Genomic DNA, 56,717 nt, shown 5'->3' with positions numbered 1-56,717 from the left:
AATTCCGGGATGGAAAAATCCCCTCTACGGCAATGCAGTAATTCATTGTCAGATATGGTTGCATATTCTGGTGCGGCTGATTACTACCCGCCATACCGATTGATCGCGGATCAGCTACGGCATCCGGGCTTGTTCCGTAGGCAGATAGAGGCTCCCCGTTAACACCTGGTACGGCCAGGATATGGTTGGCTGGCGAACTTTGGCTGGCTGGCTGATCCGAGACCTCCATCAGGTGGTTGTGCTGGGGCATCTGCGTCTGAAGCAGCGTAACCTGCTCCGAACCCGCTGCCTGCCCCATCTGGTAATTGCTTAGGCCCGGCCCACTTCCCTGACCGTTGGGTACGCGGCCCCGCAAATCGGGTAAGGCAAAAGTGGTGACACCGTCGCCCCCGTAGGTGGTGCCGATGAGCGAAAACAGGGCCTGGTTCTGGGCAATAGACAGCAGTTGACCGTTGCAGAACATCCAGCCGCGTGGGGCAAAATTGAAGCCAAAGAGGCCAATCATGCCAATGTAAACGTCCATAACAAGAATGGTTTTTTAGAAGAGAATAGATATAAAAAGAAGCAGACTGATAATCTCTGATATTCCGAAACGCACTTATGAGTAACCTATTTTTCTACTCATTTGCTGGTGCGCTTATTTATTACCAATCCACAAATAATCATAAGACAACGCATAGTAGTGGAAGGGCAGTGACTGACTCGTCCCAATTACAGGTCGATATAGAACGAACCTGTCAGCTTTCCGGAATCTGGCAGGTTCGTTCCGTATGATTACTTAAACCAATTTTTCATGTTACGACCAGGAACCGGTACCTCCACCCGTTCCCAACACCGTCGAGACGCTGCCCGACTGGAAGCTGCCAAGGAAGTTGTGCTGAGCGTCGAAGAAGTTCAAGTTCGTGTATATCGGTGTAGCATTGAACTGGAAACTAACCGTACTACTGTAAAGCCGATTGATATCGTCCGTATAAATGTCACCGAAAAGCGCACCACCCCCGGGCGACGAAACACCACCGGCTTTACCGTTGAACGTTTTTCCACCCGTGACCGCTACCTGGAATTGCAGATAGAAAACCATACTCGCTACGCTGCCTTTAGCCGGATAGCTGTTAGTGGTGGCCACCAGGCTCTCTACGGCACTGTCGATAGCTGCGGGTTGCAGGGCACCCTGCAGGTTGGCGCGAAGATCAGCACCAATTGTTTCTTTGGATATTGTTTGAGTAGTTTCCATGAAAGAGAAAATAAGAGATGAATTTTTGGTTATGAGGATAATGCATTTGCCCAAAACGGGCAGGTCTATGCCTTACAGGTGCTCTTCACCTGAAAAGCCTGTTGTGGGTGGCGAATGTGCCGTGGCGGTTTTGATCATGAGTTTGACTTTTTGAAAAAGGATTAAAAAAAAGAAACTGCATATTCACGTCACGAATGCCCTGACTAATAGACTGGATTTGAGTCACTGGCAAAACCGTCTTCAGGTGATGCGTGGTGAACTGAAAACCCTTTGCGTTTTCGTTGTTGTGAATACGATGGCAAGTACGCCCCCAATTAATTCAACCGCTAGCACTCTCGTTGCATATAGTAACACTCTCGTTGCATTTTCATAAAAAAAATACATCTTAAGTGGTAAAAAACAAAATTTCTTATACTGTATAAAAATAATAGGTATACTCTTAGCTTGACTTTAGCCTTTTAGAAAAGCCTTAAATTGGCCTGTTTAAGCAGAAATAGAGCCTGATTGTATTTTTGAACATCTGATTTTTCAAGCTGATGTTCAAAAATAGATAGCTCAATCGTGTTCTATGGCCTGTGAAAAGCATTTCGTGTTTTCCAAACAGCTAAAGTCAAGCTTAGTTAACAAAAAACAGTATTATCTACACATTCACCTGCCTTCGTATAAACCCGGCTAACAACAAAAAAGCCTGGATTAACAGGCTTTTGTCTATATCAAACGGGCATTTACAGCTATGTAATCAGCTTACTATACTGCGATGGCAATACGCCGTATCGTTCATGAAACACACGCGCAAAGTAAGACAGGTGCCCGAAGCCGACCGAGTAGGCAACCTGGGTCACATTCACCAGTCCGCCTGCCAGTAATTCGGCGGCCCGCGCCAACCGGATATCCCGGATAAACAGCGTTGCAGTCGTGTGGGTAACGGCCTTTAATTTGCGGTATAGCTGCGTACGACTCATGTTACTGGCCCTGGCTAGTTGCTCGACACTGAAGGAAGGATCATCCAGATGCGTATTAACAGTGGTCGACAAACGTTCGAGAAAAGCATGTCCGTAAGAAAAACCCGTCTGGCTGGTCAGCTCATCGACAGGAGACGTCTGTTCATCCTCCCACAGTTGGCTAACGGGAGAAGCGACCGAACCGGGAACAAAAGCGATTACAACCGTTTTGTACCCGATTGTATCTGACTGCCGACTGGAAATCCGTTGGGGCAAAGAGAGCATCATAGCACAGGGTTTTGGCTATTTTGTTAACGAGTACCGACGCATCTGCCCGGTGGCTTTCACCACCGGGCAGGCGTCAGCAGGGAAGGCGTTAGTATGGATATGCGTGACTCAAACTGAACTAAAAAAGAGGAATGTTCTCTGCAAAGGTGGGGGGGTGACGGCAATTCAGAAGCAGCAAAACTACGGGATCACGAAAACGGGTATTTATACGGGTATCCCTTCTTATTCAATTGGCTTAATTTGTGCCATTCACTGTAAAACTATTACTAATACTATGGTCTCTGATGAAAAAACTATAGGCTGGGAGCCATTTTCCGTTCCGCTGGAAGTGGCCCAGGAACGCATTACCAACTGGATAGATGCAGATCCTGACAAACCCGTCAAGCCAACCGACATGCGGGCCTTTGTGGTTCGCCGGGAAGATTTCGTTGAGCTACTGGCTCAGCGCGATACCGAGTTCATACGGTTATATCTGGGCCGGAAAGAAGTACCGAACGACGCAGACCGGCTGCATCCATGCCTGCTGCTGGTATCGGCTGCTTACCAGCACGATATTCATCCCGATGCGCCTAATCCTGACGAGATTATCGACCTTGTTGGAAAAGTGGTTATCGGAACTGGCGAAAATGCGGTGGAAAAGACATACGACGTCTTCGACTTTTCGCAGGGATGCCCTCCCTATTGCGACCCCGATAGTCCCCTGTTTATAAGACCCGACAACAAGTACGATGAGTATAAGTAATCAGGTGCCAGTCATATCCAACGAGCATAGACACACACAGGAATGCAGGATTTTTTTCTCTGGATTGGCAAAAACGGCTCGTGGTTTCTACTCCTGTCATTGGCTGTCGTCCTTTTTCGCTGGCGTTACCTGACGGATTACCTCCGGTATGTGGCCCTGTTTGTAGGACTGGCCGTACTCGGCGAAGCCACCTCCTATATAACGGCACGGGTGCTGAAGGTTCCGAACCTGTATATACTTCACTTTTATACGATTGTGGAGTTCAATATTATTGCGCTGTTTTACCGGGCATTCTTCAGCCGTTTCTATCCCCGGCTTCTGGTACCGGGCCTCATGATTGGGTTTACTACGCTGGCGATTCTGAACAGTGCGTTTCTTCAGCCCCTCACGGGCTATAACACCTACGCCCGTGGACTGGAGGGCCTGCTCGTGATAGCCCTGGCGTTGTTGTGTTTCTATAAAATGCTGACCGAACTGACCGCCAAACGAATCGACAGGCATCCTGTATTCTGGATCAATACAGGTTTTCTCCTCTATTTTGCGGGAAGTCTTTTTTTTCTAATTCTGAGTAATATTCTGCTGACCAACTCGAATCGAACGCTTATCTTAACAGTTTTCGGTCTTCATGCACTCCTGATGGTCGTGATGCACCTGTTGATTAGCATTGGTTTATGGCTCAGTCCGCGACTTCGATAGATATATACGTACTGGTTTTTGGTGGTGCACTGGCTCTTTCGCTGCTGGTAGTAGGCATCGTTGGATTTCTGATTTTTTACCAAAAACGGCTTGCTGATCAGGCCCTGATCGTTAAAGAAATGGAACTAAGCTATCAACAGGATGTCATTTACCGGACGCTCGATGCCGTTGAGGACGAGCGTAAACGGGTAGCCCGCGACCTGCACGACGAGGTGGGAGCTGCCCTGTCGGCTATGCGGCTGCTAATCGGGCAGCTATCGCAAAAGAATCTGCCTGCTGCCGAAGCCAGCAGCCTGACTACTACGTTTAAAGGGGTTATCGACCACACCATCGACAGTGTCCGGCGCATTTCCAATGATCTGCTGCCCCAGGGGCTGGACGAACTCGGACTGGTTTACGCTCTCGAAGGGCTGTGCGAAAATACCATGACCCTGGCCGATGTAACGGTGGATTTGGTTATGAATGATGAAATTGTATTGTCCGGCCGCACGAACCTGATTGTGTACCGACTGGCGCAGGAGCTTCTCAACAACGCCCTCAAACATGCCGAAGCCACCACGATTGACCTGAGCCTGCATCAAACTGCCGATGCGCTGGTGCTGCACTATGCCGATAACGGCAAAGGATTCGACTATGAGCAGGCGTGGCAAAAACGCAGCTTTGGTCTCAAAAACATTGAAACCCGCGCTCAGATGCTCAACGGGGTTGCCGTTTTCGATACCCAGCCGGGGCAGGGGTTGCGCGTTACCATCCAGATTCCACTAACTAACCGATAGTATGCCTCCCATCCGAGTAGCCATCGCCGACGATCAGGTACTATTCCGCAAGGGTATGATGGCTATTGTAAATGGCTTTGAGGGACTCCAGATCACCCTCGAAGCCGACAATGGACGGATGCTGCTCGATGCCCTCGCCACAGCTAATCCCAGACCCGATGTGGTACTGCTGGACCTGTCGATGCCCGAATTGAATGGCGTTGAAACCACCAAGCTCATCCACAAATCCTACTCCAACCTAAAGATTATTATCCTGTCGGTGTACGGCGAAGACCGCTTCGTAACGCACCTGATGGACCTGGGCGTGAATGCCTATCTGTTCAAGAATGTGGAGCCGCTGGAAGTAGAACGGGCGATTCGGGCGGTCGTGGAGAAAGGCTTTTATTTTAACGAAGCGTTTCTGACAGCGATGCGAAATCGGATGCTGGTAAAAAAGCCCCGCCGACTGCTTACCGAAGACCTCCCGGCTACGCTCACCGCCCGCGAAACAGAAGTGCTCGATCTCATTTGCAAACAACTTACCGCCCCCGAAATTGCCGAACGGTTGTGCCTGAGTATCCGCACCGTAGACGGGCACCGGGCTAACCTACTCGAAAAAACAGGTGCCCGCAACACCGCCGGACTGGTTCTGTTCGCCATCAAAACCCATCTGCTCGACCCCTCCGACCTACTTTGACACAGCATGTCTACTGCTCAGGGTTTCGATTTTTTCTAAAGGAATGGCATTTTCTGTGTTTACTCCCGGTCCAGAGCCAGTACCGTTTGCAGCAATACAGTAGCGCCGTTGGCAATGTCCACTCCTTTCGAGAATTCTTTGGGGGAATGACTGATGCCGCCCACGCTGGGAATAAAAATCATACCCACCGGTGTAATGTGGGACACTTCCTGCGAATCATGCCCGGCACCACTTTGCATGGTCCGGTACGAAAAGTCCAACGATTTGGTAGCCTGAATGATTTTATCCTGAATCGGTTTGGCCGTAAGGGCGGGGGTTACCGGTGTTAATGGCTGGCGGAATGTAATGGTCGTACCGGAGGCTCTGGCAATTTCCTTTGCCCTGTTTTCTACTTCGCGAAACAGGCTCCATATGGTATCGTACGACAAATCCCGGATTTCCATGCCCAGCACTACTTTACCAGGAATGACGTTGTACGCGCCCGGTTCTACAGCAATTTTACCCACCGTACCCACCTGCCGACCTTCATGACTCGTAATCACTTCGTTGATGGCCACGGTTAGTTTGGCGGCTGCCAGCATGGCGTCGTGCCGGTTGTTCATGGGCGTGGTACCAGCGTGGTTAGGCGTACCCTGAATCGTTACCTCCCAGTCTTCAATACCCACAATGCCTTCCACCACGCCAATTTGCAGGTTTTCCTTCTCCAGAATCCCCCCCTGCTCGATGTGCAGCTCAACAAAAGCGGCTAAGTCCCCTTTCTTACGAACCATTTTACTCAGGCTGTCGGGATTGCCGCCAATGGCCCGGATACCGTCGGCCATTGTCAGGCCACTCTGGGTTACCGCTTTCAGCGCAGCTGGCGTAATTTTGCCGATCATAGCCCCGCTGCCAATGGTGCCGCCTTCTTCATTGGCAAAAATGAGCAGTTCGAGCGGGTGTTCGGTCACGATGTTATTTTCGTTAAGAACGTCAACCAGTTCCAGTCCGCTCACGGAGCCAACAGTGCCGTCGTAATTACCCCCATTCGGTACCGTGTCGATGTGAGACCCAAAACCGATGGGTTTCAGGGCCGGATTTTTACCTTTTCGTCGCCCAACGATATTGCCCGCGAAGTCAATACTTACGTCGAGTCCGGCTTTTTTCATCAACCCGATAAAGTAGATGCGGCCTTCCTGATCGGCTTTGCTATACCCCACGCGGGATGCCCCGCCGGGCTGTGCCCCAAATTTTGCCAGTTCCAGTAGTCGGCCTTCAATCCGTTGCTGGTTGACTTTCAGGCTATTCGATTGAGTTTGAGCAATGGCTGCGGATGAAGCAAGGAGCAGGTAAAAGAGTAGCGTTTTTTGCATGGTTGTAAGTTCTGACCAGGCGCAATTTACGACCTGTTTCACAGTTCCCTGTCCGCTTTTATTGGATTCTGCCGGAAAATCTCTTCCAGCCGGGCAAACAGTTCCGGGTGCTTTTCCTGCAATAAATCCGGTCGTTTGAAGAAATACTCCGACACTACCGCAAAGAACTCGGCTTCGTTGGTGATGCCATACGGGTTAATGTCAGACTGGTTAGCCTTAATTTCCCGAATAGTCTGGTGAATCAGTTGCAGCCAGGGTTTGATGTGGTCATGTACCATCAGGTGTTCCGGTAAGCCGTCCGTGGCCCCGTCGGCTTTGTCGAGCAGGTGAACAAATTCGTGAATACCGGTATTGCCTTTGCTGGTATCGTTGGCAAAGCCTTCGTGCAACGCGGGTTTGGACAGCACCATGGTACTCTGCAACGCCCCCCCCTCGCCTACCATGCCCAGTATGTTACGTCCTTCGCCGGTGGTCTGGTAGTCTTTGTTAAAACTACCCTCATAAAGCAACACGTTAGTGAGTGGATAATACCAGTCGTCGAAGCCAAAAATCGGAATAATGGCACTGCTGGCAACCAGCACCTTATCGACATCATCTACGGTGGTTTCAACCCCTTCGATACGGACATCGTGCAGAAAGCGGTTCACCCGTTCCTCGAACAGTCTTTTTCTATCGTCACTCAACGACTGGTAGTAGGCAACGTGTTCCTGCAATAGCCGGGGATACATAACGGGCAGCGGCTGGGCATACCGCACTTTGCGCTGCCAGTACCGCCAGCCAAGCCAGCCGGCTATCAGTGCGAGTACACTCACTAAAAAAATCATTGGCTAGTTGTTTTCGGTTTAGCTATAGATTGAAGCTATTCAGGCTTCGTCATTACAACGTATCAACCCGTAAGGCAACGGTCGATTTTACGTGGATGAGTGCTTGAATACCGTCAGGCCGGATGGCAATTTTCTGCGGTACGAACCGGAAGGTGCTGATGCCCATATCCGTTTTTTTACCGGGTCCTTTCTCAAACGCTTCGTTTATTTTTTGAGGCAAATCGGCAATATCGTCGCCCAGTTTAATGGTTATCAATTCCTCCAGTAGCTTGCGGAGACTATCGTGCCACAGTGTACCGGCTTTTTTTGACAGTATACTGCCGGATTCTCCGTCAAAGTCCAGACTATCTACCTTCAGCGTATTGGTCAACGTATCAAACACGGGCCTGCCTCTCAGGTATACCGTACCGTTAAAGAGCCCTTTCACATCGGCCTTCACGATCAGTGCATGCTGCCCGCCGTATACCGACGCGCTTTTGAGTGTCAGGCTACCCATTGCCAGCTTTTTATCCTGCTTATTGATCGTTATGGCCAGCATACGGTTGATATCGGCATACGGAATAAAGCTCATCAGGTGCAGGTCGGATACGAGCGAAACCTGTTCCCGTTTCTGCAATGAAGGCAGCGGTGTTTTGGTGTACTCCGGTGTTTCCGGCTTTAGCTTTGTCGATGTCTCGAAAGCAATACGGAGGGGCACTATTAGCTGCTCCCTGTCGCCCCCTACCTTACCCGCGGTCACACTAACTGGGTTTGGTATCAGCCAGAGTCCGTATTTTTTATCGATAAGCATGGGTTTCTGCAAGTCGCGCCAGGTGGGTTCCACCATCTGGTCCAGCCGCAGTTTTTCATGAACCGCAGAATCTATAGCCTGCTCAATATCTGTTTTGTGCTTATCCAGAATCTTCTGGGCAATGTTGGTTAGCGAAATATTGGCACCCAGCAAATGCACCTCAGGCTTGCTGAGCCACTTATAGTCCGAAAACGTGGTGTGGCTGGCTATCCGCCAGTTGGATGTTACGCTGACCGGTGTCCTGAAATTCACCTCCATCGCACAAAATGGTTTATCGGGCGGGGTCGTGTCTTTGCTGAACGGTTTCGTTAACCACATTTGCAGGGGTGCCGACATCACCACCTGCTGGTCGACGTACTGAACCCGAACGGGGCCCAGGCGTTTGACCCGAAACGAAACGATGCCTTTTACTTTACCATCCGACGTTTCCTTACCAATCAGCACGGGGTCGAGTGCCTGATTAATTTTATCTTTCAATACCTGCAGTGGAAACGTAACTGGCCCGGCAACGTAGGAAAGCGTTGGTGGAATAGGCGGATCGAATCCCTCCGCCTTGGGTGCCTTTGGTTTTGATTGCTGGCACTGCGCCATCAGCAGCACTGTTGCCAGGCCCGTTAAAAATCGAATCATCGTACGTAAACTGTAGTGGTAGGTCAGGAATACCGCAAGTTATTGCGTTGACATACCAACATCCTCCGTGAACGGAATGTTTGTACGCCCTGCCCCGGAGCATCAATTGCGTAACGCTATCCAGTAGCGGGTGGCCCGGCCCGATGCATTAATCGGACATTGTTGGCAGATAGACCATGAATCGGGCTCCTTGTCCGGGTTGGCTGCTGGCGGTGATACCTCCGCCATGATTGGCCGCTACTTTCTCGCAGATAGCTAAGCCAATGCCTGTGCCGGGATACTGATTTCTACTGTGAAGACGATGAAAAACGCCGAAAATGCGGTCTGCGTATTTATCATCGAAGCCGATGCCATTGTCGCTTACGTCAATGCAATAATACAGATCAGCTATCTCCACAGGCCTAACCGATGAGGGCAAATCGGCTGCCTTGACCCGCAGGCAACTAACCCGAATGATGGGAATTACGCCATCCCGCCGAAATTTCAGCGCGTTACTCAGCAGGTTCTGAAACAACTGGCTTAACTGACTGGCATCGCCCTGGATGGAAGGCAGCGATTCCACGATTATCTGAGCTGACGTTTCGCCGATGGCTACTTCCAGGTTGTTCAGTACCATTTCCACTACCTCACCCAGTTGTACGGGTACGCTGGCATCCTGCCGGGTCGAAATCCGTGAGTAACTCAGTAAATCGTTGATGAGCGTAGACATCCGACTGGCGGCTGACTGCATCCGGTTCAGGTAATCGACCCCTTCATCCAATGAATCGGCATACTGGTTTTTGAGCATATCGCCGAAGGACTGAATCTTGCGCAACGGCTCCTGCAAATCGTGGCTGGCCACGTAGGCAAATTGCTCAAGGTTTCTGTTGGACCGTTCGAGTCCCTGAATGGATGCCTCCAACTGTTGGGTGCGCTCGGCTACGAGTTGCTCCAGTCGCTCGGCCATCGTCTTCTGCTCATCGATGTCGGTGTTGGTACCCACCCACTGGATAATCTGTCCCTGCTCATCTTTAACGGGATAAACCCTGGTTAGAAACCACCGGTAGTTACCCGCCTTATCCCGCAGGGGAAAGGTCAGTTCGAATGGCTGGTCCCGCCCCCAGGCCTCCCTGATAAAGCTAACGACCCTATCCTGATGGTCAGGATGGTGTACCAACTGCCAACCCCAGCCCTGCATCTGTTCCAGGTTGGTACCCGTGTACTCGTACCAACGCTCATTGTACCAGTGAATCCACCCATCGGCATTGGCAATCCAAGCCAGTTGGTCAATCGAGTTAGCTAAGGTGCGGAAGCGATTTTCGCTTTCTTCAATCTGCTGCTTGGCCAGTGCCAGGTCGGTAACATCGGCTGCGGTATTCATCACCCCGTATACCTGACCCTGCGCATCAACCAGCGGGGTAAAACTGTAGTTGAAGTAGTACGGACGTATCTTTCCATCCACCACTAACTCTACACGCTGACTATGGGCATGGAAAGGTGTACCGGTTGTATAAACACGATCTAACTGAGCGAAGATTTGCTGATTTTCCAGTTCCGGCAAAATGTCCGAAAACCGTTTACCAATCACGTCGTTACCCTTCTCCCAAATGTCTAGGATAGACTGGTTGGCAAGCAGGATGCGCATCTCCCGGCCAGCGTACACGCCAATGGGAAAGGGGGCACTTTCTACCAAACTACGTAGTTGCTGCTCACTGGCTTTAATCTGTTGCCGGGCAGTACGCTCAGCGGTAATATCCCGAAACGTGAATACTACCCCGTCGTTGTACCGGACGGTTACAGTGGCGTACCAGTTGTCGAGTCCCTCGCCTGTGTAGTGCCGGTCGCACTCAATAGGCTGTCCCGTTTCCACCACCTGCACAAAATCGTCGAAAATACCAGCCTGCCGGTATGCCGGATGAAGGGACGAGTAAAGCTGCCCAGCCAGTTCAAGGGGAGTAGTAAACTGTTTCGTGACGCGGTTAGCCAACTGATAGGCAAAATCAGTTATCGTACCCTGTTCATTTCGAACGCTGGTCAGCACACTGATACCCGCCGACGTACCGTCGAACACGGCCTCAAGCAAGTCAGTTTTATCCTGCGCCAGCATATCCTTCGTTACGTCCTGCGCTACGCCCGCAAAGCGGTACACAACACCTGATTCGGTAAAATAACTTTTACCCATGGACCGAACCCAGCGTAGTTTTCGACTGTCGGCCGCAATAGTGCGGAAAGTAACGTCGAACATACCACCCGATTGAGGGTCCATAGCCCACTGCACGGCTGCTTCGACCCGGCTCACATCGTCGAGATGAATATAGTTAATAGCCCGTTGGTAGGGTAGCTGATTTTCTTTGGTCAGCCCAAAGAGTTCGCGGCAGCGGTCATCCCAGTGAACCAGTTGGGTAATGGGGTCCAGGTCCCAGGTACCGAGTCCGGCGGCCTGCAGGGCAAAGTCAATATCAAGCTGGTGATTAAGGTTAGCAGCCAATGGCTTCGTTTCGTCCATCATAGGGGAATATAGCGCATTTCAGACTGTCATACGGCTACGACAAATCGTGCCATGAAAGTACAAATCAGGGAAAAATAACCAGCAATGGGTACATTTTTGTTCGCTAAAATTTATTCTACACACCTTTTGGTTAGTCTGTTTCCAGCCAAAGACAACCTGTATGTCAGCGATTGTCTCTGTGCGCTAAAACAATTTCTCATTCGGCGGCTTAACTCCTTTCATCCGAATATAGATGGTACACTGTCCCCGGTGGTGGGTCTGGTGTTCGAAGGCTTTCGCCAGTACGACCTCCCGCGTCATCTCGCGCGGCCCCATTTTTACGGTTTCGGCCAGTTTTGCATCGGTCATACCTTTCACCGCATCCAGCATGAAATCGTAGCTGTCCATTATGGCTTTCGTTAGTGCCTCTTTGGTTTTAAGGTCAGCCATTTCTTCCATTTTCTTTCCCTGCATGGGGTTGGCTTTGCCACTGGCGGTTGCACCAAAGCCGTAATTGGCAGAAGCCAGGTGGAGCATCTGTTCGGCAAATGAGCGAATTTCAGGGGTTGGCTTGTAGTTAACACCATCTTCGGGCATCGTATCCAGATACTCTTTCGTATATTCTTTGGCCCGTTGCCAATCGGTCGTCATCTGGGTAATTGTCGTGAGCGGGGCAGCGGCTTCAGCAGCCGAAAAAACCCAGAGCATGCCTGCAAAGGCAGCGATGAACTGTAGATGTGATTTAATTAGCATAATTATAGATTGGTTGGGGTGTTACACATGGATTTGCAAGCCGATTTCTGAACGGAAATCCAGGTATATAGTCCCGAAAGTAGCCCATTCTTAATCAAAATAAAAGGTATGATCAGTCGAAGCGAGTGCGCTGGCTTGGCCGATACGTTGCTTTCCAGTATATTTCTGCCACTGACATCACGTTTACCCATGCCATCCCGTCGTTCATTTTTACAGGCTGCCAGCGTAGTTCCGTTTCTCTCGCTGACTACCCATCAGCAACCGCCCGTCGCCCTCGTCAAACCGGAACGCCTGCGCCCCGGCGACACCGTTGGATTATTCTGTCCGGCTGCTCCGGCTTATGACCCACAAACGGTAGCCATTGCGCAGGAATCGCTGCTGGCACTGGGTTTCAAAACGAAAATAGGGCCGCACGTGTACGACCGCTACGGCTATCTGGCCGGGCGAGATGCCGACAGGGCCGCCGACCTGCACGCCTTTTTCGACGATAAAAGTGTGAAAGCAGTCATGGCAATTCACGGCGGCTGGGGCTGCGCCCGCCTGTTGCCCCTGCTTGATTACGACCTGATTCGGCGCAATCCAAAAATCCTGATTGGCTACAGCGACATTACAGCTTTACTACTGGCTATATACGCCAAAACCGGTCTGGTAACCATGCATGGGCCGGTTGGATCGGCTACCTTCAATGCCTATACGGTGGACTGGCTCCGACGAGTCCTTATCGAAGGCGAAGCCGTAACCATGCAAAACCCAACAGAAAAAGGTGATAATTTGGCACAGGTACAGGACCGAATCACCACCCTCAAGCCGGGTCTAGCGCGGGGCAGGCTGGTGGGCGGTAACCTCACCGTACTGAGTCACCTGATTGGTTCTCCTTACCTCCCCAACTGGCAGAATGCCATCCTGTTTATTGAAGATACGCACGAGGAACCGTATCGCGTGGACCGGATGCTGACCCAGCTCAAACTGGCCGGCATCCTGAATCAATTGGCGGGNTTTGTATTTGGTAAGTGTACCGATTGCGAACCAAAAGGCGGTGGCTACGGCTCATTGACTCTGGACGATATACTGACCGAACATATCATTCCCTTAAACAAACCTGCCTTTACCGGTGCCATGATTGGCCACATTCGCGATAAATTTACCGTACCACTAGGTATCGACGCGGAAATTGATGCCACCGCGGGCACTATCCGACTGCTCGAACCGGCCGTGGCATGAATGTTAAAAATAAAAAATATGACTGGAGAACCAGCTTTCGGAAATCCCGAACTACTGAAGGAATTGCTGACCTACAAAATGCCTTTTGGCAAGTACAAGGACAAACTTATCCGGGCGTTACCCATTTCGTATCTGGAGTGGTTCGTACAGAAGGGCTTTCCGGCGGGTAAGCTGGGGATGCTGTTGCAGACCATGTACGAAATCAGACTGAATGGACTGGATTATCTGCTGGATGAATTAACCCGTATTCAGCGGGGCCAACGACCCCACTGAACCTGGATTGATGGTTTTAGTATCGTTAACGCACCGGTTAATTTTGTTGCATTAGCTGGTCAATAAGTTCAATACACCCGCTCACCACCAATCCAGGTTTGCAGTACTTTCGTCTGGCGAAGCTGGTTGTTTGGCACGAACATAATATCGCGGTCAAGAATCACAAAGTCAGCCTGTTTGCCGGGGGCGATGCTACCGCGCAACTGGTCCTCAAAACAGGCATAAGCGGCCCATCGGGTCATGGCCAGCAGAGCCGATTTGCGGTCGACGGCGTTCTCCATCTGGAATCCTCCCGGTGGAAAGTTTTTAGCGTCCTGACGGGCTACAGCTGCATGAAAGCCAAACAATGGGTTGACGGCCTCCACCGGGAAATCGCTGCCGAACGCAATCATGCCATTCTGATTCATCAAATCCTTAAACGCGTATGCTCCTTTTACCCGAATTGGCCCCAACCGATCGGTAGCCCAGTACATATCTGACGTAGCATGCGTGGGCTGTACGGACGGAATGATCGAATAGCGCCCAAACGACCAGATATCCTCCGGCGATACGACCTGCGCGTGTTCAATCCGCCACCGCCGGTCGTTTTTCCCCTTGAGTAGTTTGCCGTATAAGTTGAGCATCAGGTGGTTCGCCGAATCGCCGATGCAATGCGTATTGGCCTGGAAATTGGAGGCATACAGAAGCTTCGTTACGCGCTCCAGTTCATCCGGGCTGAGGAGCAGAAAGCCAGTTGTTTCGGGCCGGTCGCTATAGGGTCGACGCAGGCAGGCACCCCGCGAACCAAGAGCACCATCGGCGTAAAGTTTGAACGAACGGACCGTTAGTCGTTCGGTTTGAAAAGGGCCCCGCTTCAGAAAATAGTCCAGATTGGGTTCGCCCAGACTAATCATGGCATAATCGCGAATTTTAAGCGTATGCGCCTTGTGCAGGCTGTCGATCAGCTTGATCTCGTCCGGGCTGATTCCCGCATCAGAAACCGTTGTTAGCCCCAGTGCCACGCAGGCTTTTTGCGCATTCAGCAACATCCGGGCTTTGTCGGCCAGGGTGGGCTGGGGGATTACCCGCTTGATAAGTTGCATGGCATTGTCGACCAGTACGCCCGTTGGCTGACCGTTGTCGAGCACGACCTCACCTCCCGCCAGCTTCGACCCCGCCGTTACCTGCGCCAGGCGTAATGCTTTTGAATTAACCAGCAGGGCATGACCATCTACGCGCATAAGTGCGACGGGAATAGTCGGGAAAGCCTCGTCTAGTTTTTCTTTTGTCGGGAATACCTGTTCGGGCCAGTCGTTCTGGTCCCAGCCCCGTCCTGTGAGCCACATCACATCGGGGTGAGCGGTATGAAATGTTTTCAGTCGCTCAATTACTTCGTCATACGATGCAGCCCCCACCAGGTCGGCCTGGTCAAGCACCTGACCCAGCCCCAGGAAGTGGGAATGCGGGTCATAAAAGCCAGGGTAAACCGGTTTTCCCGCCAGGTCAACTGTGCTGACAGGGTCATATTTCTCGGCCAGCGCACTGGCCGAGCCTACCGCCAGGAATTTGCCTTCTTTAATGACAAACGCATTGGCCGTAGAGAAACTTGAATCAGCCGTATAAACACGCGTGTTCGTTACCAGCAAGTCTGCTTTTTCTTTGAAAGAACAGCCAGCCAGAAGCGTTGATAGAGTAGAAAGCAGCAGAAAAAGTCGTTTCATACAGATTAAAAGAGAAAGTATGCAAGATAAGTGAAAGTTGATTAGACACCAGCTAATGGCAGTTTCTCGTATTTTTGTACTAATTGTCCTTGTTAACCTCAATTCAATGAAACGCAGCAGTTGGATTCTTTTTATCTTTTTGTCATTCCCCGCTTTATCTCAACAAACGCCTAACGCGATTCAACGTGCTCAACAACGAACGTATACCATAGCCACCCTGCCTCAGGCGGGGGAGCTACTAACACTACAACAGGCTGTTGGTCAGTCCGTCGAGAAAAACTACCAGGTTCAGATTAATCGCTCGCAGGAGGATATTGCCCGGAATAACTATACAAAGGGGAACGCTGGTTATCTGCCGACGATAACCGGCAACCTGAATTCAAATGGTAGTCTGCAAAACCTCCGGCAAACGTATCTGGACGCAACCCGGCCTCCGTTGCAGGTGTATGGGGCTTTTAACCGCACCAGTAATGTAGGCGTTAATGTAACATATACCGTCTTTAATGGGTACGCCCGCCGGTCGCTTTATACGCAGTTACAGCAGTTTCTTCAGATAAGCACGGTAAATACCCGTGCTAATGTAGAGGCTACAATGGCGCAGGTGGCTACCAGTTATTATGATGTTGTTCGGCAGGTACAACGGTTTATTGCCTTTAGTCAGGCACTCGATATTTCGCGGGAACGGCTTGAACTGGCGCGGGCCAATTATGAAGTTGGGACCCGCTCAAAAGTAGATTTTCTGAGCGCACAGGTCGACTACAATACAGACAGTGCGGCTTTACTCTCGCAGGATCAGGCATTGCGGAATGCCAAGACGATCCTGAACACGTTGCTGGTGCGCGACCCTCAAACCGATTTTTCTGTTCGCGATACCATCATCGCCCAGCCAAATCTTCAACTGGCCCCGCTTCAGCAATCGCTGAGTTCGAATAACCCACAACTGGCTGCGGCTGTACTGAACCGTACCGTTGCCAACCTGAACGTAGAACTGGCCAACGCGCAACTGTTGCCGCTCGTTACGGCTCAGACGGGGTATAACTATCAGTTTATTGATAACCAGGGGGGCTTTGGTATCCGATCGGGTCGGGCAGGAGGGCCTACCTACCTGATTCAGGCTACCATTCCAATTTTCAACGGCTTTAACCTTAAACGCCAGGTTCAGAATGCCCGTGTCAATACCATTATAGCCCAGAATCAGGAAAATGATCAGCGATTACAGCTTCAATCGGCCATGGCGCAAACGTATCAGATTTACCAGAACAGCTTGAAACTACTCAATTTAGAGGTTCAGAATAACCTGCTGGCCAACCAGAACGTCGATATTGCGTATGACCGATACCGCATTGGGAACTCGACCTTTGTCGAATTTCGTAACGTACAGCGTAACGCCATCGATGCCCAAACCCGCCTGATTGAGGCCGAGTATAATGCGAAGGCAGCCGAAATTGAACTCCTTCGTCTGAGCAGCACAATCACCCAGGAAATTAGTCAGTAGGCTGCGGCTACTACCCGCTCGTATTCTCCTGGGGCATCACAGGCTACTATACCAGTACAAAACTACCTGATTCGGATACCCTTCGTAAGCCGACGTACCCACAACCACCCGTTACGAAACGACTTTTCTCTTGTATTGCACGAAGGAAAATTGTTATTTTGCGGGCTAAATTGACTGTTAAAAGCGAAATGTCTGTCATTAATAAGATTAGAGAACGTTCAGGGTTAGCCGTCGGCGTCATTGCTGTCAGTTTACTTCTGTTCATTGTAGGAGGTGATTTGCTCGGTGGCCGTAGTCGGCTGTTTGGTGGAAACCAGCAGGAAGTTGGTGTAATTGACGGCCAATCCATTGACTACCAGGATTTCAATGCAAAAGTAGACGAAATTCGGGCGCAGTACGAACAGCAGACTGGCCGTGCTCCAGCCGAGCAGGAAATGGGTCAGATTCGGGAGCAAGCCTGGAATCAGATGCTGTTCGAGATTGCCTATCAGAAACAGTTCGACAAGCTGGGCCTTACAGTATCGCCCGAAGAACTGGTCGACATGGTGCAGGGAAACAACATAAGCCCTACCGTTCGGCAGGCGTTTACCAATCCACAAACCGGCGTTTTCGATAAAAGCTCCATTATCAGCTACCTCAAAGGGCTGAAAAATCTGCCGCTTCAGCAGCAGGCAGCCTGGGCTAGTTTCGAAGATAATTTAAAATCGAACCGCCTGCGCGAAAAGTACGAAGGGTTGATGACCATGTCGGTGTTCGCCACAACGGCCGAAGCCCAGAAAGAATATCAGGCGCAGAATGCCAGGGCTAATGTGAAATTTTTGTTCGTTCCCTACTACGCGATCAACGATACGACCGTAAAAGTGACCGATTCACAGTTGCAGACTTACCTTGATAAACATAAGGATGAGTACCCTGGCACGGATAGCCGGTCTATTCAGTACGTAACATTTTCGGTGGCTCCGTCCAAAGAAGACAGTGCAACGCTGTACAGCGAAATCAAATCGCTGGCCCGTGGGTTGGGAGCGGCTCAAAATGACTCCGTTTTTGCCCAGCAAAACAGTGATGTTCGGGTCCCTCTTTACCTGACCGCCGGTGAGATGCCGCAGCAGCTTCAGGATGCTATTCCAACCTTTGCACCGGGCGGCATTTACGGTCCCTTCCGCGAAGGCAACACCTATTTCATCTATAAATATGGCGGCACAAAGAAAGATACCAACTACACCGCCCGTGCCAGCCATATTTTGATCCAGACCAAAGGGCTGGCCGATTCTGCCAAAGCAGATGCCCGTCGCCGGGCTGAGGGTATCCTGAAACAGATTCAGGGTGGTGCCAGCTTTGAGGCCCTTGCGCAAACAAATAGCGACGATGGTTCCCGGTCAGCCGGTGGCGATCTTGGGTATTTTAAGAACAATGGCCAAATGGTAAAGCCTTTTGAGTCGGCGGTGTTTGGCGCTACGTCAGAAGGATTGATTCCCCGCCTGATCGAAACAGAATTTGGCTACCATATCATTAAAGTGACGGAACCCAAAACAAACGTATTGTATCGCATTGCCGCCATCGGTAAAACGATTGCGCCTAGTCAGACTACACGGGATGAAGCCCTGCGGAAAGCGGACCAGTTTGCTTCGGATGTACAGACGAAAGCAGAATTCGATGCGAAGGTGAAGGAAGATAAGAGCCTGGTTATGGCTACCGCCGAGCGTATTCCGGAAGGAGCAGCACAAATCAATGCCCTGACGGGTACCGAAGTTCGGCAGATTGTGCGCTGGGCCTTCAATGATAAAACCGATGTAGGCGCTGTGTCGGAACCGTTTGAAGTGGGTGATCAATACGTCATTGCCGTACTAACAAACAAAACCGACAAGGATAAGGTAACGGTAGATGACTACCGTAATGAGCTGACCGCCAAAGTTCGTAATGAACTGAAAGGGGAACAGATTACCAGTAAATTGGGAAATGCCACTGGCACACTGGAAAGTATTGCCCAAAAGTATGGTTCTGGGGCGTTGGTGGAAACAGCCGAAGATGTTAATCTGGCAACAGGTTTCCTGCGTAGTGCCGGTGTAGACCCGGTTGCGCTGGGTAAGGCCTTTGGGCTCAAGCCGGGCAAACGCTCGAAACCATTTGTTGGCGAAGGTGGTGTTTTGATGATGGAAACGACGTCGATAACGCCAGCCCCGGCCGTTGCAGACTATGCGATGTACAAGACGCAGATTCAGCAAAACAACACGTCACGGATTGGCTTATACATCAACGAAGCCATCAAAGACGCAGCTAAAGTAGAGGACAAACGGGCTAAGTTTTATTAGTAGTCTGCCATAAGGAACATCAACAAAAAAACCTTCTTCCGCTTGGAAGAAGGTTTTTTTGTACCCCAGAAATCTCTATTACCAGGTTCGCTTACTCATTACTCTATCCAGCTCGGCTTTGGTCATGGAGCCAGCTTCGGGGTGCTTACCTAACCAGGCAAGAAACTCCGTCTTGATTTCTTCCGTCCACTGACTGTCGATCTGACCGGTTGTATAGCGGCCAGATTTAACCATCTCGAAACCAAACAGATCCTTGCGGGTAACGAACTCGGCGGTGCCGACAACCTGTTCGGCCAGGTGGGCCGGTACAAAAAGAACCCCTTCCCGCTGGGCAATAACCAAATCGCCCGGCAGCACCATGACACGGCCAATGCGTATGGGGGAGTTGAGACCCATCAACACCATTTCTTCCAGAAAAGAGGGGTGGAAATCGCGCACAAACGCGTTGAATCCTTTGATGTTCTGTAGCTCCTGCAAATCGCGGGCGGCCCCGTCGAAAATAACGCCGTTTCCGGTTTTGCTGAAAATGGCATTTCCCAGGGTAGCCCCAATCAGCGTACCCCCGCCAACTTTGCCAAAAGCGTCGGCTACGTACACATCCCCCTTCGTGAGCGTTTCGATGGGCCAGGTATTGGTGTTCCCTTTTCGTCCCTGTCTGGCAATTCCCCGGTCTTTAATGTTTTTTTCCACATCGGGTCGGCTGGGCATGAACATCGCCGTCACAGCCCGCCCTGTTACCGGCACATCGTTCTGAATCAATTTCCAGCCACCTTCAAACTGATTGGTGTAACCTTCATTCTTCAAAACCGTCCAGGCATCATCAATACCAATGTGTTTGGCCCGCTCTACCAGGTCATCGGAAATTTTAGGGCGGCCATCCGGGAAGCGTTCTCCTTTCCAGTAGGACGTTAGAAAAACCAGTTCGTCTTTCGGAATTGTTTGCGCTGACAAGGGAACGTTAGCGTAAACTATAACCCAAAAAAGGAGTAAAAAAGCAGCACTGAATCTCATCGGGTTCGTCAATTAATGGCCTTCTTTTGCCAGATAGGTTTCTATTTCTTTACTCGTAATGGCTAGCTTTTTTGGGTATTTGGCCACCCATGCTCTGAACTCTCCCTTTATTTTTTCGGACCATTCACCATGAATTTCGCCGGATGGGTATTTCCCCTGCTGCAGTAATACCCGCTCAAATTCATCGCGCAGTCCCGTCATTTCCGAGGCCGATACCAGCCCTTCCACCAAGTGAGCCGGAATGAAAACAACCCCATATTCATTGGCAAAGACCACATCGCCGGGCAACACGGTAACCTCGCCAATGCGAATCGGGGCATTGATGGAGGTAGGCGTCATGTCTTTGATGTACGACGGGTCATGGCCTTTCACCCAGGCATTGAATCCTTTGGTATCTTTCAGTTCCTGCATGTCCCGAACCGACCCGTAGAAGATAACCCCCTTTCCCGTTTTGCCGTAAATGGCATTACCCAGGCTTGAGCCAATCAGTGTTCCATCTTTGATCTTGCCATACCCATCGGCTACGTAAATATCACCCTTGGTCAGGATGTCGATGGGCCAGATATTGATTCCCCCCTTCTGGGATCGGCCTTCGGCTTTGCCCACTGCCCGCACCATACTGTCAAGGTCAGGACGTGTGGGCATAAACTGAGCCGTTACCACCCGCCCCGTCATAGTTTCGCCGGGCTTAAGAATAATCCAGTTTTTTTCCACCTGATTTCGGTAGCCTTTGTTACCCAGATAACCCCATATTTGCTCCAGTGTACAGTTTTGCAGGCGGTCCAGCACCAGGTCAGAAACGTTCGGGCGGCCATCCGGTAGCCGCTCACCTTTCCAGTTGGCGGTTAAAGCAGTAACATAGTCGGGCGTTGACCCTACCCGCTGGGCGTGGGCTACCAGGCTCCCCGCCAGGGTAAGGACAGTCAACAAAAATCGTGTTTGCGTTTTCATGGTTTGGTTTAAGGGGTCAATACGCTTACCTAAGATGAATACCCTCCCAGCTCATTCTGTCAAAGAACAGGCTATCGGTCTGATTATGAGCTCCCCATTCGTCAGTTACCAGGCATCCCTATTTGTCAAATCAAAAAGAACGGAGCATGAGTAAAATACTGACGTTCGCTTATTTCTATACTCGTACAGCGTTGCACAAACGGAAGACGTGCCACGCCAGCCGTTGTAATCGTAACCCCAAACCCCCTTTGCCATGAAAAACATTTTTTCCCGATTAGCCGCTTCCGGCTCTCCTTCTTCTGATCGCCGTGACTTTTTGCGCAACGCCGGTCTGGGTGGGCTGTCTCTTGGTTTTATGTTTGATAACAAGCCGGGGCCACATTCGGTGGATCAGGAACTGGAATTTATTACCCAGAAAGTTCCCCGCGACTCCAAACCGGCAGATCTGAAAATTACCGACTTGCGCGTGGCCGTTCTTAATGGAGTGCCTTTCAGTAGTCCTATTATCCGGATCGACACGAACCAGGGCCTGGTAGGCTGGGGCGAGGTACGTGATGGAGCCAGTGCCAACTACGCGCTCATGCTCAAAAGCCGACTGTTGGGTAAGAACCCCTGTAGTGTCGAACAGATTTTTAAACAAATAAAGCAGTTTGGTGGGCAAAGCCGGGCGGCTGGTGGCGTTTGTGGTGTAGAGATGGCCCTGTGGGATTTGGCCGGAAAAGCCTATAACGTACCCGCGTATCAGTTGCTGGGCGGAAAGTACCGCGATTTTATCCGGCTCTATGCCGATACGCCGGAATCTGATACATATGAGGGATTTGCGGAGAATATGAAGAAGCGTAAAGATCAGGGCTATACATTTTTGAAAATGGATTTTGGGATCGGTATGCTCGCTGATCAACCAGGGCTACTGGTCAATGGAAATAGCTGGAGCGTGAAGCGGCAGTGGATTGATTCCGAACCGGGAAAGGTGGGTAATTATTCCACCACAAAACACCCCTTCACCCGCATTCAGGTTACTAAAAAAGGGTTGGATAAATTAGTGGACCACGTAGGACGGGTGCGCGAAATTGTGGGCTACGACACCCCACTGGCTGCTGACCATTTCGGGCACTTCGATGTCAATACCGCCATCCAGATTGGTAAGGCGATGGAACCCTTCCGGCTGGCCTGGCTGGAAGATTTAGTCCCCTGGTTCTACACCGATCAGTGGAAACAGATTTCTGACGCAATAGATACCCCGACGCTAACCGGCGAGGATATTTATCTGAAGGAAGGCTTCAAAAAACTCATCGATGCGCGGGCTGTCGATATGATTCATCCCGATCTGGCCTCATCGGGTGGGTTGCTGGAAACTAAAAAGATTGGCGACTATGCCGAAGAAGCCGGGATTCCGATGGCGATGCACTTTGCCGGGTCGCCCATTTCCATGATGGCTAATGTTCACTGCGCAGCTGCTACTGAAAACTTCGTTGCTCTCGAACACCACGGTGTCGATGTTGACGGGTGGGAGAACATTGTAACGGGCATCAAACCCATCGTTGAAAAGGGATTCGTCAAAGTTCCCGACCGGCCCGGTCTCGGTGTCGAATTGAACGAAGAGGCCGCCAAAAAATTCCTCAAAAAAGGAGCTACCTGGTTTGCCCCTACCGATAATTGGAATACGAAAGATTCCGCCGACCGGGAATGGAGCTAGTTTCTTTTAGTCATTAATGGTCATTGACAACCAATGACCATTAATGACCTTTTACCCTATTCCAACAGGTTCTCCAGAGCCGTTCTTACATCGGTAAACTGATACCTGAAATTGGTTTCTTCGGCAATGCGCTTGTTTAATACATAGTTACCGCCTGTTACAACGATGGCCATTTCGCCATATAGTAGCTTAATGACAAAGGTGGGAATGTTGGGCAGAATCATGGGCCGATGTAGTACATCAGCAATGGCACGGGTCAGGGTTTCGTTGGTGACCGGACTGGGCGCCACGGCGTTATACACCCCCTGCCACGACTCGTCGGTTAAGGCCTGGATGTACATCCGGCACAGGTCATCGAGGTGAATCCAGGATATGTACTGCTGCCCGGACCCAATGGGGGCCCCTGCTCCCAGTTTAACGGGTTGTACCAGTTTGGGCAACGCTCCGCCCGTCATGGTTAGCACTACGCCCGTGCGCAACTTCACCGTTCGGATACCGAGTGCCGCTACCTGTTCTTCGGAGCGTTCCCAGGCCCGTACAACCTGCGCCATAAAATCGGTACCGCCAACGCTGGTTTCCGTCATAGGGCGGTCGCTCGTGTCGGCCCCGTAGTAGCCAATGGCCGAGGACCCAATGAATGACTTTACGTGATGTTTATTCCTGGTCAGCGCCTGCGTCAGCAGTTCCGTGGATTGGGTACGGCTTTTGAGAATCTCCTCTTTACGCTTGTCGGTCCAGCGTTCATCGGCAATACCAGCCCCCGCCAAATGGATAATATAATCGGCGGTAGCAATGGCCTTCGGGTCAACGTGTTCTTTTTTTATATCCCACTGGTAGACGGTTACATCAGGAATGGATTCGCTACTTCGGCTTAGGTAAGCAACCTGATAATCCTGCTGGAGCAGCAACTGCGTCAGCCGACGGCCAATGTCGCCGGTGCCACCAGTAATTAGAACGGTTTGATTTGTACTCATACTGCATACGTACATTTATAGAAAGATAACCAGCAGAGACGAGTCAGGGTTTATTTATTGCTCAAGTAGACTGACGAAGCCAACCAACGCAATGCATCAATATCACACCTGCCATTCCTTGGGCAAGCCGAGCTGCCGGGCGTAATGGGCGGGGGCTGTGTTATGCATCCAGCCGAGGAGTTTATTGATACTATCAGCGAATTCAATGTAATAATCGGGGTCGAGCTTAACGACTTTCTTGAGAATCATATCCGTCCGCTTGGCAATGTATTCGGCCGCCGAATCGGAACGGGAGTTGTATTTCTGCAAAAGATGCGCGTTATGGTCGTAGAAGGTGTTAAGTGTATACAGCATCAGGTCTACCTCACCATACTTATCCTTCGTAACTTTCATGTGGCGGGTGATGTAACCCGCCACGGTCCGCATATCCATCATCAGCCAGCCGGGCGTGTCGGCATGAAGGCGGGCGGTTCGGTCGATGAAGTCCCGAATCAGTTTACGCCGTTCGTCGATGGTTTTGCCCTCTTCAACCAGCTCGAACTGGAGTCGTTCGGTCAGGACAACATCTTTTGCTACCAGGCGCAGCAGCAGTTTGTCTTTTTCCAGGCCCGACATTCGGACAATGGCTTTTTTGAGGTCGGGTTCAATAGCAGGCATATAGCAGTAAATAATAAGCGAGGGCGAATACAGCAACGGTTATCCGTTGGTCTTACCCCGAATTGAACCGCTTAATCCGATCATAAGTTTACGATTTATTCTTTATCCAGCCAGAGCGTCAAATCTACTTTTTCGGCAGTGGCTAAAAAGTGTAGGCATATCGGGCTTCACTACGTACTCTTTCTCAACACCTGTTATTGCCCATCCTGCCACTAATTAGTCGATAATGGAGCGGCACCATCCCGGTTTTTTAGTAGCTTCGCCCGCTAATCATCAACTACATGAAAGTACAACTCCTTCCTGTTGCCTTTTTGCTGGGTACATTATCCGCTTTCTCCCAAACCGTCATTATCAACCGCGACCCGCAAATTGCCGACCTGGTTGCGCAGGTATCGGCGGATAGCCTGCGGGCGCACGTAACGGGGCTGGTTAGTTTCGGGACCCGCCACACGCTGAGTGTTCCCGCCGATGCCAATGCGGCTGTTGCCAAAAAAGGGCTGGGAGCCGCCCGGCAGTGGATTCTGGGCAAGTTCCAGCAGTACGCCAAACAGTCGAACGGGCGCATGACGGCGATCCTGGATACCTGGACGCTGCAACCCGACGGACGACGCGTGGACAAACCCGCCAACATGGGTAACGTGATGGCCACCCTCAAAGGCACCGACCCCAACGACGACCGTATCTTCATTGTGCAGGGCCACATGGATAGCCGGGTAACCAACGTCATGAATCGGGAATCCGACGCACCGGGCGCCAACGACGATGGCTCCGGTACGGCCGCCGTTATTGAACTCTGCCGGGTAATGAGTAAATCGTCGTTCCCGGCTACGGTTATCTTCGTTGCCCTCACGGGCGAGGAACAGGGGTTATTGGGTGCCGAGCATCTATCGGAGCGGGCCGTGAAGGAAAAGTGGAATCTGGAAGCCGTCCTGAACAACGACATCATGGGCAGCAATAACAGTTCCGACACCCGCATCATCGACAACACCCGGCTCCGCGTTTTCAGCGAAGGGCTACCAAGTGTACTGCTCAAAGACACCACCGGACGCATTGGGCAGATACAGCGGTTTGGCAACGAAAACGATGGTAAAGCCCGCACCCTGGCCCGGTACCTGAAAGACGTAGGCGAACGCTACGTCGAAAATCTGGAAGTGGTCATGGTATACCGTAATGACCGCTACCTGCGTGGGGGCGACCATACGCCTTACGTGCAGCGCGGTTTTGCGGCCGTTCGCATGACCGAGATGAATGAGAACTACGAACACCAGCACCAGGATTTACGGACTGAGAACGGCATCGAGTACGGGGATTTGATCAAGTTTATGGATTTCGACTATCTCCGCAAAAATACTGCCCTCAACCTGGCCACGCTGGCGAATCTGGCCAAATCGCCCACCATGCCGCAGCAGGTAACCATTGAAGTACGGAACCTGACCAACTCAACGACTTTGTACTGGCAAGCCCCCAAAACCGGCAAGGTAAAAGGCTATTACGTACTGATGCGCGAAACGTACTGGCCCTTCTGGCAGAAGAAATTCTTTACCCCCAAACTCGGCATGACCCTGCCCTACTCCAAAGACAATTACTACTTCGCCGTGCAGGCTGTGAGCGAGGATGGCAACGAAGGTCTACCCGTATTGCCCGCCCCAAATCTGCGGTAAATCACCGGGCAACAGGGCCGTACACTAGGCTGATTGCTTCCATATTTTCGTTATCTTTGATAAAAGCACCTACGCCTATGTCAGTTTCTGCGGGTCAGTCCGTTCCGGAAGAGGTGATTCACGCCCTCGGTTATCAGAATACCGACGATTTCCTGCGCATACAGGCTCGTCAGGCATTAGAGCAGAAAATCAGCTACTATCAGAGTCGGGTTGATTTTTATGAGCAGAAATATGGCATGGGGCTTGATGAATTTCATCAGCGGGCAATCAACTCATCCGACCCGGAATTGTCGAAGTTTAGTGTTGTTGAGAAGGAAAACGATGATTTTGCCTGGGATGATGCCCTTGATTTTGTGCGTATTTACGCTGATAATCTTCGGCGGGTCAGGCCATGAAGGAGATTGTCGATCCATTCAGCGTAGTTATCCGTTCCACTCATTTCGAGATAGAAAAAGTAGCTGACCAGAAATTGATAGAACGATGTACGGTGGTTTTCGTGGATGGGTCACGATTATCCGCCTACGAATCCCAAACGGGGAGTAAGTTCAAGTACGGTTACCATTGGATGGACAAGGATGATCAAACAATGTACCGATGGGATAATGCCGCTCACTTTCCCCAGTTCGATACGTATCCCTATCACCGCCATGTCGCCGAACCATACCCGATAATGACATTAAGCGAGGTGCTTCATTTTATCCGGCTTCAGCTTACACCATCCTCCCAACCAAACCACCCATGAGCGAGGATGGCAACGAAGGGTTACCCGTATTGCCCGTACCCAATCTGCGGTAAGTTTTTGCCTGGAGCAAATGCTGGGAACACAAAGCCAAACTGGTTTCTTCGTACCTTTATGTACTGAATTAAGAGACCTTTTATGTTCCTCCTTTCGCCCAAATTGCCTTTTTCTACGCTGTTACCTGGTTTTGAGGGTGACCTGTATTTCGATGAATCCCCGGCGCATACGGCCCAGCGGATGCTGTACGCAACGGATGCGTCGGTCTATCAGGAAATACCCATCGCGGTAGCCCTGCCGAAATCCATAGCCGACGTCAAAAAACTGCTCCGGTTTGCGCAGCAACACAAAATCGCCGGAAAGCCGGTCGGGCTTATTCCCCGTGCGGCTGGCACATCGCTGGCCGGGCAGGTGGTGGGGAGTGGCATCGTGGTTGATATATCGAAATACTTCGGGCAAATTCTGGAAGTTAACGAACAGGAGCGGTGGGTGCGCGTACAACCCGGCGTTATCCGCGATGATCTGAACGCTTTTCTAAAACCGTACGGGTTGCTGTTCGGGCCAGAAACCAGCACGGCCAGCCGGGCCATGATTGGCGGCATGATTGGCAACAATTCCTGCGGATTACACTCCATCATATGGGGCACCACCCGCGACCATCTGCTGGAAGTACGCACAATCCTGAGCGACGGGGCCGATGTAACGTTCGGGCCACTCACGCAGGACCAGTTCGACGCCAAATGCCGGGGAGAAAACGTAGTTAGTCCGCTCGAACAACGGCTGTACGTTCAGTTTCGCGACTGGCTGTCGCAATCAGCCATACAGCAGCAAATTCGCGACGGCTACCCCAAACCAACCGTTACGCGCCGGAACACGGGCTACGCCCTGGATGCACTGGCGGAATTTTTCGTTCCTTCCGTTCCGTCAGCGGGCGAATTAATTCGCCCGCTGACGGAACGGAAGGAACCTATATTCAACTTCGCCCCGCTCATTGCCGGTTCGGAAGGGACGCTCTGTTTCATAACCGAAGCCAAACTAAACCTGCTGCCGTTGCCTCCAAAAGAAACTGCGCTGGTTTGTGCGCATTTTCCCACCATAAGGCAATCACTCGAAGCGAATCTGGTGGCATTGGCACACAACTGTTCAGCTTCTGAACTGGTAGATGATTATGTGCTGCAACTGACCAAAACCAATATTGAGCAAAGCAAGAACCGCACCTTTGTGGAGGGCGACCCCAGGGCGATTCTGATGGTCGAGTTTTTCGACGACACGGTAGAAGCCGTTACCCGGCGGGCCGAAGCCTTCGTGGCGGAGCTGACCGAAAAAGGGCTGGGGTACACCTACCCCATTCTGTTCGATGAGGAAACCAAAAAACCCTGGGCACTGCGCAAAGCCGGACTTAGCGTGATGTATAACATTGCCGGTGACGAAAAACCGGTAAATGTCATTGAAGATACGGCGGTGGATGTGCTCGACCTGCCGGATTTTATCGACGATCTCGACCGGCTGGCGCATGAACAGTATGGTCTGCGGCTCCAGTTCTCGGCCCACGCGGGGGCGGGCGAAATTCACGCCCTGCCGCTGATGAATCTCAAAATATCGGCAGGGCGCGCCGATTTCCGGGCCTTGCTGATGGATACCGCGCAGTTGGTCAAACGATACGGTGGCTCCTTATCCGGCGAACACGGCGATGGCCGGTTGCGGGGCGAGTGCATTGCCTTTATGCTCGGGCCGGAGAACTACCTGTTGTGCAAAGACGTGAAAACTCTCTGGGACCCGCACAACGTGTTTAATCCGGGCAAGGTAGTGGATACTCCGCCCATGAACGAATCCCTGCGCTATGTGGCGGATCTGGTCATTCCCCAACCCAAAACCACCTTCGACTTTTCGAACGAAGGGGGATTGCTGGAACTGGCCGAAAAATGCTCCGGCTCCGGCGATTGCCGCAAAACCGAAATTTCGGGCGGGACGATGTGTCCCAGTTACATGGCTACCCGCCGGGAAAGTGATACCACCCGCGCCAGAGCCAATATGCTCCGGCATTTTTACAGCAATCAGGACACCCCCACCGACCACGACTACGAAGCTGTCAAAGACGTGCTGGACCTGTGTCTGTCCTGCAAAGCCTGCAAGGCAGAATGCCCGTCGAGTGTCGACATGGCTAAAATGAAGGCCGAATTTTTGCAGCAGCAATACGAACGGAACGGCGTTCCGCTCCGGGCGCGGCTGGTTGGTAATTTCACCAAACTAATGTCGCTGGCCAGTTTGGTCCCTTGGGCGTATAACGGTATTTACGGTTCTTCCGCACTGCGCGGAGTGGCCAACCGGGCCGTTGGATTTCACCCTGATCGCTCCATGCCGGAATTGGGGAAGATAACGTTGCGGAAGTGGTTTTCTTCAAGGAGTGAGGAGCCAGTCAGCACGAGTAAGAGAAATGAACCGAATGGCTCCTCACAACTCGCTCCTCACTCCTCACTCCTTCTCTTCTGCGACGAGTTCACCAATTACAACGATGTGGAGGTTGGCCAGAAAGCGACCCAGCTCATGGAACGTTTGGGCTATACCGTTGCCATTCCCTATCACGTTGAAAGTGGCCGGACGTATCTGTCGAAGGGGCTGGTGAAAGAGGCTCAACAACTCGCCATCAGGAACGTGACGCTGCTCAAAGACCTCGTTACGGATGATACGCCCCTGATTGGGCTGGAGCCATCGGCCATTCTGACCTTCCGCGATGAATACCCCGACCTGGTTCCGGCGGAGCTGAAAGAGGATGCGCTTCGTCTGGCCAAAAACGTTTTTCTGTTCGAAGAATGGCTGGCCCGCGAAGCAGATGCCGGACGTATCGACCGTACGGTATTTACTACCGATGTCCAACTCGTGAAAGTACACGGCCACTGCTACCAGAAAGCCCTGTCGAACATGATTCCGGTCAAAAAAGTATTGTCGCTGCCCCTAAACTATACCGTACAGCTTATTCCATCGGGCTGTTGCGGTATGGCTGGCTCGTTTGGCTATGAAGCCGAGCACTACGACCTGTCGATGCAGATTGGCGAACTGGTGCTGTTTCCCGCTGTTCGTCAGGCAGAAGGGGCCATCATTTCGGCCGCAGGAACCAGTTGCCGTCACCAGATAAAGGACGGAACAGGCCGCAAAGCAAAGCACCCCGCCGAAATTCTGTTCGATGCCCTGAAGTGATGCGGACTTTCGTACGCGTTACCCGCCAAAAACCTTTTCGGTTCCCGGTTGTTTCGACTATACCTAAAACAGATACTATAGTTATGCAAGATTCAACCCTTAGCGATGGCGCTCAACAGGCTAATATGGTTTCGAACGAAAACGCGGATGCGATGTTCGGAGCCGACCAGGCCGAAACGAATATGGTTAAACTCGTTGACGGTAAATTAACGCCCATCGGCAATACAGAAGACGATGTGGTAGACGACCAGCTCAAAAACCGCTACACATCGGACGAAGAACGGAGCCTTCAGGGCGACGAACTGCGGGGTAAAACTTACGAAAACTCCGAAGCAGCTCTACAGGCTGGCGAAGGTCTTGGCAACGAGACGATGGACGAAACCAATGCCGAACCCGCTATTGCCGTAGCCGAAATCACGGGAAATCCGGATGCAGGAGCTACAGTAAATACAGGCCTGCCATCGGAAGATGAGCCGGAGGAGTCGTCAAAAAAAAACGATAAATCAACCACAACCAACTCGTTTGGTGGCTGGAATATCATTGGAGAAGGGCAACCCACGGGCGACATGATTCCGGCGACGCCGGGCAGCCCTGACCCAATGCAACCCGTTCCGGGCATTCCAGAAACGCCCCCAACTCCACCCCTGCCGGGGCCGGAAATCCCTGACCTGCCGGGTTCACCTAACCCATCGACCCCCGAAATTCAGGAACCCGACCAGCCCGACCGTTCGCATGAGGTTAATGCGCAAACGTTTACTTCGGCTGCTCCCGGAGTGGTGCCTACCGATGGCCCTAAACCCGATGGAGCTGTGCCCGAAACGAAGTACGAAGGGCTGGACGAAGGAGCCACTGCCGAACCTGGTTCAGAAGAAGGCATGCAGGTGAAACCAAATACGGGCGACTCCGCCCGTCCATACGATGTGAACGCTAAAGACAACGCTGAACACAAACCCGGTGAGCGTCCGGAAGAAGCGAAGGAAACCCGGAATATGCCCCGCGAAATGACCGACGAGAGCAGCGTAATGGCGCAGGACATGGTGTCTGGTCCGGACCGCTCCGACCAGAAATCAACCGAAGGACTGGACCGGAAATACAATGACCCAGAGGCAGCCCGTGATATGGCTACCTAGATCTTTCGGGATGGCTTTATGATTAATCCGCAGGCTATGCCTGCTTACAGTAAAAATCCCCCTGCCAATTAGGGGGATTTTTACTGTAGGCACTTACCTGTTTATCAACTAGTTGACCTTATTAAAAAGGCGTGCCCTAACGAATAAGGTGTGGCTTTTCAGGCTGATTGGTATCTATTTTAACGTGAGTTCAGGATCAGCCAGGGCTCAAATGTGGTCCGTAGGGCCTTGATAGCGTAGCGTCGGAAGAAAATCTATTCCCGAACTCACGTTATTTTAGCAAAATTTCCGGGTGAACATCTCAGGCAAGGGGACGAAGTTGCGTATTCAGGGTGATGGCCGGCTGATGCCGGTAATGAGTAGGCGTTTGATGGTAGTACTGTTTAAAGAGTTTGTTGAAATGGCGCACGTCCGTAAAACTAAATTCGTCGGCAATTTGCGAAATGCTCACCGTATCCTGTCCCGGCTTTGTTTCAACTAATCTGAGCCTGTAACGAATAATATACTGCTGAATGGATTCGCCCGCCTGCCGCCTGAAAAGCGCGCCAAGGTGGCTCGAAGAATAATCACCCAGGTTTTTGCCTGATCCAGATAGAAACGGTCGCTGTCTAAATCCGTCTTTGTTTCTCCCGCTTTATAAATATGAAACTTGCCTAATTCGAGTAATACACTAAGTCGGCTGGTATCCGCTTTGCTGTTTTTTAATCGATTCAACAACCGGTTCACCATCTGCCGGTTTATATTCTGACCAGTAGCACCCAGGGTACATATCAGCCAGAGACAGCCTGCCACAAACAGCGTTGTCAGTTGACCCGTATGGTTTTGTTCCGGTTGCTTCATTGGATGGTATTACCAGTTTTCGGACGGTGTTGAATGGCAGGCCAGTGTATTACCTGCTTAGAAGCTACCCAACTATCGGCAATGCTGTATTTTATGGCGAAGGGATTCTTTTTCTGGTCGTTTGACAAATATCCGGTTTTTCGTAAACGGTTGCCAGAATCTTATCAATGAGCCGCAGATTGTACCGCAGAAACGTCGATTTATACTGGCATCTTCGGGCATTTTCGGGTATGTTTACAGGATAGGGCAACCCGATAGAAACGAGTCTGCCGGGCGCTGGAGCCGGACTTTATTTTCAGTGCAGCCTTCCCTTTTTTTAACCAAAAACAAGCCTGGCTCAACTGAACGTAAAACGCTAATTCGTACATTATTACCATGGACACATCGGCATCAATTCTCGTAACCGGAGCCGCTGGCCATCTGGGAACCAGCGTAGTGCATGAACTGCACCAACTTGGCTATCAGGTACTGGCAACACTGGGCTCGCAAAAAAACACCGGTATTTTCGACCACCTCGAGCGGGTAACGAGCCATGTCGTCGACCTGCTCGACCCTGCCGGGGTAGCCAGCTTTATAGATACAGTTCGTCCGAAGGCTCCCCGCGCAGCTGTTCTGTTGGTCGGGGGATTTACGGCGGGTGGGTTTGCAGAAACGAGTGTCGATGATCTGGAAAACATGTTCCGGCTTAACTTCCTGACGGCCTACAACGTAGTACAGCCGCTGCTGCCTATTTTCGATGCGCAGGGTGGAGGACAATTCATTCTGGTGGGTGCCCGGCCTGCTCTACTGCCCGACGCGGGTAAAGATCTGGTGGCCTATTCGCTCAGCAAATCCCTGGTATTTGAGCTGGCCAGCCTGATCAACGCTTATGGCCAGGGAAAATCCATTGCGGCCTCAGTCATCGTTCCTAGTATTATAGATACACCAGTGAACCGAAAAGCCATGCCGGATGCCGATCCTGCGACCTGGGTTACGCCCGAGGCCGTCAGCAAAACGATTGCCTTTGTGCTGTCGGAGGCAGGGCAGATGATGCACGAGCCGATTTTGAAACTTTATAACCAGTCCTGACGAAATTCCGGCGTTAAAGGTAGCTTTGACTGGATATCAGCTGATCAGTCGTGTTATGAATATCTTTTCCAGATGTCGGCGTAGGCATCCGGGTTGTGTTTAAACTGGGCCCGCACACACGGGCAAAGGGGCATTGCCCACAACTTGTTCTCGCGCACACAAGCCACCATGGCATCCAGAAGCTGTCTGGCATACCCCTTCCCCTCGGCTTCGGTAATCACGTGGGTATGATAGACGGTCAGGCAATCCCCAAAAATAGCGACGACCATCTCCCCAATTTTTTCCCCTGCTCCCGTATGGTAAAAGCACCGTCGCTGGTATCGGTAATGTTGAATTCTACTGTAGCCATAACCGATCTGTTTAAGAGGGGTACTGCCAGCGACATCCTCTCTATTGCTGATTACTTAACCGTGCCGGATTTCGCGCTGCTGGCCCCTCAGGCTCCCGGAAACAGCTGGTATCCAACATCATTCCTTGCCCCACCTGCGCAGAACGAACCCTGGCTTTCCAATTCGCTGAAATTGCTGGCCAATCTGGTCGAATCCGTTAAGGAACAGGGTATCAAGCCGGAGCAAATCTACTTTCTGGGGTTCTCACAAGGGGCCTGCCTCACGCTGGAATATATTGCCCGCAATGCCACACGCTATGGGGGTGTCGTTGCCTTCACCGGCGGGTTGGTTGGGGATAAAATCTATCCCGAAAAATATACTGGTTCCCTGGCGGACACGCCCATTTTTATCGATACGAGCGATCCGGACCCTCACGTGCCGGTTGAACGGGTGTTGGCATCCGCCCAACTATTGAAAAATATGGGGGCTATCGTTACTGAGAAAATCTACCCGAACAAACCGCATACCATCAGCCAGGATGAAATTGATACGGCCAACACGCTTATTTTCAGTCAATCCTAGTCATGGCCCGTCTTTCACCCGTCTCGGGTCTTTTTATAAAAACCTTCGTTTTCTCGATAGGCAAGAAAATTCTATCTTTACTCAAAATTCTAAACTCTATGAAACGACTACTGCACTCCATAAGTCTGCTGTTCAAAATGGAAATGCTGTTTTGGTTACTGGCCATCAGCTTTTCCTTTACGCTCCCCCCCAAATGGACGTCACTCTTCGACGGAAAAACAATAAAGGGCTGGCATAGCTACCATAAAGATGGCGTTGTTGGGTGGTCCGTAGAAGACGGGGCCATGACGCCCGACGGTACCGGTGGCGACCTGGTGACCGACAAAGAGTACGGAAATTTTGAACTGGAGTTTGAGTTCAAAATCCCCAAAGGCAGCAACAGTGGTGTCGTGTACAAAATCATCGACAGCCCCGATATCAAGTCGACATACATGTCGGGTCCTGAATACCAGGTAATCGATGATAAAGGCTATCTGGATGGCGAGGGTAAACCTTATAAACTGAAAGATACGCAAATGACCGGAGCCAACTACGACATGATTCCTCCTTCGGATTTTAATGTTGCCAAAGCACCCGGTGAGTGGAACAAGGGGCGTATTGTAGTCAACAACAACCATGTCGAACATTTCCTGAACGGCAAAAAAGTGGTTGATTACATGTACGGTACGGATGAGTGGAAAGCCATGGTTACCAAGAGTAAGTTTGCCGACTGGCCCTACGCTACGCCCCACGCCAAGGGAAAAATAGCCCTGCAAAACCACAGCCCCAAAGAGCGCGTCTGGTACCGGGATATCAAAATTCGGGAATTGTAAAGAGTTCGATTAGTTAAAAAGCGGGCCGTAAGAAAGTGTATTACTGGATAATCAATCTCCATAATCCACTCTTTTGCGGCCTGATTTTATATCACTCTTCTTTTTCTTACTGGTAATTCGCTCCTGCACCGATGCTTTTGATGGCTTGGTTGCCCGGCGGGGTTTAGGAACTTCGAATGCCTTTTCAATCAGTCGGTAAAACTTCTTCGTTACCTTTTCTTTATTAGCCAGTTGCGTGCGCTCGGTCTGATGCGTCAGCACCAGTTCGCCCTCGGTGGTTAGCTTGCTGGCTAATTTTTCTTCCAGAATTACCCGTTCTTCGTCGGTTAATAGCGAAGAATTACGGACATTGAAGCGCAGTTCGGCTTTTGTGGCTACTTTATTGACATTTTGCCCACCGGCACCGCCACTCCGGGCAAATTGATACTGTAGGTCGGGTTGTAAGCGGGTAACATCCATCTGAAAGTAACGAACTGGTTTAGCGGTATAGTTGAAGAAAAGCGAAGCTGAAGAGATGCGATTTACTCAATTCTAGGCTCACAAACCAAACAAACGGACAGGCGACACGTTTATTCTGACAATCATTAAAACCATTGACTATAGTATGGAAGGAACCGAAGCAACACTGGAACAGCGAATGCTCACCGATACGCTGGGAGCATTTGGCGATGGCACACAAGCAAAAATTTCGGCCGAACGCGGGCTATTAATGCTCGAAGGCTGGCTGAATGCGCTACCCGGTTCTATTGGTATCGGGCGGATTCTGTCGGAAATTGAAACCCTGCGCGACCATCTCAAAACCGGTGAATACGACAATGAACTGATTCGTACACTAATGCTCAACATGGCCAGCCACACGTTGACTATTTCGCACGAACCGATGGTCGACGAAGCGACCACTCATCAACTTAGCCAGTTAGCCAACGCGTTACGGAACTTCACGAACCAGATAGATTAGCAGTTTACGGTTTATGGTTTTCGATTTACAGTTGGCAGACATGCCAGTTACCGCTGTTTCAGCCCCGGCGGGGAACAGCAACCGAAAACCATAAACCTATTTCCGCTGATTCCAGTAAATCAGAACGTTGTGTGTTGACCGGCCTGATGCAATCAGGTCCAGATCACCGTCGCCATCCAGGTCGGCGGCCTGCATGTCTTCACAGGCCATATTAACGCTATCGTCCAGCGGGTAGCCTTCCATGTTACCCGGTTCTTTCTGCTTAAAAAGCCGAACGCCCACTTTCCCTTCGGCATTGGGATTTCGCCAGCCAGCAACAATCTGGTCACTGCCCAGGCCCAGAAAATCCCCGCATACCAACGCATGTCCCTGATTAAATATGTCGGTGATGAGCGTGATTTCTTTTTCATCAACGGGTTTTCGGGGTTCGCGAAAGGAGTAAAATCCACTTTCTATTTGAAGCAAATTGCCGTGCATCGGCTGAATAGTAGCGATACGCTGGCCGTTGTCCATGCGCCGGATTTCGCCGATGCCGCTAACGCCTTTGCTGAGGATATCCAGCGCATTACTGGCCGATTCGTCATCAACGGGTTGCCATTTATTTTTCTGCCACCTAAAAATCTGACCACCTTCCTTACTGGCCACGATCATCCCTGTTGTGTTTCCATCCTCCCAAACCTCAAAATTATGGGTGAGGTGCAGGGTTGAGTCGACCAGGTGCTGTTTCCAGGTACCACGCACGTTTTTTGGAAATTCGTATCCCCAAATCCTTACCCCTTTCCCCTCACCGTTTTTGTTACCTAACCCATGCAAGGGTACTACCACCAACTGGTAGCTATCCTTACCCACTTTGGCCCAACGCATCCGGTGGGTGGTTACTTCGTGGGGTAAGCGCACGGGTTCCCAGGGTTGGGTTGGGTCCTGCGGACGAATCAGGTAAAAAACCGCGCCGGATTTGGTGCTGTCGCTGGTTTCGGACGGGTTCCAGCCTGCACCAACAGCCACTTCTACCCGACCATCGCCGTTGAGGTCGCGGGCAGCAATGCATACGTTGTCCTGCGGGGTAAGATTTGCCGCCATCACATATCGTTTCCAACCAGCAGTCCCGTTGACTAAAGGTTTCCCTCCCGGATTTTTGTACCAGACAATCTCTTTCTGGTCAGCCAGTAAAATGTCGGGTTTCCGATCACCATCCACATCGCCAATGGCCAGCCCATATCCGATACTAATCTGACTATCAACCACCTGAACGGTGAATTTTGGTGCCGGTTGCGGCAGGGCTGATGAACTGGCTACAAGCCACAGAAAGAGAACATTTTTCATTGTTTTTTGGGATTATACTACCAGTAAGTAATGGGAGCGCAACGTCTACCGGCTCAGGCTGATCCGCTCGCCTAACTGCATGATGTGATGCGGGGTGCCATACTGCTGGCAGGCGATTATGAAGTCGTTTGGGTCAGCGGTGTTGAAAGCGAATAAGTCGTAGTGATGGGGTACAACCAGTTTTGCTTCTATAGCGTGCCCTAGTCGGGCGGCTTCGTCGGCGTTGAGGTTACCGGCCACCCGCCGTTCGGGTTTGTTACCGTTAATGGGCAGAAAGGCAATGTCAACCGCAAAGGGCCGGAGTATATCCACCATACCATCATACCAGAGCGTATCGCCTGAGTGGTACACACGGAACGGCTTATCGTTCTCCCCGTTTGTTTCGACCACAAATCCCATGAATTTACAACACCCTGCGTCATCCCGCTCCAGTTCGTTGTGAGCGGCCGGAACGCCATGAAACGTGAACGGACCAATCGTAGCCGACTGCCCGTCGGTCAATCCAACCGGCCAGCCAGAATCAGCCTGAAGCCGGTCGGCAATGAATGCCCGGTTCGCTTCGGGAATAACAAATTGCAGCGCGGGATTAGACACCATAAGGGGGCGTAACGTTTCGGCATCCAGATGGTCAGTATGGTTGTGACTTGAGGTAACCACATCAATCATCGTCAACCGGGCGGGGTCGATGACTCGTTCTGACAAACGCACGTGCGGCTTGTCGGTATTGGCGTATTTCCGACTCAGTGAGTCGGACAGGTAAGGGTCGAACAGCAGATGACTATTGTTGTATTGCAGCAAAAAGCCACTCTGACCAAGCCACCAGATGTGCAGCCTGTCGGGTTGACTGCGGCACTGGGCCATGTCCCTGAGTAACTCGTCGTCTTTCTGGAAAGCGGGCTTGAGTGTCATCGTAAAATCAGGATTTTGCTGGTTTTAGGCCGCTCACTCGCCCCAGCACCCAGTCTATTGCCCGGGCGGGCAGCAGTCGGGGCAGCGTCCACCCCACCAGTTTGTTAGGTACCAGCGCATACCGGACCCGGGGGCGGGTAGCTTCGTGAATGGCAACGAGACGTCTGCCCAGATAATCAACTGATAAGCCACGTGCTTCGGCCGATTCGACCTGCTTGAGAAACCACTGCATAGCAGGATAATAGGGAGTGTTCTGGTACCGGCTAATATCCGTACCCTTACCCCAGATGGGTGTCTTGACGGCACCCGGCCCAACGATAACCACATCAATACCAAACAGGGCCAGTTCCCGGCGCAGGCTGTGGGAAAGCCCCTCTACGGCATGTTTCGATCCAACATAGGCACTCATGAACGGAATAGCCACCTGTCCATTTACCGAACTGATGTTCTGAATCCGCCCCGGTCTGACCGCGTGATTCTCTCTGGCGCCCAGCAGGGGTAAAAATGCCTGAGTGACCTGCACTAACCCCATCACATTGACCTCGAAATGCTTTCTGAACACATCCATCGGCTGATCCTGCAGCGGGCCGCCAATGGCGATGCCCGCATTATTGATGAGCCCACCCAGGCCGCTCCCTGCCAGGTGTTCCGCCAGCCACCCGGCCGCTTTGGTTACTGTCCCCGCGTCGGTCACGTCGAATACAAGGGGGATAAATGATTCGCCCAGTTCGGCCTTTAGCCGGTTGGCATCGGCCTGGCTTCGTACACTACCAAAAACAGTATATCCGCTCTGTATAAACTGTTTGGCGGCTCCGTAGCCGATACCCGTGGAAACGCCGGTAATCAGGATATTTTTACTCGCTGGTTTCATCCTATAAACTTACAGATAATTACCCTTTGTGTTGTGTTTGGTGAAGGTTTCTCCGGCTTAATGAACATGGGTATGCAGATTACCCTCAACCAGGCCGATTTGACGATCTAAGGGCAGACCCTTCCCCGTTCCGGAATGAGTTGGGCCCGGACGGCGCAGATTTTACCCTAATTGAGTTCAGGCAGAGTGGTATTCGGGTTCAAACTTTTGGGGCGTAGTGTATCTTTACGTAGCAAACTGGTCAGGTAAAGTTGGCCTTCAGGCGGTAGTTTAACGTGTTTTTTTGGTTTTACGTAAAAACAATACGTTAAACGTACAACACAGTGTATCAAACACGTCTATGAATTACTACAGCAAAGCAGGGTTGACATTAGTAGGAATGATGGCCATCGCAACAACTATACAGGCTCAGTCTGGTAGACTTGATTCAATATCGGTGGTAGCACCGAATGCAGAGCTTAAGCAGGTATCCAGTCAGTTTACCTTTACCGAGGGTCCTGCCGTTAATAAGAAAGGGGATATTTACTTCACCGACCAGCCCAATGATAAAATATGGTTGTACGACACAAACGGTAAATTATCCCTGTACATGGATAAAACAGGCCGCTCAAATGGGCTGTACTTCGATAAAAAGGGGAATTTGGTTTCCTGCGCCGATGCCCAAAATGAACTATGGTCCATCAGTCCGGATAAGAAAATAACCGTTCTGCTCACCGACGTTGAGGGTAAGAAACTGAACGGCCCGAATGATTTGTGGATTGCCCCCAAAGGCGGCATTTACTTCACTGACCCCTACTATCAGCGCGATTACTGGGAACGGAAAAAGCCGGATATCGACGGGCAGAAGGTATACTTCCTGCCCAAAGGGAAACAGACACCCATCATAGTTGATGCCGATTTACAGCAGCCCAACGGTATTGTAGGAACGCCCGACGGGAAGCACCTGTACGTAGCCGACATCCGGGCCGGCAAGACATATAAGTACGACATTGCCGCCAGTGGTGCGTTAACGAATCGACAACTGTTCGTTTCGCAGGGTTCCGATGGCATGACGCTTGATAATCAGGGTAACCTTTACCTGTCGGGCAAAGGCGTAACCGTCTATTCGCCAGCCGGGGAAAAATTGGGTACCATTCCGGTTCCATCCCGCTGGGTGGGCAATCTCTGCTTTGGCGGCAAGGCGCGTAATGTCCTGTTCATCACCGCCACGGAGTCGGTGTATACACTGCCAATGCGGGTGAAAGGCGTGGAATAACTAGCTGTCTTTGTGCCTGGTCGTTATTGTCTGCACAACTTTACCATTCTCGATAAGCCGGGTTTTCAGAACGGTTTGCTTCGGAATAGCCAGCAGCAGCATCGGCTGAATAGCAGCGGGCAGCGGATGATTTATAACAGTCGTGTCTTTCAGGCGAATGTAGCGAATCGTCAAAACGGAATCCTGCACAAATACCCGACTGACCGATAATTTAGGGGGCTTGCTTGTGGGCGGTATGACAATACCAATTGCCGTTTCTTTCGTGAAATTTACGGGAGAGGGCCGTTTGCCGGTATCATCTGGTTTAAATGCTTTCCTGAACTCGTCGGCCTGTTCAAACACAAGCAGCGTGGATCTTCCCTTATTGACGGAAGCGTCGGCATTTAACATGTAGCTGGTTAACAACCGGTATTTCAGGGTGACCTGGGCAAGCGCAACGAGGCTGAAAAAGAGGCCGGCAACTAAAAAAAGAGGTACGCGGAAACGGGAAATAATACGGACAAAAAAAGACATAATCAACACTAACTAGATAGAGTTACTCTCTTTCTAACGTCTGATTTGGGCGTTCGGTGTGCAGAAGGACAGAAAAAATGGGCTGTACTTACAGGTAGTAGGTACAGCCCATAAGAAAATCTGCGTTGAAAAAAGGGTTATTTCGGTTCGGTAATGGCCATCGTACTGACTATTTGCCATTTATCCTGTTCGTTCTGCACCAGAAAAAAGAAATTGTGCATATCTGATTTTTCACCCCGGTACCACACTTCTGCTTCGGCGGTATGTTTATAAACGCTCACCTTAACAAAGTTTAACTGATACGTAGCTCCACCAATTTTACCACTGTCCATCATGCTTAAATAGGCATCGCGGGTGAGTGTGGCTGTGCCGGTCGCTCCTTTGAAACGGTTGATAATGACCCTGAATTCGGGGCTTAATGTACCCGAAATCTGCTCGATATTACGGGTTGCTCCACCCGTAGCGTAGGTTTGAATAACGGTTTTGATCTGTTCGTCCATTTTTTTAATTGATTGGTCCTGAGATGAAACGGGTAAGGTGACGCCGAAGAGGAGCCACAAAAAGAGACTGTTCATGCGCTTCTGTGTTTGATTTGCACAAAGGTCTTCAGCGGTCAGTGCCCGTCAATTGACGAAAATCACAAAATCAACATGGGGTCATTTTTTTTGGCGAATACGGCTGAGCGTTTCGCGGGCCATACCGAGATACGAAGCAATGTACTGAACCGGCACGCGCTGTACCATGTGTGGATATTTCTCCGTCAGACGCTGATACCGCTCCGTGGGCGAATAGAGGGTAAAAAGCGACGCATAGTGTTGTTGCAGTACAATCACTTTTTCCAAAATCAATCGACCTAACTGCGTCAGTGACGGTGCCTGCTGATACAGATTTATCAGTTCGTCGCGCCCGAAATAGATGGCTTCCAACGGCTCCAGTGCTACCAGCATAACGGAGGAAGGTTCCTGCCTGGTCATACTTTCATAGGCGGTAACGAAATCATTCTCGAACGAAAAGCCGGTATGAACCTCGGTACCATCTTTGCTTACGTAACTCCGAACGGCTCCCTTTTGAACGAACCAGATGCCCCGGCATACCTGCCCGGTTTGCAGCAGAAGTTCATTTTTGGCGTATCTTTTTTGCTGCAAACACGATTGAAAAGCCAGCCAGTCTGTGTCCGATAAAGGCTGCTGGGTTTCGAGCGTCTGGCGCAGGCTGTCGAACATGACCCTAGTTTGAACCGGCAGAGCGGTCTGGATTCCGGACGGTCATACCTGCCACGTTAAAGCAGGAGTTTTCGTTATCGCTCTTACACTCGAATAAATCGAAGGACTCAACGCCGGGGTCCAGCCGCTCGAAGTAGAGCACAAAGGGTATCCGCTGATCATTTTTGATGTCGAGCGTTTCAGGTGTCATTGGAATACCTTCTGTTTTGAGCAGTGCGTACGTTTTTCGGCCATCTGCCGATGCTAATACCGCTTTTGGATTGAACGAAATGGCACTCGAACCGTAAAAGTTGTTGTTCCGTCCGTCCGGATCTTTACCGTACCGCATGTACAATACTGTATACGTGGCCGTCAGCCGGATATCCGTCACTTTGATATCAGGGTCCTGCGAGTGACCTAACCCGCCTTCTGGGTCTGGGTAAAGGCGTTGTTGAAAGCCGGCAATTGGTTGGCTGCGCTGATAGTACTCAGCCCCATCAACCGGAGCATTTACGGCTGGGGTACGGTGCGATGCACAGGCAGAAACCAACAACAGAAGAACGATGATTAGTGCTTTCATATGGTCAAACTACGTCTTTTCAACGTAATAACCAAGAACTTACTGAATCTGTTTTTGCGCCCTATCGACGGTAAGCGTGTTCCAGATTTGGTCATACACATCCGTCGCTTTCATCGATTTACCGACGTTCCGGCTGCTCACAAATACCGGATGGTGTTCGGGAGCCGTATCTACCCGCCCGTGTGAGCCTTTGATGAGGGTAGCATCCAGCGAAATGACGTTCATGAGATACCGGAAGCCGAGTAATTTACGCCCTAACTTATACCCTGCTTTGAGTTTGATAAGTGGGTTGGTCTGGTCCATAAACATCTCGACAGGATCGTAGCCGGGTTTCTGGTGAATGGCTACCAGCCGGGCATAGTCCGGGGCGCGGGCATCATCAAGCCAGTAGTAGTAGGTAAACCAGCTATCGGCATCGGCCACCACGACTAAATCGCCCGACCGTTCGTGATCAATGTGATATTTCTTCTGCTGTTCTTTATCCAGTACTAACTCAATACCCGGCGTTTTTTCCAGCAAGGCCCTCACCTTCCCAGCTACTGAAGGTTCGTTGATGTAGACATGGGCAATCTGATGGTCCGGAGTAGCGAAGGCGGGTGAAGCCCCGGCATCGAACATTTCCAGACCGCGCTCCTCCCGGTAGCGAATCATACCCGCTTCGCGCAAAATCCGGTTGATATGAATGGGCTTACTGACATTCGTAATCCCGTATTCCGACAGTACAATCACTTCGGCACCCTGTTTCTCATAGTACTGAATCAGGTCCCGGCAAACGTCGTCAATCTCGCGCAGGTCTTTGGCAATTACTGAAAAATCCTGCCCGGACGCGGGACCGCCGAACTTTTGCAGGCAATAGTCCAGATGCGGCAGATAAATCAGTGTTAGGGTTGGGTTGTGCCATTTGTCGACCAGCAGGGAGGCATCGGCAATCCAGCGGCTGCATTTAATGGTGGTAGCAGGTCCCCAGAACTGAAACAGCGGGAATGTGCCGAGTTCCTTCTGTAATTTGTCACGGAGGTCGGCGGGGTGGGTATAGCAATCCGGCAATTTCATGCCATCCGATGGGTATTGTGGCCGGGGCGTAGCCGAGAAATCAGCCGTGGAGTACATGTTGTACCACCAGAACATTTTGGAAACAGTGAAACTGGGATCGATCTTTTTGGCCGCTTCCCAGATTTTCTCCCCCGCCACCAGCTTGTTCGACTGCTTCCAGAATTTCACTTCGGCATCGGTCCGGTCATACCAGCCATTGCCAACAATACCCGTTTCACTAGGCCATTTGCCCGTTACGTACGTAGACTGTACGGACGTTGTGACAGCGGGAAGCATGGGGTCGATGGTAGCCTGGTGTTTACTGGCAAACCACTGTTTCAGAAAAGGTGTGTGCTCGCCAATCAGCGAATAAGACAAGCCCACTACGTCGAGTACTACGGTCTTTTTCATCATTAGGAATGAGTGAATGAGCGAATGAGTGAATGAGTGAATAACCGCCGGTCTAAACCTTCCTGCGCTGGTTATTCACTCATTCGCTCATTCACTCATTCACAATTGTTTTATCACCCACGTCAACTCCCGTTCAATGGAGTCGATCAAATCCTTTTTCAATTCACCGGGCAACACGCCCCAGGTGTAGGTTTCTACTTCCATCTGGCTCGTAAACGCCCGTTCGGCCTGCAGGCGCAGTACCTCACGAATATCATCCTGTGTCGACTTCAATAAACCGTAATCAGCTACAAACAGCGGGACGTGAAAATGCGCCCGCCACTCGGTGTGTTCGTCGTCGAATGCAGCCAGGGCTTCGGGTAAATCCGGAAAACGCAGCAACTCGCCCGATTGAGTTCCTGAAACAACCTGATGCAGATACGTGGGTTCATTGAACTCGGCAAACGCCTGTTTAATCCGTTCCCGTTCGGCTAATGCATCGGCCGAATCCGGTGCCGGAAACTCCGCTTTCAGAGCCGCGCTAATCTGAATTTTTCCGACGCGCAGCCCGTAATTTTTGAGTTTATCCAGCACATCGGCCGGGCGTTCGTACCCAACGGCAAAGTGGCAAACGTCGTAACAAAGCCGGACGTGTTCGCAGATTGTGGCTTCCGCTTCTTCGTCGGTCAGGCCAAACTGCTCGCTCAGTTGCTCGATGCCCATGGGCAGTAAATAATCCGTATACCAAGCAATAAACTCATCGGCAGTTTCGATTACGCCATCGGGTTCCGGTTCCAGATCGAGGTGCATGAGCCGGTCGGTTTGCTGCCGCAGCCGGACCAGTTCGGCCACCACTTCAAGTACGTTCTGCGTTGTCTGCGAAAAAATATAATCGCGGGCTGCGGGTTGCTCCCACTCGAACCAGTGCCGGTAAGAAAGTGGTGAAGTAGAAACGCCCCCCTGTATGGGGTTGCCCAGTTCATCGACGGGCAGTAACACAGACAAAATCCGAAACAGCCGTTTGGTATACTCGACCCTTGCTTCGGTGGTCCAGTCGGGGGTGTGTACCTGATCTTTCACCCGAACATCGTGGAAACCGCCAAACGGAAAACCGTTCATCGTAAAGACGTAACACTCGTTGTCGGCCAGCCAGTGCTGGAAAGCTACCAGGTTGTCGGGGTGTTCCAGTTCTTCACTGGCGATGTTGGACAGCCGCAGTCCGATGCCAAATGGCGCATCGGGCGAAAGTCGCTTTTTCAACTCTGGAATGGCTTCCTGCAAGGCCGCAAAATGGTCGGTCCAGGTTTCGCCCGGATGAATATTAGTGCAGTAGCCGAGGTGTCCAAGGAGTGTTTTCATGCGGGCAGTGCCTGTTGTTCCTGCTCTTTCAGGGTGGCAATGGCCCGCCGGATCTGGTCAGTATCCATTTCGTGTACTTCTACGCCCTTGCCAATACTTTTCAATAGCATGATGGTAAGCTGACCGCCCAGATGTTCCCGAAACTCGGCCAGTCCTTTCAACACGCCTTCGCTGTTGTTGGCATCCAGCATTGGTTGGTAAAGCGAAAAGCCAAGGGTACGCAGCGTGGTAAGAATTCGGTTGGCATCGGCTTCGGTAAGCCAGCCGATTTGCTGGGAGTATAAACTATCCAGCGCAATACCAATAGCGACCGCTTCGCCATGACGCAGGTCAAAATTGGTGAGCTGTTCGAGTTTGTGGGCACTCCAGTGACCAAAATCCAGCGGGCGGGAAGACCCCATCTCGAACGGGTCGCCCCCCGAAATATGGGCCAGATGCATCTCCGCGCAGCGGTGAATAAGGTAATCCATCGCTGATTTATCACGGGTGGCCAGTGCTTCGGCACTGGTTTCGATCCACTCGAAGAAATCGGCATCTTTGATCAGGGCAACTTTCACCGCTTCGGCAATACCCGCCCGCCAGTCGCGGTCGTCGAGCGTGGTCAGAAACTGACTATCATTGAACACTGCTACGGGTGGAACGAAGGTGCCGAGGAAATTTTTCTTACCCCGGTAGTTCACGCCGTTTTTGACGCCAACGCCAGAGTCATTCTGGGAAAGCACCGTTGTGGGAATGCGGATGTGTCGGATGCCCCGGTGCGAAATGCCGGCTGCATAGCCTACCAAATCCAGCACCGAACCGCCCCCAATACCTACTACGTACGAATGCCGGTCAACACCATAGCGATCAACGGCATCAACGATCTGCTCAACGTAAGCGGGTTCGTTTTTGGCCATTTCCCCACCAGGAATGATGAGTATGTCCGAGACAAGATCAACAGCATCAGCTAGTTGAGCGAAGTAGGTATGTATGTCAGCTTTCAGATAAGGGTGGGAATCAAGTACACCCGAGTCGATAACGAACAGTAGCTTCCTGCGGGTTTCGCCACTTATCTGCTGGGCAAAAAAATCGGCAAGTACGGAATTGGTAGTATCAAAAAGCCGCTCAGTAAAAAAAACGGTGTATGTAAAACGAACGCTAAACGCCTGATGCAAATGATTCATGAACAGATAAGGACAGTTGAGTAATACTGTCCCTGTCTGTCAAAAATACAATCAAATCGTTATTGGTTCCTTAAATTTCGGTTTGAATTCGGGTCTTTGGCCTAAAAGAAGGCATTTCAAACTAATAATTCGACTTTTATTGATTCCCTGTGCTTAAAACGACAGAAAGATATTTGTGTAAACCAAAGCACAGGAGTCGGATTTCTACAGATATAGCACTTTGTACTTACAGGCTCCATATAGCCGCCAGTAAATCGATACGAAGGGGGTGGCCAGTGCTGTAATAATAGTGTGTTTAATGATTGGCCAGGTCAATGGGCCACCCGGGAGGTATCGCATAAACAAGTCTAACGATAAGGCTGCCCATATACCCAATCCGGTCAGGGAAATAGACGCCTGACCCATCGGCAGACAAACAAGGCTGATGGCTATACTCAAAACAGTCGCATAATACTGGAGTACCTGCCGTCGGTAAGCGGGGATCCGTTCCCGAAATAAGCGGGGATGCCGTTTATACAGCAGCGCATCGTAGCTGTTATTACGCTCATCGTGCAGAAGGCCGTACCAGGAGTAGGGGCAGACATGGTAAACCACCACGGCCTCGGGACATTTTCCAATAGGGATACCCGCCTGAATAAACTTAAACTGTAGGTCACTGTCTTCGTGCCAGGCGGTGTCGAAGGCTTCTTCAAAACCGCCGACCCGCTCCAGGGTGTCTTTTCGGCAAAGGCAGTTAGCGGACACAAAATCGGTTCTTTTCAGTAACGTAGCCGTACGGTCGAGGGGTGTTGGCCGGTTATTTGAATGAACCCTCAACTGACCCATCATGACCTGGGCACCCCGCTGAAAACAGGGCAGTACCGACGATAGCCATTCCGGTTCGGGCAGGCAATCTTCGTCGGTAAACGCAATGATACGCCCACGGGCGGCCCGCCAGCCTCGGTTTCGGGCAGCGGCTGGCCCTTTCCGTTCGGGCTGACTGAGGTAACGAACTTCCAGAAGGCCACCGTTACGGGCAACCTGTTTGGTAAAGAGCTGAACAGCCGTTTCGGTTTCAGGCAAATCGCCTTCACCCACAATAATAATCTCAAATTGGCTGCGCGGCAGTCGCTGGCGACTGAGGGCATCAAGGCATTTGAGTAGTACAGCCGGCTGTTTGTACGTAGGAATAACAACCGAAAATTCTGGTAGCATAGAGGACCGGGAGTGATTATAAAAAAGCCTATGTGGGATGATATGGGTTAGCGGCAGGTCAGTGGTTTTCAGACGATCCAGGAACCCGTTTTTGTCCAAAATCATAAGCTGAGAAGACCGTTGCAAAAACTTAACCAAAAACTGCCAAATATTTTTTTAACCGTACCAATCCTTAAAATAATACGCTGTATATCAATGAATTGACCAACAAAATAAGGATTTCTCAAAAACACATCTCACTGATTAAATAGTCATATTCCTCAAACCTCCGATTGGGCGTTTATCTTTGTGAGATCATTTTCTTACCATCATTTCTATGGCTCGTATTGCACTTATTACCGGCGCCACTTCCGGCATTGGCCGCGCCACCGCCGAAGCCTTTGCCGACCTTGATTTTAACCTGATTCTCTGTGGCCGCCGGCAGGAACGACTGGATGAATTACAGGAATACTTAGGGGCAAAAACGACCGTTACGACGCTCAATTTTGATGTACGAAACTGGGTAGAGGTCTACGAGTCCATTAATACCTTAACCGAAGAATGGAAGGCTATCGATATTCTGGTCAATAGTGCGGGAAATGCCTATGGGATGTCGGCTATTCAGGATGGTGAACCTGACGATTGGGACCAGATGATTGATGGGAATGTGCAGGGATTGCTATACGTGTCGAAGGCGGTTATGCCCGGTATGGTGACCCGAAAAAAAGGGCATATCGTCAACCTGAGTTCGGTGGCAGGCAAAGAAACGTACCCGAACGGAGCGGTCTACTGCGCCAGTAAAGCCGCCGTAGAAGCGCTCAGCAACGGGATGCGGCTGGATTTAACCCAGCATGGCATTAAGGTGACCAACATTGCGCCCGGTGCGGTAGAAACAGAGTTTTCGATGGTCCGATTCAAGGGTGATAAAGAGCGGGCCGACAAGATTTACCAGGGCTTTACTCCCCTCACGCCCGAAGATATTGCCGATTCCATCGTGTTTGCCGTAACGACCCCCGCCCACGTAACGATTGCTGACATGACCATTCTGGCTGGGGCGCAGGCCGGGGCGCAGACCATTCACCGGAAGTAATGGTAGCAGTTGCCGGCCAGTTATTTATTTTTTAGTTTAGAGATAATTATGTCCAACTAGCGATAACGGTCGAATTGCATGGCTACTAAACCGGTTCGTCTTACGATTCCAACGCCCTGCCAGCAGCCCTGGCAGGACATGACTATCGATGGATCGGGTCGTTTCTGCGCGAGTTGCCAAAAAACAGTGGTGGATTTTTCTACCCTGACCGATCAGCAGGTTATCAACCTGTTAGCGCAGCAGAACGGTTCGGGTTGCGGACGCTTTCGGGCGGGGCAACTTGGCCGGGTGTTGTCTGTTGATCCACCAGCCTTACGATCCCCCGCCCGGATTTTTAGTTTGCTGACAGCCGGTTTACTGGGATTTCAAGCGGCACGGGCCGATATGTTGCCAACCCCGCCTGAGCCAACCCGGCAGCATATCACCGACTTGGCGGCCCATTTGGTATTGCCCGTTATGGGAGAGGAGACAATGACCGATTCGGTACGGGTCATTACGGGGCGGGTAGTTGAAAAGACTATTAAAGAAGTTCTGCCGGGCGCTTTTGTCTCCATTCAGGGAACATCAATAAGCACTAATACCAATGCGGAAGGAAACTTTCAATTGCGTATCCCCGCTGAATACAACGACAAAGTCATCACGCTGCGAATTGGCTGGATTGGATACAAAACTTCTGAAATGCAAATACGTCCTGATCAATCTACCCCCTTGGTCGTTACTCTACAGGAAGATCAGGCTCTTTTGGGGGAGGTGGTGGTTATTGGCGGTTACAAAAAACTAACATTTTTTCAGCGGCTACAGAGTCGGCTGCGTGGTGGCCACTAACCGTTTCAACGCGTCAGGCTCCACCCGGTGCCCCCCATCGAAAGCGGTAACTTTTAGGGTGGGTATATTCGTTCGTAAGCGATTCAGATAACCATCAATATCAGGGATTTCCCGTATGTATTCGTCCTGGTTGCCGTATACGTAGTGCGTTTCCGTATTGGTTAATATCTCCGGCTGAATCATCTCCGACACACCCTGCGGAAAATACCCTGCCCACAGAATAAGCCGGTGGGCGTGAACGTGATTGGCATTCAGCCATCGGCAGGCCGTAGCCGCCCCCTGCGAGAAGCCGAGTACCGTGATGTGCACTTCTTTGGGGTCGAAGCCATCCAGAATGCGGTCATACAGCGCGTTCAGATACCCGATGAAATCGTGGACTTCGTGGTCACGGTCTTCGCGGGTGAGCCAGGAGGCCCCCACCCGCTGGTAGTCGTTGTTGAGGTACATACGGGACAACCCCTCCGGCACCACAATGACCGTTTTGCCATCATCTAAGTCGGTGAATTTCCGGCTGAAATATTGCGCCAGTTGCCCAAACCCGTGCAGGCAGAACCAGATACTTTTCGTCTGGTTCGTCAGTTGGCCGATGGTGTAGTACCGGGCCGTGCGCTGAACCGGCAAGTGATGTTCCTGTAGCATGAATGGTAGTTAGTGATAACACTGGAAAACATGATTCCAATGGTGAGAATCAGGACTAACTGGCATCCATAAATAGCTGCCCTTTTTTGGCTGCCTGCGCAATCTGACCGGCATGGTACGAATTGTGGTGCATCAGGAAAACCAGAAGCTGCATCCGGGACACTTCGCCAAAGGGCGACGAAACGATTTCAGTCCACTGGTCATCTCCTACCTGCTGAATGTGGGCTGCAATCATGGCAAAACTGTCGCTTACCATCTGCTGTACAGAGGTTAAATCCAGCGGGTTGCCTTCATCTGAAACACCCCCGACGGTCTGCATCTGAATGCCGGGTTCGCGCCCAAAAAGCATGGTGGCAAAGCGGTGCATAACTTCGGCGGTGTGCAGGGCAATGAATCCCGCCGAAGCCGTTTCGGACGTCAGGCGGTTGCGGTAGTTGTCGGGTGTCAGTTTGCGAATAGGGCCTTGTGCGGCATTCTGGTTCGCCAGCCAGATTTGGGATAAGAGGTCTGTATTCATTGGGCATTATTTGTTAGAATTTTATCAGAAAAGGCAGACAGGCCCGCTACCGTATCGGGACCAAGTTCGTCCCATACCTGCTGGTTTAAGGCTTTCCAGATTTTATGGCATCGCCTGGCCAGCAGAGTACCTTCTTCGGTCAGGAAAAGGCCATTTCGGCGGTTGTCGGTCAGCCAGCCATTCTTTTGCATGAGTTGCACATCCCGGCTCATCGCCGATTTTTCAATCTGCAATTGTTTCGACAGGGTAGCCTGACGAATGCCCGGTTGGGCGAAAATGCGCATCAGTAAACCAGCCTGCGCGGAGGTCACACCCTCCTGCGCAAACGCATCATTATACCTCCCCGTCATCACCCGCGCCAGCATCCGCAGCCGCCCCGCAATGCAGTAATTATCGGTATTCATAAGCCAAAGATTGAAAATCAAAGTTGTATATGCAACTTTATGAATAAAAAAGTGTCAACGTGCCATTGAGTTACACGTCTTTTTATCAAGTTGAACACCCATTTGTCAGTCTATTACCGCAATGGTGTTTCATAAAAAGCCTGTTTGTCGCAACTGAATGGGATAACTGATTAAACTCGTATCTTGTCGCCGTGCCATAAAAATCCTCGTCCACATACATGGAAAACTGGAAAATGAGAAGCTTTGCGTTAAAATTGAGGTAAAAGATGAGATGAAGCGAACGCAGGCCCGTGTAGAAGCATACGACAAATTAATTGAAATCGGTGAAAAGCTCTATCTGTCAGTCAAGCGATCAGCCAGAATGGGTAATGGTAAATTTATGACTGTAGCCCGCTGGCAAGGTGAATACCGCGTAATGACTAATGGTAAATTAGACCTGGCCGCTACGCTCGAAAACCTTAAAAAAGCGCAACAACTTTTAGATACAGCCTTCCCCTAATGAATGCTTCACCGAACCTGTCCCGCACCGCCTTTTGGGACGTAGATATGAAATTGCTCGACTACGAAACCAATGCCCGGTTTGTTATCGAAAAAGTAATGAACTATGGCCTGTGGGATGATATGGTAGAGGTTTTACGCTATTACGGTCACGAACGCGTAAAAACAGAAGTTACACAGGCTGTCTACCTCAAAAAGAAAACCCTTTCCTTTTGCTGTACTATCTTTGATCTCACTCCTGATCAGTTTCGATGCTACAGACGGCAACAATCGAACCCGCTACCCTGGAACTCCTGAAAAGGCTTATGCAACAGCCTGTACTGGACCAGTTCGCTTTGGCAGGCGGTACAAATCTTTCATTACGGTATGGGCACCGGTTGTCGATTGATCTTGATCTATTCACGAATGAGTCATTTTCAGAAGCAGACGTATTTGACGAACTAGTAACCTGTTTTCCGGGAGTGGTTAAAACAGATGAGGGCAGGAATTCGCTCAGTCTGATGATTGAAGAGGTTAAAGTTGATCTTCTGGCTCATCGCTATCCATTGTTAGCCAATTTTACCATAGAGACAGGTGTCCGGCTTTGGTCAACTGACGATGTGATTGCCATGAAATTAGGAGCCATTAGTGGGCGAGGAGCTAAGAAAGACTTCTGGGACGTTGCCGAATTACTCAATCACTTCACCCTGGAGCAAATGCTTCGATTGTTTAAAGTAAAATACACAAATAGTGATCCAGGGTATATTGTTCGTTCCTTAACCTACTTTGATGACGCCGAGGAGCAGATAGACCCTATAGTCCTAAACAACATTACGTGGACTGAAGTAAAACGGCGGATTGCACAGGCAGTAAAAGGCTTAGTATAAGTCAGGTATTTCACCATCAGCGGGTTACCCAAAATCTTTCAAAATTTCTCCTGGTAACCTTACACGTTCCCGCCGAAAGTGGCTATTTTTAAGCTGTAATCTGCGGAACCTATGCAATTCTCTCATCTCCACTGCCACACCCAATACTCATTACTCGATGGCCAGGCCAATATTAAAAAGCTGATTAACAAGGCAAAAGCCGATAATATGCCCGCCGTAGCCATTACGGACCACGGCAACATGTTCGGTGTGTTCGAGTTTGTGGCCGAAGCCAGCAAGCAGGGCATCAAGCCCATTGTTGGTTGTGAGTTCTACGTAGTGGAGGATCACCACAAAAAGCAGTTTACCAAAGAGCAGAAGGACGTTCGGTACCACCAGTTGCTGCTGGCCAAAAACGCGCAGGGCTACAAAAATCTGGCGAAACTCTGCTCGCTGGGCTACATGGAAGGACTGTACGGTAAGTATCCGCGCGTTACCAAAGCCCTGATCGAACAGTATAAGGAAGGGCTTATTGCCTCCACCTGCTGCATTGGGGCTTCGGTGCCCAAAACGATACTGAAAAAGGGCGAGGAAGCGGGCGAGATTGAATTCAAATGGTGGCTCGACCGGTTCGGCGAGGATTATTACGTCGAGTTGCAACGCCACGAGATTCCGGACCAAATCAAGGCCAACGAGGTGCTCATCAAGTTTGCCCGTAAGTACAACGTCAAGATTATTGCCTCCAACGATTCTCATTACGTGGATCAGGACGACTGGGTAGCGCACGACATTCTACTGTGCGTGAACACCAACGAAAAGCAGAGCACCCCGTCGATGAAGGATTTCAGCGACGACGATGTGATGCCCAAAAACACGCGCTTCGCGTTCTTCTCCGACCAGTTCTATTTCAAGAACACGCAGGAGATGAGCACGCTTTTCAAGGACCTGCCCGAAGCCATCGATAATACCAATGAGATTGTTGGTAAGGTGGACGTGCTGAAGCTGAAGCGGGATATCATGCTTCCCAACTTCCCCATTCCGAAGGAGTTCCAGCAACATACCGACGATGTGCTGAACCAGTGGGAATACCTGCGCCACCTGACCTATATGGGGGCCAAAGACCGCTACGTCGATATCCTGCCTCACGTTCAGGAGCGTATTGATTTCGAGTTGTTTACCATCCGAACGATGGGATTTGCCGGTTACTTCCTCATCGTGGCAGACTTTATCCAGGCCGGGCGCGATTTGGGTGTGATGATTGGGCCGGGGCGTGGTTCGGCGGCTGGTTCCGTAGTGGCGTATTGTACGGGTATTACTAACATTGACCCGATAAAATACGACTTGCTGTTTGAGCGATTCCTGAACCCCGACCGGAAGTCGATGCCCGATATCGACACCGACTTCGACGATGAAGGTCGGCAGAAGGTGATCGATTACGTGGTGCAGAAATATGGTAAGCAGCAGGTGGCGGCTATCGTTACCTACGGCACCATGGCGGCTAAATCGGCCATCAAAGACGTGTCCCGCGTAATGGATCTGCCGCTGAGCGACGCCAACATGCTGGCTAAACTCGTACCGGACAAGCCGACCTACAACATGACCCTCAAGCGCATTTTTGAGGATCCCATAGACGGACCGGGCGGACTGTCCAACGTTATCCAGCCCGACGAGGTGGAGAACGTAAAGAAGATGCGGGCACTGGAAGCGGGCGACCAAAGTGTAGGGCGTTCCATGAAAATGATTGATACCGAGAAGGTTCAGAACGTGTTGCAACAGGCGCGTCGGCTGGAAGGTACGGTTCGGAACACGGGTGTTCACGCAGCCGGTATCATCATTGCCCCCAGCGATCTGTCGGACATTGTACCGGTCTCTACATCGAAAGATACGAACCTGATTATCACTCAGTACGAGGGTAAGGTCATTGAGGATGCAGGGGTAATTAAGATGGACTTTCTGGGGCTTCGCAACCTCACCATCATTAAGGAATGCCTGCGACTCATCAAGCAGAACCACGGCATAGCCATCGAAATAGACAATATCCCGCTCGACGATCCGGCAACGTACGAACTGTTTCAGCGGGGCGAAACCAATGCCATCTTCCAGTTTGAATCGGATGGTATGAAAAAGCACATGAAGGACCTCAAGCCTGACCGCTTTGAGGACCTCATTGCCATGAACGCCCTGTACCGCCCGGGCCCGATCGCCTACATCCCGAATTACATCAACCGGAAGCACGGCCGCGAAGAAGTAAAGTACGACCTGCCCGAAATGGAGGAGTACCTGGGTGATACCTACGGCATTACGGTCTATCAGGAGCAGTTGATGCTGCTGTCGCAGAAGCTCGGCAACTTCACCAAAGGCGATGCCGACGTGCTGCGGAAAGCCATGGGTAAGAAGCAGAAAGACGTGCTCGACAAAATGAAGGGCAAGTTCATGGACGGCTGTAAAGCCAACGGATTAAATCCTAAGATCTGCGAAAAAGTCTGGACTGACTGGGAAGCCTTCGCGTCGTACGCCTTCAACAAATCGCACTCCACCTGCTACGCTTTCGTCGCCTACCAGACGGCTTACCTCAAGGCCCACTACACCTCGGAGTACATGGCCGCCGTACTGACGAGCTGCCTGGGTACGATTGACAAGATTACGTTCTTCATGGAAGAATGTAAAAACCTCAGCCTGCCGGTATTAGGGCCGGACGTGAATGAGTCGGAGCGATTCTTCGGGGTCAATAAAAAAGGCGAAATCCGGTTCGGACTGGGTGGTATCAAAGGCGCGGGTGATGCTGCCGTAGAAGCCATCATCGAAGAGCGTAACGCGGGTGGCCCGTTCAAAGATATCTTCGACTTTGCCATTCGGGTTAATCTCCGCACAGTGAACAAGAAAACGTTCGAATCACTGGCCTACGCCGGGGCGTTCGATAGCATCGACGAATACCACCGGGCGCAGTATTTCGAGCTGGCGGAAGGCGATACATCCCCTTTTCTGGACAAGATTATTCGCTACGCCAACAACTACCACGCCGAGAAAGCTGCCGCCCAGCAATCGCTTTTTGGCGCGATGATGGGCGGAGAGCCTATGCTCTCCCGACCCAAACCGCCCGTGGTAACGGAATGGAATCAGATCGAAAAACTCAAATTCGAGAAAGACGTGGTTGGGTTTTACATTACCGGCCACCCGCTCGACGAATTCCGGCTCGAACTGGACGGTTTCTGCAATTGCACGCTGGACAAGATTTACGAAACCCGTCAGCCCGAAATCAAGGTAGCAGGTATCGTATCGGCCATGCAGACCAAGATTGCCAAAAACGGCAACCCGTTCTGTATCTTCAAAATCGAGGATTACAACACCTCCATCGAACTGGCTCTGTTTGGGGAGGATTATGTCCGGCTGGGGCAGTACATCGAGGTGGGCCGGTTCCTGCACATCACCGGAAAAACCCAGAACCGCTGGAACTCGGATAACCTGGAATTTAAAGCCGTTACGATCCGGCTCCTGACCGAAATGCGCGAGAAATTCTGCAAGGAACTCCGCGTATCACTCACCATAGACTCGCTCAGTGCCCAACTGGTCGCTCAGATCAACGACCTCGTTAATGCCCACCCTGGCACCTGTACCCTGTCGCTGAACGTGGTGGACCATCAGGAGCGTATCGAAGTCAGTCTGCAATCACGCACCCTGAAAGTTCACCCTGCCAACACGTTCCTGCGGGCATTGCAGGCTATGGAGGGTGTAAGCTGTAAGGTGGCGTAAGCATCTATCTTCGTACTTTACTTTCCAGGGTACGAAAAGTGCTCCCTGAGCTTTCTTGTAAGTAGAGCGACAAAGTAAAACCAGGGTGCAAATCGGCTACTTCATCTAAAGAATAAGCCGGTTAACTCAATTAACCGGCTTATCTTCATGTGGTTATGGGTGATCGAAAATGAGGTTCGAACCCACGGCCTGCAGCTTGGGAGGCTACCGCTCTAGCAATTGAGCAACTCCCGCCTGTAAATAAAGCCAAATGTCAATTGCTAACCGGTTTTATAAAACGGGCTATATTCTCACCTGTTTTAGTTAACTACTACTGAGCAATGGTTCGTCAATTTTTAGGGATATGAAAAAGGCGTGTTAGTTTTGGGTATCTGACATCCAAACCAAACAACGCCTTTATGCAAGGACCAGCCCTACTGAGTACAATAGTAGCTAACCTGCCCGATTTGACCAAACCCCGTCGNCAATTTATACACCACATTCTGATGCTGTTTTTGAGTGTTCGTCACCGAATCAACTTTCTGCAATTGGCTCGCCACAGCGACCAGTATGCCGAAAATACCATGCGGTTGCAGTTTGAAACCTACCTCGATTTTGCTACGATGAACCAGCACC

At 51.0% G+C, this 56,717-nt stretch carries 56 protein-coding genes (1 of these 56 running past the window's edge); 25 read left to right on the top strand and 31 right to left on the bottom strand.

Annotated features, from left to right (window positions below):
• The 3 genes from B157_RS0122410 to B157_RS0122400 form a co-directional block, all read right to left on the bottom strand.
• Positions 1–523 carry the 5' portion of a phage tail protein gene (locus B157_RS0122410; RefSeq protein ID WP_020605553.1) on the bottom strand. 2 nt of this gene lie to the left of the window's left edge, so 523 of the gene's 525 nt are visible here — the first part of the coding sequence; the start codon lies at positions 521–523; the stop codon is cut by the window's left edge — 1 of its three bases falls inside, at position 1.
• Positions 524–796: 273 nt separating this feature from the next.
• On the bottom strand, positions 797–1,234 hold the full coding sequence (locus B157_RS0122405) for a VapA/VapB family virulence-associated protein (RefSeq protein ID WP_020605552.1): 438 nt from the start codon (positions 1,232–1,234) through the stop codon (positions 797–799).
• A gap of 731 nt (positions 1,235–1,965) precedes the next feature.
• Positions 1,966–2,463 (bottom strand): helix-turn-helix transcriptional regulator, encoded by a 498-nt coding sequence (locus tag B157_RS0122400; protein ID WP_020605551.1) that lies wholly within the window; start codon positions 2,461–2,463, stop codon positions 1,966–1,968.
• 274 nt (positions 2,464–2,737) lie between these two features.
• Between B157_RS0122400 and B157_RS0122395 the strand changes: the two genes are divergently transcribed.
• From B157_RS0122395 to B157_RS0122380, 4 genes are read left to right on the top strand one after another with little or no spacing between them, the layout of a single operon-like run.
• Complete coding sequence (locus B157_RS0122395) at positions 2,738–3,205, top strand: hypothetical protein (RefSeq protein ID WP_041952244.1); 468 nt, start codon at positions 2,738–2,740, stop codon at positions 3,203–3,205.
• 42 nt (positions 3,206–3,247) lie between these two features.
• The gene (locus B157_RS0122390) at positions 3,248–3,901 is read left to right on the top strand and encodes a hypothetical protein (RefSeq protein ID WP_020605549.1); all 654 of its coding nucleotides are present in this window, start codon (positions 3,248–3,250) and stop codon (positions 3,899–3,901) included.
• A complete protein-coding gene (locus B157_RS0122385) occupies positions 3,877–4,677 on the top strand; it encodes a sensor histidine kinase (protein WP_020605548.1) in 801 nt (266 codons plus the stop codon). The genes B157_RS0122390 and B157_RS0122385 overlap by 25 nt, the downstream gene beginning before the upstream one ends.
• Before the next feature lies 1 nt (position 4,678).
• On the top strand, positions 4,679–5,353 hold the full coding sequence (locus B157_RS0122380) for a response regulator transcription factor (RefSeq protein ID WP_020605547.1): 675 nt from the start codon (positions 4,679–4,681) through the stop codon (positions 5,351–5,353).
• A 59-nt stretch (positions 5,354–5,412) separates the two neighbouring features.
• Here B157_RS0122380 and B157_RS0122375 read toward each other — a convergent pair whose 3' ends face one another.
• The 5 genes from B157_RS0122375 to B157_RS0122355 all read right to left on the bottom strand — a co-directional run bounded on the left by B157_RS0122375 (position 5,413) and on the right by B157_RS0122355 (position 12,166).
• Complete coding sequence (locus tag B157_RS0122375) at positions 5,413–6,702, bottom strand: Zn-dependent hydrolase (protein WP_020605546.1); 1,290 nt, start codon at positions 6,700–6,702, stop codon at positions 5,413–5,415.
• 38 nt (positions 6,703–6,740) lie between these two features.
• Positions 6,741–7,526: a M90 family metallopeptidase gene (locus B157_RS0122370; protein WP_020605545.1), complete on the bottom strand. Its 786-nt coding sequence runs from the start codon at positions 7,524–7,526 to the stop codon at positions 6,741–6,743.
• A 52-nt stretch (positions 7,527–7,578) separates the two neighbouring features.
• Positions 7,579–8,946: a DUF4403 family protein gene (locus B157_RS0122365; RefSeq protein WP_020605544.1), complete on the bottom strand. Its 1,368-nt coding sequence runs from the start codon at positions 8,944–8,946 to the stop codon at positions 7,579–7,581.
• A 148-nt stretch (positions 8,947–9,094) separates the two neighbouring features.
• Positions 9,095–11,434: a PAS domain-containing sensor histidine kinase gene (locus tag B157_RS35875; protein ID WP_020605543.1), complete on the bottom strand. Its 2,340-nt coding sequence runs from the start codon at positions 11,432–11,434 to the stop codon at positions 9,095–9,097.
• Positions 11,435–11,617: 183 nt separating this feature from the next.
• Positions 11,618–12,166: a DinB family protein gene (locus B157_RS0122355; protein WP_020605542.1), complete on the bottom strand. Its 549-nt coding sequence runs from the start codon at positions 12,164–12,166 to the stop codon at positions 11,618–11,620.
• Between the two features lie 189 nt (positions 12,167–12,355).
• Between B157_RS0122355 and B157_RS0122350 the strand changes: the two genes are divergently transcribed.
• Together B157_RS0122350 and B157_RS0122345 are read left to right on the top strand one after the other, a co-directional pair.
• Complete coding sequence (locus B157_RS0122350) at positions 12,356–13,387, top strand: S66 peptidase family protein (RefSeq protein ID WP_026308894.1); 1,032 nt, start codon at positions 12,356–12,358, stop codon at positions 13,385–13,387.
• An 18-nt stretch (positions 13,388–13,405) separates the two neighbouring features.
• On the top strand, positions 13,406–13,660 hold the full coding sequence (locus B157_RS0122345) for a DUF3820 family protein (protein WP_026308893.1): 255 nt from the start codon (positions 13,406–13,408) through the stop codon (positions 13,658–13,660).
• Between the two features lie 68 nt (positions 13,661–13,728).
• Here B157_RS0122345 and B157_RS0122340 read toward each other — a convergent pair whose 3' ends face one another.
• Positions 13,729–15,360, bottom strand: a complete 1,632-nt coding sequence (locus B157_RS0122340; RefSeq protein WP_020605539.1) for an amidohydrolase — start codon at positions 15,358–15,360, stop codon at positions 13,729–13,731.
• Between the two features lie 106 nt (positions 15,361–15,466).
• On the opposite strand from B157_RS0122340, the gene B157_RS0122335 reads away from it, so the two are divergent.
• Together B157_RS0122335 and B157_RS0122330 are read left to right on the top strand one after the other, a co-directional pair.
• Positions 15,467–16,855: a TolC family protein gene (locus tag B157_RS0122335; protein WP_020605538.1), complete on the top strand. Its 1,389-nt coding sequence runs from the start codon at positions 15,467–15,469 to the stop codon at positions 16,853–16,855.
• A 188-nt stretch (positions 16,856–17,043) separates the two neighbouring features.
• On the top strand, positions 17,044–19,164 hold the full coding sequence (locus B157_RS0122330) for a peptidylprolyl isomerase (RefSeq protein ID WP_020605537.1): 2,121 nt from the start codon (positions 17,044–17,046) through the stop codon (positions 19,162–19,164).
• Positions 19,165–19,242: 78 nt separating this feature from the next.
• On the opposite strand, the gene B157_RS0122325 is transcribed toward B157_RS0122330, so the two are convergent.
• Both B157_RS0122325 and B157_RS0122320 read right to left on the bottom strand, forming a co-directional pair.
• Positions 19,243–20,175: an RraA family protein gene (locus B157_RS0122325; RefSeq protein ID WP_020605536.1), complete on the bottom strand. Its 933-nt coding sequence runs from the start codon at positions 20,173–20,175 to the stop codon at positions 19,243–19,245.
• Between the two features lie 12 nt (positions 20,176–20,187).
• Complete coding sequence (locus tag B157_RS0122320) at positions 20,188–21,126, bottom strand: RraA family protein (RefSeq protein ID WP_020605535.1); 939 nt, start codon at positions 21,124–21,126, stop codon at positions 20,188–20,190.
• 253 nt (positions 21,127–21,379) lie between these two features.
• On the opposite strand from B157_RS0122320, the gene B157_RS0122310 reads away from it, so the two are divergent.
• The gene (locus tag B157_RS0122310) at positions 21,380–22,822 is read left to right on the top strand and encodes a mandelate racemase/muconate lactonizing enzyme family protein (protein WP_020605533.1); all 1,443 of its coding nucleotides are present in this window, start codon (positions 21,380–21,382) and stop codon (positions 22,820–22,822) included.
• A gap of 56 nt (positions 22,823–22,878) precedes the next feature.
• Here B157_RS0122310 and B157_RS0122305 read toward each other — a convergent pair whose 3' ends face one another.
• Complete coding sequence (locus tag B157_RS0122305; RefSeq protein WP_020605532.1) at positions 22,879–23,796, bottom strand: TIGR01777 family oxidoreductase; 918 nt, start codon at positions 23,794–23,796, stop codon at positions 22,879–22,881.
• A gap of 102 nt (positions 23,797–23,898) precedes the next feature.
• Positions 23,899–24,453, bottom strand: coding sequence for a hypothetical protein (locus B157_RS0122300; RefSeq protein WP_026308892.1), 555 nt, complete (start codon positions 24,451–24,453; stop codon positions 23,899–23,901).
• A gap of 281 nt (positions 24,454–24,734) precedes the next feature.
• Between B157_RS0122300 and B157_RS0122295 the strand changes: the two genes are divergently transcribed.
• From B157_RS0122295 to B157_RS0122275, 5 genes are all read left to right on the top strand, one after another.
• Positions 24,735–26,114: a M28 family metallopeptidase gene (locus B157_RS0122295; protein WP_020605530.1), complete on the top strand. Its 1,380-nt coding sequence runs from the start codon at positions 24,735–24,737 to the stop codon at positions 26,112–26,114.
• Between the two features lie 77 nt (positions 26,115–26,191).
• On the top strand, positions 26,192–26,509 hold the full coding sequence (locus tag B157_RS0122290; RefSeq protein WP_020605529.1) for a hypothetical protein: 318 nt from the start codon (positions 26,192–26,194) through the stop codon (positions 26,507–26,509).
• Positions 26,506–26,856 carry a toxin-antitoxin system TumE family protein gene (locus B157_RS36945; RefSeq protein WP_020605528.1) on the top strand — a complete coding sequence of 117 codons (351 nt, stop codon included), beginning with the start codon at positions 26,506–26,508 and terminating at the stop codon, positions 26,854–26,856. The genes B157_RS0122290 and B157_RS36945 overlap by 4 nt, the downstream gene beginning before the upstream one ends.
• Before the next feature lie 135 nt (positions 26,857–26,991).
• Complete coding sequence (locus B157_RS0122280; RefSeq protein WP_020605527.1) at positions 26,992–30,045, top strand: FAD-binding and (Fe-S)-binding domain-containing protein; 3,054 nt, start codon at positions 26,992–26,994, stop codon at positions 30,043–30,045.
• A gap of 83 nt (positions 30,046–30,128) precedes the next feature.
• Complete coding sequence (locus tag B157_RS0122275) at positions 30,129–31,175, top strand: hypothetical protein (protein ID WP_020605526.1); 1,047 nt, start codon at positions 30,129–30,131, stop codon at positions 31,173–31,175.
• Between the two features lie 301 nt (positions 31,176–31,476).
• Here the strand turns inward: B157_RS0122275 and B157_RS37630 are convergent, their stop codons facing one another.
• Both B157_RS37630 and B157_RS0122265 read right to left on the bottom strand, forming a co-directional pair.
• Complete coding sequence (locus B157_RS37630) at positions 31,477–31,689, bottom strand: helix-turn-helix domain-containing protein (RefSeq protein ID WP_245565201.1); 213 nt, start codon at positions 31,687–31,689, stop codon at positions 31,477–31,479.
• Complete coding sequence (locus tag B157_RS0122265; protein WP_020605524.1) at positions 31,653–32,015, bottom strand: hypothetical protein; 363 nt, start codon at positions 32,013–32,015, stop codon at positions 31,653–31,655. Before B157_RS0122265 ends, B157_RS37630 begins: the two co-directional genes overlap by 37 nt.
• Positions 32,016–32,390: 375 nt before the next feature.
• On the opposite strand from B157_RS0122265, the gene B157_RS0122260 reads away from it, so the two are divergent.
• Entirely contained in the window at positions 32,391–33,083 is a 693-nt protein-coding gene (locus B157_RS0122260) for an SDR family NAD(P)-dependent oxidoreductase (protein ID WP_020605523.1), read from the top strand.
• A gap of 53 nt (positions 33,084–33,136) precedes the next feature.
• Here the strand turns inward: B157_RS0122260 and B157_RS37625 are convergent, their stop codons facing one another.
• Positions 33,137–33,361 carry a GNAT family N-acetyltransferase gene (locus B157_RS37625; RefSeq protein WP_425423213.1) on the bottom strand — a complete coding sequence of 75 codons (225 nt, stop codon included), beginning with the start codon at positions 33,359–33,361 and terminating at the stop codon, positions 33,137–33,139.
• A gap of 18 nt (positions 33,362–33,379) precedes the next feature.
• Between B157_RS37625 and B157_RS0122255 the strand changes: the two genes are divergently transcribed.
• Entirely contained in the window at positions 33,380–33,994 is a 615-nt protein-coding gene (locus B157_RS0122255) for an alpha/beta hydrolase (protein ID WP_020605521.1), read from the top strand.
• A gap of 137 nt (positions 33,995–34,131) precedes the next feature.
• Positions 34,132–34,806, top strand: coding sequence for a 3-keto-disaccharide hydrolase (locus tag B157_RS0122250; protein ID WP_157618544.1), 675 nt, complete (start codon positions 34,132–34,134; stop codon positions 34,804–34,806).
• A gap of 51 nt (positions 34,807–34,857) precedes the next feature.
• On the opposite strand, the gene arfB is transcribed toward B157_RS0122250, so the two are convergent.
• Positions 34,858–35,265, bottom strand: coding sequence for an alternative ribosome rescue aminoacyl-tRNA hydrolase ArfB (arfB, locus tag B157_RS0122245; RefSeq protein ID WP_020605519.1), 408 nt, complete (start codon positions 35,263–35,265; stop codon positions 34,858–34,860).
• A gap of 145 nt (positions 35,266–35,410) precedes the next feature.
• Between arfB and B157_RS0122240 the strand changes: the two genes are divergently transcribed.
• Positions 35,411–35,764: a hypothetical protein gene (locus tag B157_RS0122240; protein ID WP_020605518.1), complete on the top strand. Its 354-nt coding sequence runs from the start codon at positions 35,411–35,413 to the stop codon at positions 35,762–35,764.
• 96 nt (positions 35,765–35,860) lie between these two features.
• Here B157_RS0122240 and B157_RS0122235 read toward each other — a convergent pair whose 3' ends face one another.
• The 3 genes from B157_RS0122235 to B157_RS0122225 are packed head-to-tail and all read right to left on the bottom strand — an operon-like array spanning position 35,861 to position 38,867.
• The gene (locus B157_RS0122235; protein ID WP_020605517.1) at positions 35,861–37,087 is read right to left on the bottom strand and encodes an FG-GAP repeat domain-containing protein; all 1,227 of its coding nucleotides are present in this window, start codon (positions 37,085–37,087) and stop codon (positions 35,861–35,863) included.
• Positions 37,088–37,132: 45 nt separating this feature from the next.
• Entirely contained in the window at positions 37,133–37,996 is an 864-nt protein-coding gene (locus B157_RS0122230; RefSeq protein ID WP_020605516.1) for an MBL fold metallo-hydrolase, read from the bottom strand.
• A gap of 7 nt (positions 37,997–38,003) precedes the next feature.
• Positions 38,004–38,867, bottom strand: a complete 864-nt coding sequence (locus B157_RS0122225) for an SDR family NAD(P)-dependent oxidoreductase (protein WP_020605515.1) — start codon at positions 38,865–38,867, stop codon at positions 38,004–38,006.
• A 340-nt stretch (positions 38,868–39,207) separates the two neighbouring features.
• Here B157_RS0122225 and B157_RS0122220 point away from each other — a divergent pair, with 340 nt between their 5' ends.
• Positions 39,208–40,122, top strand: coding sequence for an SMP-30/gluconolactonase/LRE family protein (locus B157_RS0122220; RefSeq protein WP_020605514.1), 915 nt, complete (start codon positions 39,208–39,210; stop codon positions 40,120–40,122).
• Here B157_RS0122220 and B157_RS0122215 read toward each other — a convergent pair whose 3' ends face one another.
• The 8 genes from B157_RS0122215 to B157_RS0122180 form a co-directional block, all read right to left on the bottom strand.
• Positions 40,123–40,635, bottom strand: a complete 513-nt coding sequence (locus tag B157_RS0122215; protein ID WP_026308890.1) for a hypothetical protein — start codon at positions 40,633–40,635, stop codon at positions 40,123–40,125.
• Between the two features lie 137 nt (positions 40,636–40,772).
• Positions 40,773–41,210 (bottom strand): nuclear transport factor 2 family protein, encoded by a 438-nt coding sequence (locus tag B157_RS0122210; protein ID WP_084761857.1) that lies wholly within the window; start codon positions 41,208–41,210, stop codon positions 40,773–40,775.
• 81 nt (positions 41,211–41,291) lie between these two features.
• Positions 41,292–41,858 (bottom strand): Crp/Fnr family transcriptional regulator, encoded by a 567-nt coding sequence (locus B157_RS0122205; protein WP_020605511.1) that lies wholly within the window; start codon positions 41,856–41,858, stop codon positions 41,292–41,294.
• Between the two features lie 4 nt (positions 41,859–41,862).
• Positions 41,863–42,417 (bottom strand): hypothetical protein, encoded by a 555-nt coding sequence (locus tag B157_RS0122200; RefSeq protein WP_020605510.1) that lies wholly within the window; start codon positions 42,415–42,417, stop codon positions 41,863–41,865.
• A gap of 39 nt (positions 42,418–42,456) precedes the next feature.
• Complete coding sequence (locus B157_RS0122195) at positions 42,457–43,860, bottom strand: alkaline phosphatase family protein (RefSeq protein ID WP_041952241.1); 1,404 nt, start codon at positions 43,858–43,860, stop codon at positions 42,457–42,459.
• Positions 43,861–43,959: 99 nt separating this feature from the next.
• On the bottom strand, positions 43,960–45,198 hold the full coding sequence (gene eboE, locus B157_RS0122190; protein ID WP_020605508.1) for a metabolite traffic protein EboE: 1,239 nt from the start codon (positions 45,196–45,198) through the stop codon (positions 43,960–43,962).
• Positions 45,195–46,361, bottom strand: coding sequence for a 3-dehydroquinate synthase (locus tag B157_RS0122185; RefSeq protein ID WP_020605507.1), 1,167 nt, complete (start codon positions 46,359–46,361; stop codon positions 45,195–45,197). The genes eboE and B157_RS0122185 overlap by 4 nt, the downstream gene beginning before the upstream one ends.
• 204 nt (positions 46,362–46,565) lie before the next feature.
• The gene (locus B157_RS0122180; protein WP_020605506.1) at positions 46,566–47,555 is read right to left on the bottom strand and encodes a glycosyltransferase family 2 protein; all 990 of its coding nucleotides are present in this window, start codon (positions 47,553–47,555) and stop codon (positions 46,566–46,568) included.
• 316 nt (positions 47,556–47,871) lie between these two features.
• Here B157_RS0122180 and B157_RS0122175 point away from each other — a divergent pair, with 316 nt between their 5' ends.
• Both B157_RS0122175 and B157_RS0122170 read left to right on the top strand, forming a co-directional pair.
• Positions 47,872–48,624, top strand: coding sequence for an SDR family NAD(P)-dependent oxidoreductase (locus B157_RS0122175; RefSeq protein WP_020605505.1), 753 nt, complete (start codon positions 47,872–47,874; stop codon positions 48,622–48,624).
• Between the two features lie 78 nt (positions 48,625–48,702).
• Positions 48,703–49,449: a carboxypeptidase-like regulatory domain-containing protein gene (locus B157_RS0122170; protein ID WP_020605504.1), complete on the top strand. Its 747-nt coding sequence runs from the start codon at positions 48,703–48,705 to the stop codon at positions 49,447–49,449.
• On the opposite strand, the gene B157_RS0122165 is transcribed toward B157_RS0122170, so the two are convergent.
• Genes B157_RS0122165 through B157_RS0122155 form a run of 3 tightly spaced genes read right to left on the bottom strand, consistent with a single transcriptional unit; the run spans position 49,420 to position 51,009 of the window.
• Positions 49,420–50,088 (bottom strand): alpha/beta hydrolase, encoded by a 669-nt coding sequence (locus B157_RS0122165; RefSeq protein WP_020605503.1) that lies wholly within the window; start codon positions 50,086–50,088, stop codon positions 49,420–49,422. The two genes, B157_RS0122170 and B157_RS0122165, sit on opposite strands and share 30 nt — an antisense overlap.
• 55 nt (positions 50,089–50,143) lie before the next feature.
• Complete coding sequence (locus B157_RS0122160; protein WP_020605502.1) at positions 50,144–50,605, bottom strand: DinB family protein; 462 nt, start codon at positions 50,603–50,605, stop codon at positions 50,144–50,146.
• Positions 50,602–51,009, bottom strand: coding sequence for a MarR family winged helix-turn-helix transcriptional regulator (locus tag B157_RS0122155; protein WP_020605501.1), 408 nt, complete (start codon positions 51,007–51,009; stop codon positions 50,602–50,604). The genes B157_RS0122160 and B157_RS0122155 overlap by 4 nt, the downstream gene beginning before the upstream one ends.
• A gap of 271 nt (positions 51,010–51,280) precedes the next feature.
• On the opposite strand from B157_RS0122155, the gene B157_RS0122150 reads away from it, so the two are divergent.
• The 4 genes from B157_RS0122150 to dnaE all read left to right on the top strand — a co-directional run bounded on the left by B157_RS0122150 (position 51,281) and on the right by dnaE (position 56,102).
• Entirely contained in the window at positions 51,281–51,508 is a 228-nt protein-coding gene (locus B157_RS0122150) for a hypothetical protein (RefSeq protein WP_020605500.1), read from the top strand.
• On the top strand, positions 51,508–51,804 hold the full coding sequence (locus B157_RS0122145) for a DUF6922 domain-containing protein (RefSeq protein ID WP_020605499.1): 297 nt from the start codon (positions 51,508–51,510) through the stop codon (positions 51,802–51,804). The genes B157_RS0122150 and B157_RS0122145 overlap by 1 nt, the downstream gene beginning before the upstream one ends.
• Before the next feature lie 8 nt (positions 51,805–51,812).
• Complete coding sequence (locus B157_RS0122140) at positions 51,813–52,373, top strand: nucleotidyl transferase AbiEii/AbiGii toxin family protein (protein ID WP_020605498.1); 561 nt, start codon at positions 51,813–51,815, stop codon at positions 52,371–52,373.
• Positions 52,374–52,484: 111 nt separating this feature from the next.
• On the top strand, positions 52,485–56,102 hold the full coding sequence (gene dnaE, locus B157_RS0122135; protein ID WP_026308887.1) for a DNA polymerase III subunit alpha: 3,618 nt from the start codon (positions 52,485–52,487) through the stop codon (positions 56,100–56,102).
• Positions 56,103–56,717: the final 615 nt, after the last annotated feature.

This window comes from Spirosoma spitsbergense DSM 19989 (assembly GCF_000374085.1).
Taxonomy (GTDB): domain Bacteria; phylum Bacteroidota; class Bacteroidia; order Cytophagales; family Spirosomataceae; genus Spirosoma; species Spirosoma spitsbergense.
The sequence above is the reverse complement of the archived record's forward strand: the minus strand, read 5'-3'. Positions and strand labels throughout refer to the sequence as shown.

Bases quoted from the DNA above. Each gene is read 5' to 3' on its own strand.
- B157_RS0122405 (WP_020605552.1), bottom strand. From the start codon at position 1,234: ATGGAAACTACTCAAACAATATCCAAAGAAACAATTGGTGCTGATCTT.
- B157_RS0122400 (WP_020605551.1), bottom strand. From the start codon at position 2,463: ATGATGCTCTCTTTGCCCCAACGGATTTCCAGTCGGCAGTCAGATACA.
- B157_RS0122395 (WP_041952244.1), top strand. From the start codon at position 2,738: ATGGTCTCTGATGAAAAAACTATAGGCTGGGAGCCATTTTCCGTTCCG.
- B157_RS0122390 (WP_020605549.1), top strand. From the start codon at position 3,248: ATGCAGGATTTTTTTCTCTGGATTGGCAAAAACGGCTCGTGGTTTCTA.
- B157_RS0122385 (WP_020605548.1), top strand. From the start codon at position 3,877: ATGGCTCAGTCCGCGACTTCGATAGATATATACGTACTGGTTTTTGGT.
- B157_RS0122380 (WP_020605547.1), top strand. From the start codon at position 4,679: ATGCCTCCCATCCGAGTAGCCATCGCCGACGATCAGGTACTATTCCGC.
- B157_RS0122375 (WP_020605546.1), bottom strand. From the start codon at position 6,702: ATGCAAAAAACGCTACTCTTTTACCTGCTCCTTGCTTCATCCGCAGCC.
- B157_RS0122370 (WP_020605545.1), bottom strand. From the start codon at position 7,526: ATGATTTTTTTAGTGAGTGTACTCGCACTGATAGCCGGCTGGCTTGGC.
- B157_RS0122365 (WP_020605544.1), bottom strand. From the start codon at position 8,946: ATGATTCGATTTTTAACGGGCCTGGCAACAGTGCTGCTGATGGCGCAG.
- B157_RS35875 (WP_020605543.1), bottom strand. From the start codon at position 11,434: ATGATGGACGAAACGAAGCCATTGGCTGCTAACCTTAATCACCAGCTT.
- B157_RS0122355 (WP_020605542.1), bottom strand. From the start codon at position 12,166: ATGCTAATTAAATCACATCTACAGTTCATCGCTGCCTTTGCAGGCATG.
- B157_RS0122345 (WP_026308893.1), top strand. From the start codon at position 13,406: ATGACTGGAGAACCAGCTTTCGGAAATCCCGAACTACTGAAGGAATTG.
- B157_RS0122340 (WP_020605539.1), bottom strand. From the start codon at position 15,360: ATGAAACGACTTTTTCTGCTGCTTTCTACTCTATCAACGCTTCTGGCT.
- B157_RS0122335 (WP_020605538.1), top strand. From the start codon at position 15,467: ATGAAACGCAGCAGTTGGATTCTTTTTATCTTTTTGTCATTCCCCGCT.
- B157_RS0122330 (WP_020605537.1), top strand. From the start codon at position 17,044: ATGTCTGTCATTAATAAGATTAGAGAACGTTCAGGGTTAGCCGTCGGC.
- B157_RS0122325 (WP_020605536.1), bottom strand. From the start codon at position 20,175: ATGAGATTCAGTGCTGCTTTTTTACTCCTTTTTTGGGTTATAGTTTAC.
- B157_RS0122320 (WP_020605535.1), bottom strand. From the start codon at position 21,126: ATGAAAACGCAAACACGATTTTTGTTGACTGTCCTTACCCTGGCGGGG.
- B157_RS0122310 (WP_020605533.1), top strand. From the start codon at position 21,380: ATGAAAAACATTTTTTCCCGATTAGCCGCTTCCGGCTCTCCTTCTTCT.
- B157_RS0122305 (WP_020605532.1), bottom strand. From the start codon at position 23,796: ATGAGTACAAATCAAACCGTTCTAATTACTGGTGGCACCGGCGACATT.
- B157_RS0122300 (WP_026308892.1), bottom strand. From the start codon at position 24,453: ATGCCTGCTATTGAACCCGACCTCAAAAAAGCCATTGTCCGAATGTCG.
- B157_RS0122295 (WP_020605530.1), top strand. From the start codon at position 24,735: ATGAAAGTACAACTCCTTCCTGTTGCCTTTTTGCTGGGTACATTATCC.
- B157_RS0122290 (WP_020605529.1), top strand. From the start codon at position 26,192: ATGTCAGTTTCTGCGGGTCAGTCCGTTCCGGAAGAGGTGATTCACGCC.
- B157_RS36945 (WP_020605528.1), top strand. From the start codon at position 26,506: ATGAAGGAGATTGTCGATCCATTCAGCGTAGTTATCCGTTCCACTCAT.
- B157_RS0122280 (WP_020605527.1), top strand. From the start codon at position 26,992: ATGTTCCTCCTTTCGCCCAAATTGCCTTTTTCTACGCTGTTACCTGGT.
- B157_RS0122275 (WP_020605526.1), top strand. From the start codon at position 30,129: ATGCAAGATTCAACCCTTAGCGATGGCGCTCAACAGGCTAATATGGTT.
- B157_RS0122265 (WP_020605524.1), bottom strand. From the start codon at position 32,015: ATGAAGCAACCGGAACAAAACCATACGGGTCAACTGACAACGCTGTTT.
- B157_RS0122260 (WP_020605523.1), top strand. From the start codon at position 32,391: ATGGACACATCGGCATCAATTCTCGTAACCGGAGCCGCTGGCCATCTG.
- B157_RS0122255 (WP_020605521.1), top strand. From the start codon at position 33,380: ATGGTAAAAGCACCGTCGCTGGTATCGGTAATGTTGAATTCTACTGTA.
- B157_RS0122250 (WP_157618544.1), top strand. From the start codon at position 34,132: ATGGAAATGCTGTTTTGGTTACTGGCCATCAGCTTTTCCTTTACGCTC.
- arfB (WP_020605519.1), bottom strand. From the start codon at position 35,265: ATGGATGTTACCCGCTTACAACCCGACCTACAGTATCAATTTGCCCGG.
- B157_RS0122240 (WP_020605518.1), top strand. From the start codon at position 35,411: ATGGAAGGAACCGAAGCAACACTGGAACAGCGAATGCTCACCGATACG.
- B157_RS0122235 (WP_020605517.1), bottom strand. From the start codon at position 37,087: ATGAAAAATGTTCTCTTTCTGTGGCTTGTAGCCAGTTCATCAGCCCTG.
- B157_RS0122230 (WP_020605516.1), bottom strand. From the start codon at position 37,996: ATGACACTCAAGCCCGCTTTCCAGAAAGACGACGAGTTACTCAGGGAC.
- B157_RS0122225 (WP_020605515.1), bottom strand. From the start codon at position 38,867: ATGAAACCAGCGAGTAAAAATATCCTGATTACCGGCGTTTCCACGGGT.
- B157_RS0122220 (WP_020605514.1), top strand. From the start codon at position 39,208: ATGAATTACTACAGCAAAGCAGGGTTGACATTAGTAGGAATGATGGCC.
- B157_RS0122215 (WP_026308890.1), bottom strand. From the start codon at position 40,635: ATGTCTTTTTTTGTCCGTATTATTTCCCGTTTCCGCGTACCTCTTTTT.
- B157_RS0122210 (WP_084761857.1), bottom strand. From the start codon at position 41,210: ATGAACAGTCTCTTTTTGTGGCTCCTCTTCGGCGTCACCTTACCCGTT.
- B157_RS0122205 (WP_020605511.1), bottom strand. From the start codon at position 41,858: ATGTTCGACAGCCTGCGCCAGACGCTCGAAACCCAGCAGCCTTTATCG.
- B157_RS0122200 (WP_020605510.1), bottom strand. From the start codon at position 42,417: ATGAAAGCACTAATCATCGTTCTTCTGTTGTTGGTTTCTGCCTGTGCA.
- B157_RS0122195 (WP_041952241.1), bottom strand. From the start codon at position 43,860: ATGAAAAAGACCGTAGTACTCGACGTAGTGGGCTTGTCTTATTCGCTG.
- eboE (WP_020605508.1), bottom strand. From the start codon at position 45,198: ATGAAAACACTCCTTGGACACCTCGGCTACTGCACTAATATTCATCCG.
- B157_RS0122185 (WP_020605507.1), bottom strand. From the start codon at position 46,361: ATGAATCATTTGCATCAGGCGTTTAGCGTTCGTTTTACATACACCGTT.
- B157_RS0122180 (WP_020605506.1), bottom strand. From the start codon at position 47,555: ATGCTACCAGAATTTTCGGTTGTTATTCCTACGTACAAACAGCCGGCT.
- B157_RS0122175 (WP_020605505.1), top strand. From the start codon at position 47,872: ATGGCTCGTATTGCACTTATTACCGGCGCCACTTCCGGCATTGGCCGC.
- B157_RS0122170 (WP_020605504.1), top strand. From the start codon at position 48,703: ATGGCTACTAAACCGGTTCGTCTTACGATTCCAACGCCCTGCCAGCAG.
- B157_RS0122165 (WP_020605503.1), bottom strand. From the start codon at position 50,088: ATGCTACAGGAACATCACTTGCCGGTTCAGCGCACGGCCCGGTACTAC.
- B157_RS0122160 (WP_020605502.1), bottom strand. From the start codon at position 50,605: ATGAATACAGACCTCTTATCCCAAATCTGGCTGGCGAACCAGAATGCC.
- B157_RS0122155 (WP_020605501.1), bottom strand. From the start codon at position 51,009: ATGAATACCGATAATTACTGCATTGCGGGGCGGCTGCGGATGCTGGCG.
- B157_RS0122150 (WP_020605500.1), top strand. From the start codon at position 51,281: ATGAAGCGAACGCAGGCCCGTGTAGAAGCATACGACAAATTAATTGAA.
- B157_RS0122145 (WP_020605499.1), top strand. From the start codon at position 51,508: ATGAATGCTTCACCGAACCTGTCCCGCACCGCCTTTTGGGACGTAGAT.
- B157_RS0122140 (WP_020605498.1), top strand. From the start codon at position 51,813: ATGCAACAGCCTGTACTGGACCAGTTCGCTTTGGCAGGCGGTACAAAT.
- dnaE (WP_026308887.1), top strand. From the start codon at position 52,485: ATGCAATTCTCTCATCTCCACTGCCACACCCAATACTCATTACTCGAT.